This is a genomic window from Stenotrophomonas sp. PFBMAA-4, from assembly GCF_030053215.1.
Taxonomy (GTDB): Bacteria; Pseudomonadota; Gammaproteobacteria; order Xanthomonadales; family Xanthomonadaceae; genus Stenotrophomonas.
Genome location: NZ_JASGBW010000020.1, coordinates 1 through 56,124 on the forward strand (window position 1 = coordinate 1; position 56,124 = coordinate 56,124).

Annotated in this window: 52 protein-coding genes and 1 rRNA gene; 34 read left to right on the plus strand and 19 right to left on the minus strand. The window is 67.4% G+C overall.

The window, feature by feature from the left end; all coding sequences use genetic code 11:
• The first annotated feature begins 170 nt into the window (after positions 1-170).
• A 5S ribosomal RNA gene (gene rrf, locus QMZ26_RS13245) occupies positions 171-285 on the plus strand.
• A gap of 189 nt (positions 286-474) precedes the next feature.
• Here the strand turns inward: rrf and QMZ26_RS13250 are convergent.
• A complete protein-coding gene (locus QMZ26_RS13250; RefSeq protein WP_283221738.1) occupies positions 475-2,208 on the minus strand; it encodes a M28 family metallopeptidase in 1,734 nt (577 codons plus the stop codon).
• An 84-nt stretch (positions 2,209-2,292) separates the two neighbouring features.
• Positions 2,293-2,955, minus strand: coding sequence for a hypothetical protein (locus tag QMZ26_RS13255; protein WP_108745774.1), 663 nt, complete (start codon positions 2,953-2,955; stop codon positions 2,293-2,295).
• 95 nt (positions 2,956-3,050) lie between these two features.
• On the opposite strand from QMZ26_RS13255, the gene QMZ26_RS13260 reads away from it, so the two are divergent.
• The 3 genes from QMZ26_RS13260 (at position 3,051) to QMZ26_RS13270 (ending at position 6,366) form a co-directional block, all read left to right on the plus strand.
• A complete protein-coding gene (locus tag QMZ26_RS13260; RefSeq protein ID WP_283221739.1) occupies positions 3,051-4,355 on the plus strand; it encodes a peptidoglycan DD-metalloendopeptidase family protein in 1,305 nt (434 codons plus the stop codon).
• A 108-nt stretch (positions 4,356-4,463) separates the two neighbouring features.
• Entirely contained in the window at positions 4,464-5,906 is a 1,443-nt protein-coding gene (locus QMZ26_RS13265) for a S41 family peptidase (protein ID WP_283221740.1), read from the plus strand.
• A gap of 40 nt (positions 5,907-5,946) precedes the next feature.
• Positions 5,947-6,366, plus strand: coding sequence for a hypothetical protein (locus QMZ26_RS13270; protein WP_283221741.1), 420 nt, complete (start codon positions 5,947-5,949; stop codon positions 6,364-6,366).
• Positions 6,367-6,401: 35 nt separating this feature from the next.
• On the opposite strand, the gene QMZ26_RS13275 is transcribed toward QMZ26_RS13270, so the two are convergent.
• Positions 6,402-7,094 (minus strand): rhomboid family intramembrane serine protease, encoded by a 693-nt coding sequence (locus tag QMZ26_RS13275; RefSeq protein ID WP_200733654.1) that lies wholly within the window; start codon positions 7,092-7,094, stop codon positions 6,402-6,404.
• A 228-nt stretch (positions 7,095-7,322) separates the two neighbouring features.
• Here QMZ26_RS13275 and QMZ26_RS13280 point away from each other — a divergent pair, with 228 nt between their 5' ends.
• The 4 genes from QMZ26_RS13280 (at position 7,323) to QMZ26_RS13295 (ending at position 10,978) form a co-directional block, all read left to right on the plus strand.
• Positions 7,323-8,666, plus strand: coding sequence for an outer membrane protein transport protein (locus QMZ26_RS13280; RefSeq protein ID WP_200733653.1), 1,344 nt, complete (start codon positions 7,323-7,325; stop codon positions 8,664-8,666).
• 78 nt (positions 8,667-8,744) lie between these two features.
• Complete coding sequence (locus QMZ26_RS13285) at positions 8,745-9,245, plus strand: hypothetical protein (RefSeq protein ID WP_283221742.1); 501 nt, start codon at positions 8,745-8,747, stop codon at positions 9,243-9,245.
• 79 nt (positions 9,246-9,324) lie between these two features.
• A complete protein-coding gene (gene pnuC / locus QMZ26_RS13290) occupies positions 9,325-9,924 on the plus strand; it encodes a nicotinamide riboside transporter PnuC (protein ID WP_200733651.1) in 600 nt (199 codons plus the stop codon).
• Positions 9,911-10,978 (plus strand): AAA family ATPase, encoded by a 1,068-nt coding sequence (locus tag QMZ26_RS13295; protein ID WP_283221743.1) that lies wholly within the window; start codon positions 9,911-9,913, stop codon positions 10,976-10,978. Before pnuC ends, QMZ26_RS13295 begins: the two co-directional genes overlap by 14 nt.
• Before the next feature lie 56 nt (positions 10,979-11,034).
• On the opposite strand, the gene putA is transcribed toward QMZ26_RS13295, so the two are convergent.
• Complete coding sequence (gene putA / locus QMZ26_RS13300; RefSeq protein WP_283221744.1) at positions 11,035-14,253, minus strand: bifunctional proline dehydrogenase/L-glutamate gamma-semialdehyde dehydrogenase PutA; 3,219 nt, start codon at positions 14,251-14,253, stop codon at positions 11,035-11,037.
• 274 nt (positions 14,254-14,527) lie between these two features.
• Here putA and QMZ26_RS13305 point away from each other — a divergent pair, with 274 nt between their 5' ends.
• From QMZ26_RS13305 to QMZ26_RS13330, 6 genes are all read left to right on the plus strand, one after another.
• On the plus strand, positions 14,528-15,004 hold the full coding sequence (locus QMZ26_RS13305; protein WP_079225023.1) for a DUF2244 domain-containing protein: 477 nt from the start codon (positions 14,528-14,530) through the stop codon (positions 15,002-15,004).
• Positions 15,005-15,015: 11 nt separating this feature from the next.
• Positions 15,016-15,975 (plus strand): cytochrome c oxidase subunit II, encoded by a 960-nt coding sequence (gene coxB, locus QMZ26_RS13310; protein WP_079225024.1) that lies wholly within the window; start codon positions 15,016-15,018, stop codon positions 15,973-15,975.
• Between the two features lie 59 nt (positions 15,976-16,034).
• Positions 16,035-17,642, plus strand: coding sequence for a cytochrome c oxidase subunit I (ctaD, locus tag QMZ26_RS13315; protein ID WP_283221745.1), 1,608 nt, complete (start codon positions 16,035-16,037; stop codon positions 17,640-17,642).
• Positions 17,643-17,827: 185 nt separating this feature from the next.
• Positions 17,828-17,953, plus strand: coding sequence for a hypothetical protein (locus QMZ26_RS13320; RefSeq protein ID WP_283221746.1), 126 nt, complete (start codon positions 17,828-17,830; stop codon positions 17,951-17,953).
• Positions 17,950-18,540, plus strand: coding sequence for a cytochrome c oxidase assembly protein (locus QMZ26_RS13325; protein WP_079225026.1), 591 nt, complete (start codon positions 17,950-17,952; stop codon positions 18,538-18,540). The genes QMZ26_RS13320 and QMZ26_RS13325 overlap by 4 nt, the downstream gene beginning before the upstream one ends.
• Before the next feature lie 13 nt (positions 18,541-18,553).
• Entirely contained in the window at positions 18,554-19,429 is an 876-nt protein-coding gene (locus QMZ26_RS13330) for a cytochrome c oxidase subunit 3 (protein WP_079225028.1), read from the plus strand.
• A 20-nt stretch (positions 19,430-19,449) separates the two neighbouring features.
• Here the strand turns inward: QMZ26_RS13330 and QMZ26_RS13335 are convergent, their stop codons facing one another.
• Positions 19,450-19,668, minus strand: a complete 219-nt coding sequence (locus QMZ26_RS13335; RefSeq protein WP_049468560.1) for a twin transmembrane helix small protein — start codon at positions 19,666-19,668, stop codon at positions 19,450-19,452.
• Between the two features lie 57 nt (positions 19,669-19,725).
• Between QMZ26_RS13335 and QMZ26_RS13340 the strand changes: the two genes are divergently transcribed.
• The 6 genes from QMZ26_RS13340 (at position 19,726) to QMZ26_RS13365 (ending at position 25,152) form a co-directional block, all read left to right on the plus strand.
• Positions 19,726-20,442: an SURF1 family protein gene (locus QMZ26_RS13340; RefSeq protein WP_283221747.1), complete on the plus strand. Its 717-nt coding sequence runs from the start codon at positions 19,726-19,728 to the stop codon at positions 20,440-20,442.
• Positions 20,443-20,536: 94 nt separating this feature from the next.
• On the plus strand, positions 20,537-21,106 hold the full coding sequence (locus QMZ26_RS13345) for a hypothetical protein (RefSeq protein WP_283221748.1): 570 nt from the start codon (positions 20,537-20,539) through the stop codon (positions 21,104-21,106).
• Positions 21,107-21,116: 10 nt separating this feature from the next.
• Positions 21,117-22,280 (plus strand): COX15/CtaA family protein, encoded by a 1,164-nt coding sequence (locus QMZ26_RS13350; protein ID WP_283221749.1) that lies wholly within the window; start codon positions 21,117-21,119, stop codon positions 22,278-22,280.
• Positions 22,281-22,284: 4 nt separating this feature from the next.
• A complete protein-coding gene (gene cyoE / locus QMZ26_RS13355) occupies positions 22,285-23,178 on the plus strand; it encodes a heme o synthase (protein ID WP_283221750.1) in 894 nt (297 codons plus the stop codon).
• Positions 23,179-23,430: 252 nt separating this feature from the next.
• Positions 23,431-24,240, plus strand: coding sequence for a calcium-binding protein (locus QMZ26_RS13360; protein WP_283221751.1), 810 nt, complete (start codon positions 23,431-23,433; stop codon positions 24,238-24,240).
• Positions 24,241-24,426: 186 nt separating this feature from the next.
• Positions 24,427-25,152, plus strand: a complete 726-nt coding sequence (locus QMZ26_RS13365; RefSeq protein ID WP_283221752.1) for a hypothetical protein — start codon at positions 24,427-24,429, stop codon at positions 25,150-25,152.
• Positions 25,153-25,392: 240 nt separating this feature from the next.
• On the opposite strand, the gene QMZ26_RS13370 is transcribed toward QMZ26_RS13365, so the two are convergent.
• The 6 genes from QMZ26_RS13370 to rpsU all read right to left on the minus strand — a co-directional run bounded on the left by QMZ26_RS13370 (position 25,393) and on the right by rpsU (position 30,560).
• Positions 25,393-26,364 carry a bile acid:sodium symporter family protein gene (locus tag QMZ26_RS13370; RefSeq protein WP_097048522.1) on the minus strand — a complete coding sequence of 324 codons (972 nt, stop codon included), beginning with the start codon at positions 26,362-26,364 and terminating at the stop codon, positions 25,393-25,395.
• Between the two features lie 27 nt (positions 26,365-26,391).
• Positions 26,392-26,892 carry a sulfur transferase domain-containing protein gene (locus tag QMZ26_RS13375; RefSeq protein WP_283221753.1) on the minus strand — a complete coding sequence of 167 codons (501 nt, stop codon included), beginning with the start codon at positions 26,890-26,892 and terminating at the stop codon, positions 26,392-26,394.
• A gap of 25 nt (positions 26,893-26,917) precedes the next feature.
• On the minus strand, positions 26,918-28,660 hold the full coding sequence (gene dnaG, locus QMZ26_RS13380) for a DNA primase (protein ID WP_283221754.1): 1,743 nt from the start codon (positions 28,658-28,660) through the stop codon (positions 26,918-26,920).
• Between the two features lie 60 nt (positions 28,661-28,720).
• Positions 28,721-29,641 (minus strand): YihY/virulence factor BrkB family protein, encoded by a 921-nt coding sequence (locus QMZ26_RS13385; protein WP_108745780.1) that lies wholly within the window; start codon positions 29,639-29,641, stop codon positions 28,721-28,723.
• Between the two features lie 126 nt (positions 29,642-29,767).
• Positions 29,768-30,211 (minus strand): GatB/YqeY domain-containing protein, encoded by a 444-nt coding sequence (locus QMZ26_RS13390; protein ID WP_079225055.1) that lies wholly within the window; start codon positions 30,209-30,211, stop codon positions 29,768-29,770.
• Between the two features lie 133 nt (positions 30,212-30,344).
• The gene (gene rpsU, locus QMZ26_RS13395) at positions 30,345-30,560 is read right to left on the minus strand and encodes a 30S ribosomal protein S21 (protein ID WP_002808376.1); all 216 of its coding nucleotides are present in this window, start codon (positions 30,558-30,560) and stop codon (positions 30,345-30,347) included.
• Between the two features lie 165 nt (positions 30,561-30,725).
• Here rpsU and tsaD point away from each other — a divergent pair, with 165 nt between their 5' ends.
• Positions 30,726-31,751, plus strand: a complete 1,026-nt coding sequence (gene tsaD, locus QMZ26_RS13400; protein WP_079225057.1) for a tRNA (adenosine(37)-N6)-threonylcarbamoyltransferase complex transferase subunit TsaD — start codon at positions 30,726-30,728, stop codon at positions 31,749-31,751.
• A 33-nt stretch (positions 31,752-31,784) separates the two neighbouring features.
• Here the strand turns inward: tsaD and QMZ26_RS13405 are convergent, their stop codons facing one another.
• A complete protein-coding gene (locus QMZ26_RS13405) occupies positions 31,785-32,495 on the minus strand; it encodes a hypothetical protein (protein WP_345782676.1) in 711 nt (236 codons plus the stop codon).
• A gap of 452 nt (positions 32,496-32,947) precedes the next feature.
• Between QMZ26_RS13405 and folB the strand changes: the two genes are divergently transcribed.
• From folB to QMZ26_RS13425, 4 genes are all read left to right on the plus strand, one after another.
• Complete coding sequence (folB, locus tag QMZ26_RS13410) at positions 32,948-33,301, plus strand: dihydroneopterin aldolase (RefSeq protein WP_283221755.1); 354 nt, start codon at positions 32,948-32,950, stop codon at positions 33,299-33,301.
• Positions 33,302-33,359: 58 nt separating this feature from the next.
• Positions 33,360-34,631 (plus strand): mechanosensitive ion channel domain-containing protein, encoded by a 1,272-nt coding sequence (locus QMZ26_RS13415; RefSeq protein WP_283221756.1) that lies wholly within the window; start codon positions 33,360-33,362, stop codon positions 34,629-34,631.
• Positions 34,632-34,769: 138 nt separating this feature from the next.
• On the plus strand, positions 34,770-36,944 hold the full coding sequence (locus tag QMZ26_RS13420; RefSeq protein ID WP_283221757.1) for a glycoside hydrolase family 3 N-terminal domain-containing protein: 2,175 nt from the start codon (positions 34,770-34,772) through the stop codon (positions 36,942-36,944).
• A 154-nt stretch (positions 36,945-37,098) separates the two neighbouring features.
• On the plus strand, positions 37,099-37,668 hold the full coding sequence (locus QMZ26_RS13425) for a hypothetical protein (protein WP_283221758.1): 570 nt from the start codon (positions 37,099-37,101) through the stop codon (positions 37,666-37,668).
• 72 nt (positions 37,669-37,740) lie between these two features.
• Here the strand turns inward: QMZ26_RS13425 and QMZ26_RS13430 are convergent, their stop codons facing one another.
• A complete protein-coding gene (locus QMZ26_RS13430) occupies positions 37,741-38,919 on the minus strand; it encodes a PQQ-dependent sugar dehydrogenase (protein WP_283221759.1) in 1,179 nt (392 codons plus the stop codon).
• 170 nt (positions 38,920-39,089) lie between these two features.
• Between QMZ26_RS13430 and yiaA the strand changes: the two genes are divergently transcribed.
• On the plus strand, positions 39,090-39,542 hold the full coding sequence (yiaA, locus tag QMZ26_RS13435; RefSeq protein ID WP_108758612.1) for an inner membrane protein YiaA: 453 nt from the start codon (positions 39,090-39,092) through the stop codon (positions 39,540-39,542).
• A 128-nt stretch (positions 39,543-39,670) separates the two neighbouring features.
• Here the strand turns inward: yiaA and QMZ26_RS13440 are convergent, their stop codons facing one another.
• The 6 genes from QMZ26_RS13440 to QMZ26_RS13465 all read right to left on the minus strand — a co-directional run bounded on the left by QMZ26_RS13440 (position 39,671) and on the right by QMZ26_RS13465 (position 45,951).
• Positions 39,671-40,018 (minus strand): hypothetical protein, encoded by a 348-nt coding sequence (locus QMZ26_RS13440; RefSeq protein ID WP_079220385.1) that lies wholly within the window; start codon positions 40,016-40,018, stop codon positions 39,671-39,673.
• A 75-nt stretch (positions 40,019-40,093) separates the two neighbouring features.
• Positions 40,094-41,392, minus strand: a complete 1,299-nt coding sequence (locus QMZ26_RS13445; RefSeq protein ID WP_283221760.1) for an amino acid permease — start codon at positions 41,390-41,392, stop codon at positions 40,094-40,096.
• Positions 41,389-42,150, minus strand: a complete 762-nt coding sequence (locus QMZ26_RS13450) for a L,D-transpeptidase family protein (protein ID WP_283221761.1) — start codon at positions 42,148-42,150, stop codon at positions 41,389-41,391. The genes QMZ26_RS13445 and QMZ26_RS13450 overlap by 4 nt, the downstream gene beginning before the upstream one ends.
• A 15-nt stretch (positions 42,151-42,165) precedes the next feature.
• On the minus strand, positions 42,166-43,014 hold the full coding sequence (locus tag QMZ26_RS13455) for a MurR/RpiR family transcriptional regulator (RefSeq protein ID WP_108745785.1): 849 nt from the start codon (positions 43,012-43,014) through the stop codon (positions 42,166-42,168).
• A gap of 406 nt (positions 43,015-43,420) precedes the next feature.
• On the minus strand, positions 43,421-44,515 hold the full coding sequence (locus tag QMZ26_RS13460) for a dipeptide epimerase (protein ID WP_108758616.1): 1,095 nt from the start codon (positions 44,513-44,515) through the stop codon (positions 43,421-43,423).
• Positions 44,512-45,951, minus strand: coding sequence for an SH3 domain-containing protein (locus tag QMZ26_RS13465; protein ID WP_283221762.1), 1,440 nt, complete (start codon positions 45,949-45,951; stop codon positions 44,512-44,514). The genes QMZ26_RS13460 and QMZ26_RS13465 overlap by 4 nt, the downstream gene beginning before the upstream one ends.
• Positions 45,952-46,082: 131 nt before the next feature.
• Here QMZ26_RS13465 and QMZ26_RS13470 point away from each other — a divergent pair, with 131 nt between their 5' ends.
• From QMZ26_RS13470 to QMZ26_RS13505, 8 genes are all read left to right on the plus strand, one after another.
• A complete protein-coding gene (locus QMZ26_RS13470; RefSeq protein WP_283221763.1) occupies positions 46,083-47,549 on the plus strand; it encodes a transglutaminase-like domain-containing protein in 1,467 nt (488 codons plus the stop codon).
• A gap of 51 nt (positions 47,550-47,600) precedes the next feature.
• Positions 47,601-50,624, plus strand: a complete 3,024-nt coding sequence (locus tag QMZ26_RS13475; protein WP_283221764.1) for a TonB-dependent receptor — start codon at positions 47,601-47,603, stop codon at positions 50,622-50,624.
• 185 nt (positions 50,625-50,809) lie between these two features.
• Positions 50,810-52,351: a serine hydrolase domain-containing protein gene (locus QMZ26_RS13480; protein ID WP_283221765.1), complete on the plus strand. Its 1,542-nt coding sequence runs from the start codon at positions 50,810-50,812 to the stop codon at positions 52,349-52,351.
• Complete coding sequence (locus QMZ26_RS13485; protein ID WP_283221766.1) at positions 52,284-52,997, plus strand: M15 family metallopeptidase; 714 nt, start codon at positions 52,284-52,286, stop codon at positions 52,995-52,997. The genes QMZ26_RS13480 and QMZ26_RS13485 overlap by 68 nt, the downstream gene beginning before the upstream one ends.
• A gap of 679 nt (positions 52,998-53,676) precedes the next feature.
• Positions 53,677-54,048, plus strand: a complete 372-nt coding sequence (locus QMZ26_RS13490; RefSeq protein WP_108745791.1) for a hypothetical protein — start codon at positions 53,677-53,679, stop codon at positions 54,046-54,048.
• A 227-nt stretch (positions 54,049-54,275) separates the two neighbouring features.
• Entirely contained in the window at positions 54,276-54,680 is a 405-nt protein-coding gene (locus QMZ26_RS13495) for an EF-hand domain-containing protein (protein ID WP_079220396.1), read from the plus strand.
• Positions 54,681-54,803: 123 nt separating this feature from the next.
• Complete coding sequence (locus QMZ26_RS13500) at positions 54,804-55,556, plus strand: HAD family hydrolase (protein WP_283221767.1); 753 nt, start codon at positions 54,804-54,806, stop codon at positions 55,554-55,556.
• Between the two features lie 31 nt (positions 55,557-55,587).
• Positions 55,588-56,076, plus strand: a complete 489-nt coding sequence (locus QMZ26_RS13505; protein WP_108745794.1) for a hypothetical protein — start codon at positions 55,588-55,590, stop codon at positions 56,074-56,076.
• Positions 56,077-56,124: the final 48 nt, after the last annotated feature.

Below are 56,124 nucleotides of genomic sequence, written 5' to 3' on the forward strand. Positions count from 1 at the left end.
GTGGCTCAAGCCATGCGAGAGTAGGTCATCGCCAGGGTTTATACCCAAAAACCCCGCTGCTCACGCAGCGGGGTTTTTTCTTATTAAGTGAAGGCATCGCTTTTCCGGGTACCTTCCGCCCCAAGGGCAAGATCGCGAGCTGGCGCTGCAAGCGCTGCTGCAACCGTCTCCCTGGTGAAATTAGCGCTGTGGAACCACCCGATCCCATCCCGAACTCGGAAGTGAAACGCAGCTGCGCCGATGGTAGTGTGGCTCAAGCCATGCGAGAGTAGGTCATCGCCAGGGTTTACACCCAAAACCCCGCTGCTGACGCAGCGGGGTTTTTCTTTGCGCGCAGATAATCACGATGCCGGCGTCGCCGCGCGTTGCGCGCTGCCAACCAAGGCTGTAGATCCACGCCATGCGTGGATGGGCTACCCCACTGCACACAAAAAAGCGGCGCCCCGTGGGGCGCCGCCTGGACCTCAACACTGTTCAGTCGAGCAAGCTCGACTCTACGGGGCCCGGAGCCTTGTTCTTCATCATCTCGTCGCGGGCGGCCTTGAAGGGATTGCCTTCATACCAGTTCGGCCAGCGATCACCGCCGGCCAGTTCCTTGCCCACGCCGTACATCAGCTCCAGGTCTTCCACGGTGCCATCCAGCTTCCAGGTGGTGGCATCGAACTCATCCTTCGGCCCGTGGTAACGGTTGTTGCCGTAATCGGCAGCCGCCTTGCGGCCGGCTTCGACGCCGCCGTCGCGCAGGTCCTCGCCACCGTCGGCATACAGCGCCGGCACGCCGGCCTTGGCGAAGTTGAAGTGGTCCGAGCGGAAGTAGAAGCCGCTCTGCACCGAGGTCTCACCGTGCAGGGTGCGGTCCTGTGCGGCGGCCAGCGGCTTGAGGATGTCCTCCAGCTCCGAGCTGCCGAAGCCGGTCACCGTCACGTCCTTGGCACGCCCTGCCACCGACATCGCATCGATGTTGATCACACCGGCGATCTTGTCCAGCGGGAAGGTCGGGTGGGCCACGTAGTACTTGGAACCCAGCAGGCCGGACTCTTCCAGGGTCACCGCCAGGAACACCACCGAACGCTCCGGCTTGGGATCCTGGTGGGCCATGGCTTCGGCCACTTCGAGGATGCCCGCCACACCGGTGGCGTTGTCCACGGCACCGTTGTAGATGTTGTCGCCTTCTTCGCCTTCATGCTTGCCCAGGTGGTCCCAGTGGGCCATGTACAGCACGGCTTCGTCGGCACGCTTGCTGCCCGGCAGCACGCCCACCACGTTGCGCGACTGCTTCTGCGCGATCTGGCTCTTCAGGTCGACGGCGGCCGTGGCCTTCAGCGGCACCGGCTTGAAGCCGCGCTTGCTGGCGTCCTTGTAGGCCTGCGCCAGGTCCAGGCCGGCACCGGCGAACAGCGCCTTGGCTGCCTCCGCGCTCAGCCAGCCCTGCACCGGGATGCGGGTTTCCGGATCATCCTTGGCAGGCAGGTCATACTGCGGGCCGGCCCAGGAGTTCTTCACCACGTCCCAGCCATAGGACGCACCGGCAGTGTCGTGCACGATCAGCGCGGCGGCAGCCCCCTTGCGTGCGGCCTCCTCGAACTTGTAGGTCCAGCGCCCGTAGTAGGTCATGCGCTTGCCGTCGAACAGCTTCTCGTCGTCGACGTGGAAGCCCGGGTCATTGACGAACATGACGACCGTCTTGCCCTTCCAGTCCTGGCCGGCGTAATCGTTCCACTTCTGTTCCGGCGCATCGACGCCGTAGCCGACGAACACCAGGTCGCTGGCATCGACCTTCACCTCGGCCTGGCCGGTACGGGTGCCGACCACCATGTCGGTACCGAACTTCAGCTCGGTGGTCTTGCCGCCCTGGGTGATCTTCAGCACGGTCGATTCGTCGGCCGTGGTCTCGGTCATCGGCACGTCCTGGAACCAGCTGTCACCGTTGCCCGGCTGCAGGCCGATGCGCTGCATCTGGTCGCGGATGTAGTTGACCGTCAGCTCTTCGCCCTTGCTGCCCGGGGCGCGGCCTTCGAACTCGTCCGAGGCCAGCGTCTTGACCATCTCGCTGAAGTCGGCGGCGTTGATGCCGGGCGAGAAGGTGTGGGCCGCCGGGGTGGCCGCAGCGTCGGGGCTGGCGGCCGGTGCCGGGGTGGAGGTGTCTTCGCCTTTGCAGGCGCTGAGCGCGGCCGCGGCGGCCAGGCACAGGAGGAGTTTGCGGGGCATCGTCGTTTCCTGGATACACGAGGGATGGCCACGCCGGGCGCGGCCGGTGAAGGGGAACATTCCCCGTACTGCAGCGCCGGGGACTCAGTCCGCCGGCGCGGTATCGGTGTCGAACGGGATCGGCTCGGCACCGGTGATCGGCCCGACGCGCGCGGTGCGGTGCACGTACAGCACCACCTCGCGCTCGAACAGCAGGGCGCCTTCGACCACGGCGTTCGGGCCGATGATCACGCGCGGCTTGCGGCTGGCGGTGAGCGAAACGCTGAAGTTCGGCTTGCGCACGCGCAGGCCACCACCGACCTGCGAGCCGATGCCCACGGTGATGTCGCCGTTGACCGTCTCCACGTCCTGGCGCACGCGGCTGTTGACCAGGCCGATGCCACCGTTGACTGTTTCCACGCCGCCTTCGATCTGGCTGCCGTGGTCGCTGAAGATGCTGCCGTTGACCGTGCTGACATCGCCGCGGGCGATGACCTCACGGCCCAGGCGCACGCTGCCGTTGACCGTCTCGATGCTGCCGGTGTGTGCGCGGTCGGCCACGGTGACGCCGCCGTTGACGGTGTCGATGCTGCCGGTCTCGACGCCATCACCGACGCGGATGCCACCGTTGACGGTGTCCAGCTTGCCGTAGCGCTGGCCCGGATCGGCGCTGATGCTGCCGTTGACCTTGCTGATGTTGTCCTGCGCGCCGAGCGGGCCGGCGACCAGCAGCGCGCCCAACAGCAGCGGAATGGAGAGCGTTTTCATGGGGGACCTCGTTGTTGTGCGGCTGGCAGGCCGCGTGCGTTGATGTCACCATTCCCGGGCACCCCCTGCAACTGCCTGAAGTCACTGGAAAGCCCTTGCGCGACAACGTCTTCCCCTCACGCCGACATCACACCGCCGCTGCCCGCGCCGGGCGTTGCCTGTTGCTGGGGCTGGCCTTGGCGCTGGCGGTTCCCCTGCCGGGCAGCGCGCAGACCGCCTCCACCCGCGAGGCCGAGCGCAAGCTGCAGAAGCTGCGCACCGAACTGAAGGGCGTTGCGCAGGAGCGCCGGCAGATCGAGGGCCAGCGCGGGCAGGCCTCGCGGCAGTTGCGCGATGCGGATGAAAAGGTCGCCCGCAGCGGCCGGGTGCTGGCACAGACCGAAACCGCGCTGCGCGAGCAGAACCAGGCCCTGGCCGAGGCCGAGCAGCGCCGCGCGACCCTGCAGGCCAACCTGGCCCAGCAGAACCGCGAACTGGCCGGGCTGCTGCGTGCGGCCTACCAGCTGGGCAACCATGCCCCGCTCAAGCTGCTGCTGTCGCAGGACACGGTGGCCGATGCCAACCGCGCCCTGGCGTATCACCGTTACCTGCAGCGCGAGCGCGCCCAGCGCATCGCCACCCTCACTGGCGACCTGAAGGAACTGGAGACGCTGCAGGCCCAGATTGCCGAGCGCCGGCAGACCCTGCAGGGCGCGCAGCGCGACCAGAAGCAGCAGGCGGCCACGCTGGCCGCCGATCGCCGCGATCGCGCGCAGACCGTGGCCTCGCTGGAAGAACGCTTCAAGGACCGGCGCGAGAAGGAACAGGCGCTCGGCCAGGATGCCAAGGCACTGGAAACGCTGCTGGCCAACCTGCGCGCAGCGGCGGCCCGTGCCGAGGCCGAACGCCGCGCCGCCGCGCGCAAGGCAGCCGCCGAGAAGGCCGCTGCCGAGAAGGCGGCACGCCAGGCCAAGGCCGAAGGCCGCCCGCCGCCGCCAACCAAGGTGCCGCCGGCCGTGGCCTCTGCGCCTGCGCCGAAGGTGGGTGGGCTGGGCTGGCCGTTGTCCGGCAACCTGCTGGCCCGCTATGGCGCCAAGCTGCCTGACGGGCGCACCAGCAGCGGCGTGCTGATCGGCGCGCCGGCCGGCAGCACCGTCACCGCCGTGGCCGATGGCACCGTCGTGTTCTCCGACTGGATGACCGGCTACGGCATGATCCTGATCGTCGACCACGGCAACGGCTACATGAGCCTGTACGCACACAACGACACCCTGCTGAAGGATGCCGGCGCGCGGGTCAGCCGTGGCGATGCCGTGGCCAAGGTCGGCAATTCCGGTGGCCAGGGCGTCACCGCGCTGTACTTCGAACTGCGCCGTGGCGGGCAGCCGGTCAACCCGGACAGCTGGCTGCAGCGGCGCTGAATCGAAGGCACTGCAGGCAGGGCCGGATTCAACGGGAATTTAGCTACGCTTCGCGCATAATCGGGGAATGTGCCTTGGGCACGATGCCACCGTCGACAGGAGTGATCCATGCGCGCAGCCCGTACCGCCACCCTCTTGCTGGCCCTGATGCCAGCGCTGTCCTGGGCGCAGCAGACTGCGCCGGCCGCCACCGATACCTCCGGCCAGGCAGCGAGCAACGAGGAGGCGGTGACCTCGAAGGTGCCGCTGGAAGACATCCGTCGCTTCGTCTCGGTGTACAACGCGGTCCGCGCCGCCTATGTCGATCCGGTCGATGACAACAAGCTGATGCAGTCGGCGGTGCGCGGCCTGCTGCTGGACCTCGATCCGCACAGCACCTACTTCAACAAGGAAGACGCCGAGGCCTTCGACGAACAGGCCAACGGCGCCTACGAAGGCATCGGCGTGGAGCTGCAGCAGCAGCCGGACAACGCCAGCATGAAGGTCATCTCGCCGATCGACGACACGCCGGCGGCCAAGGCCGGCATTCTCGCCGGCGACCTGATCATCGCCATCGACGGCAAGCCGATCAGCGCCATCGATGCCAGCGAACCGCTGCGTGGCCCCGCTGGCAGCAAGGTGGTGCTGACCATCGTGCGCGACGGCAAGCCCAAGCCGTTCGACGTCAGCCTGACCCGGCAGACCATCCGCGTGACCAGCGTGAAGAGCCGCATGCTCGAACCGGGCTACGGCTACATCCGCCTGAGCACGTTCCAGGCCGATACCGGTTCTGATTTCCAGAAGCACGTGCAGCAGCTGCAGAAGCAGGCCGGTGGCCAGCTCAAGGGCCTGGTGCTGGACCTGCGCAGCAACCCGGGTGGCCTGCTGACCGCCGCGGTGCAGGTGGCCGATGACCTGCTCGACAAGGGCAACATCGTCAGCACCCGCGGCCGCATCAGCATCAGCGATGCACGCTTCGATGCGACCCCGGGCGACCTGCTGAAGGGCGCACCGGTGGTGGTGCTGACCGACGCCGGTTCGGCCAGCGCATCCGAAGTGCTGGCCGGTGCGCTGCGCGACAACAAGCGCGCGCGCGTGGTCGGCAGCCGTACCTTCGGCAAGGGCTCGGTGCAGACCGTGCTGCCGCTGGACAACGGCGATTCGGTCAAGCTGACCACCGCGCGCTATTACACGCCCAGCGGCAAGTCGATCCAGGCCACCGGCATCGTGCCCGACGTGGAGCTGAAGCCGGCGCCGACGCCGGAGGAAGATGCACTGCCGGCCAGCCTGAGCGATTACAGCGAGGCGACCCTGCCGGGCCATCTGCGTGGCGATGATGAAGGCACCGAGGGCTACCGCGCCGGCGCGGTGCTGCCGGGCGATGCCCCGATCAACGATGCCCTGGCCGAACTGAAGAACCCGGGTTCGGTGGCTGCGCGGCTGAAGGCCGAAGCGGCCAAGGCCGAGGCGGAGAAGGCGGCGAAGGCAGCAAAACCTGCCGAGGCGAAGCCGGAAGCAAAGCCGGAAGCAAAGCCGGAAGCAAAGCCAGCCGAAACCCCGGCCAAGCCCTGAGGTAGCGCCGGGCCACACCCGGCGACACGGAGCTCGCCTCATGGATGACGCTGACGTTGCGACCCTGATCGCTGGACGGCTGGGCCGGGAGCCATGGGCGCCCGGTATAGCCGGGCCTTGGCTGGACGCGCTTGCGCATCGGCACGGTATCGCCCCCGACCGGGTTCTCTGGTGGGACGGCGCACCGGCCACGCAGGTGCACGCCTGCTACGACGATGGCATGCAGGGGCTTGCCCGGCTCGAGGAGCTGCTGGCCCCTGCGCAGGGAGAGATCCAGCTGATCGTTTCCGAAGAGTGCGCACCGCCCTGGCCGGTGTGGTCACTGCAGGCGAGCGAGCTTCTGCCTCTGCTGGGCGAGCTGCCGTTCTTCGAATACGCCGTGGTGCTGGAAGGTGGCGCAACGCTGGTGTTCGATACCCACCACAACACGTTGCTGGTCAGCCGCGCCCGCAACCGCTGAGGGGGAGCCGGCCAGCGGCCGGCACTACCCGGTGCTCAGAACCCGTGGCGCTTGCGCAGCTTGCGGGCGATGGCCGCGCGCACGTACACGCCGTACAGCAGGCCGAACACGAAGCCGCCGATGTGCGCCCACCAGGCCACCATGCCGAAGCTCGGGCCGATGTGGGCGAACACCACCTGCAGTGCGGCCCAGACGCCGATCAGCAGGTAGGCCGGTGCGCGCACGAACTCCAGGAACAGGCCCAGCGGTATGACCACGCCCAGCCGGGCGGCCGGGAACAGGGCCAGGTAGGCGCCGATCATGGCCGACACCGCGCCGCTGGCGCCGATGATGATCTGGTCCGGGCTGCCCATGGTGTAGATCGCCACCAGGTTGGACACCGCGCCCCCTACCAGGAACAGCAGCATCAGCCGCCAGGGCCCCAGCACCCGTTCGGCGGGCAGGCCGAAGATGAGCAGGAACACCAGGTTGCCCAGCAGGTGTGACCAGTCAGCATGCAGGAACAGGGCGGTGAACAACCGCAGCACGCTGCCGTCCTGCAGGGTCGCCCACCAGTCCAGCGGGTGGGTCAGGCCGGTGGACAGGGCGCCCCAGTCCAGCCAGAGGCTGTTGCGGGCGTCCCACGGGCGCGAGATCGACCACAGGAACGCCAGCCACAGTGCCGCAAACAGCACGGGTGTAGCCCAGCGCAGCGTGGCCTTCTTGCGGGACGGGAGAGACACGAACATGGGCGCTAGCCTAGCGTGCCGGGACTATGCGCGGGCGTGGCGCCTGTTAAGTTTTCGCACCGGAAATACGGCCGCTGCTGTTATTGTTTCATTAACGGCTCTGGGTAATACTCGCATACGGCGTCGTATGTCGGGAGGGGAATCCGGCGCGTTCTGGCGGACCTTTGCGGGTCCGGTAGGCGCAGGCGCACTCAGAGCACCATCACCGCTTACCGGAGAGAGAACACGATGCAAACTGCTTCCACCATTGCCCGACTGACCCTGCTGGCCGTCGGCGTTGCCGGTGCGCTGGCCGCCGCCGATGCCAACGCTGCTGCCTTCCAGCTGAAGGAAAACAGCGCCAAGGGCCTGGGCCGTGCGTTCGCCGGCTCTGGCAGCGCCGAGGGCGACGCCTCCATCATCGCCGTCAACCCGGCCGGCATGCGCCAGCTGGACGGTACCATGGTCCAGGGTGACCTCAGCGCAATCAGCTTCAAGGCCGAGTTCAAGGGCCAGGGTCGTAAGCCGACCGGCGCCGCACAGACCGGCAGCGACGGTGGCGATGCCGGCATGATCGCTCCGGTGCCGGCCGCGTACTTCCATATGCCGATCGGCGAGAAGGCGCACTTCGGTGTCTCGCTGACCGCTCCGTTCGGCTTCAAGACCGAATACGACAACGGCTGGGTGGGTCGCTACAGCGGTCTGAAGACCGACCTGAAGGCCATCGACCTTGGCTTCGCCGCGTCCTATGACGTAAATCCGTACGTGTCGTTCGGTGCATCGGTGTTCGTTGAGCACCTGACCATTGAACTGAGCAACAACATCGACTTCGGTACCGCGCTGGCCCAGTCGCGCGTCCCGGGCTTCGCCCCGGGCAGCGCCGATGGCAAGCTGACCGTGGAAGGCGACAACAATGCCGTGGGTTGGACCGTCGGCGGTCTGTTCAGCCTTGATGAGAACACCCATATCGGCCTCAGCTACCGCTCCAAGGTCGAGCACAAGATCACCGGCGGTGACGCCACCTTCGTCGTGCCGCCCGCTGCTGCAACCGTGCTGGCTGCAGCGCAGCCGGGTCGTTTCGTAACGACCAGCGGCAAGGCCACGGTGAAGCTGCCGGCTTCGGCCACCCTGAGCGTGACCCACAAGGTCAACGACCGCTGGACCGTGATGGGTGACGTCACCCGCACCGCCTGGTCGACCGCCTTCGACCAGGTCACCATCGATTACGCTTCGGCGCAGCCGGATTCGGTGCTGGACTTCGGCTACCGCGATACCACCTTCGTCTCGCTGGGTACGGACTTCAAGCTGAGCGACACGGTCACTCTGCGCGGCGGTGTGGCCCTGGACCAGACGCCGACCACCGATGCCCACCGTGACGTGCGCGTGCCGGATACCAGCCGCAAGTGGCTGTCGCTGGGCGTGGGCTGGACCCCGTCGGCCAACACCGAATACAACTTCGGTTACACCCACCTGTTCACCAGCGACCCGAACGTGAATGTTGCTGCGACCACCAACAACCAGGGCAACTCGCTGTCGGGCAAGTACAAGGTCCGTGGTGACGTGCTGGCTGCGTCGTTCCAGTACAAGTTCTGATCCAGGCTAAGGCCTGAAGCAGCACGAGGGAGCCCCGCGCAAGCGGGGCTTTCTTTTTGTGGGATGAGCCATCCACGCATGGCATGGATCTACCGCACAGGCACAATCACGGTGGATGGATTCCTGCTGGAGGCAACGATGGCGCTCACGCGCAAGGGCAAGTACTGGTACGGCGACGAGGACGGCGACATCGCCGCGGTGATCGGCAACTACAGCAGGGCGGCGGGCTACCCGGCCACGTTGTTCCGCGCGGCGCTGTGCAGCTGCGGTTCGGCCCGCTTCCATCTGTTTGACGACGAGGTGGAAGGGGCTGCTCGCCGGGACTGCGTGGCGTGCGGGGAATCGCACCTGATGTTCGACAGCGCAGAGTACCTGGCCGAGGCCAATCTGGATGAGCACGTCTGCATGTGCGACAACGCGGCGTTGTCGATCCACTGCGGCGTGGCGCTGTATGAGGGGACGCAGGACGTCCAGTGGCTCTATATCGGTTGCCGCTGCGCCGAGTGCGGGATGGTGGGCGTGTATGCGGACTGGAAATGCGAGGGTGGGCCGGTGGAGGCCTTCATGGCACGCGTGTAAGGCCCATCCACGCATGGCGTGGACGGAACGGGTACCTGTGCCATCCACGTTCGCCGCGCGGATCAACGACAATGGCGCCATGAACCTGACCGATCCGAACTTCCAGCTGGAGCTGGCTGCCAACATCGCCGTCGCCGGCTCGATCCTGCTGGCCGGGCGCAACAACGTGCACACGTGGTGGATGGGCATCGTCGGCTGCGCCCTGTTCGCGGCGGTGTTCGAGCGTTCGCACCTGTATGCGGACATGGTGCTGCAGTTCTTCTTCATCGCCATCAGCGTGCTGGGCTGGTGGCAGTGGCTGCGCGGCGACCACGGCGCGCCCCTGCCGATCACCCCGGTGCGTCCGCGGGCGTGGGCCTGGCTGCTGCCGCTGGCGGTGGTGGCCACCGTTGCCTACGGCTGGATGCTGACCCGCCTCACCCATGCCTACGCGCCCTACATCGATTCGGCGGTGCTGGTGCTGAGCGTGATCGCGCAGATCCTGATGATGCGGCGCAAGCTGGAATCGTGGTGGGTGTGGCTGCTGGTCAACACCATCGCCGTGCCGCTGTACTACAGCCGCGGCCTGCACCTGACCTCGATCCTCTACATCGGCTTCTGGATCAATGCGCTGGTGGCGCTGCGCCATTGGCGCAACCTGATGCGTGCCGAGGCCAGGGCGGCCGATGCCGCTGCCTGAGCGCGTCGAGCGGGGGCTGGTGGTGGGCAAGTTCTGCCCGCTGCACCGCGGCCACGAACGCCTGATCGACTTTGCGGCCTCCCGCTGCCGGGCCTTGCTGGTGATCAGCTGGTCGCAGCCCGGCTTTGCCGGTTACAGCGCCGCCCGCCGCGAGCGCTGGCTGCGTGCGCGCTTCCCGCAGGCGACGGTTGCGGTGCTGGACGATGCACGCCTGGCGGCGCTCTGCGAACAGCACGGTCTGCCACCGCGCGTGCTGCCACGGGACGATGACAGCGAGCAGGCGCAGCGCGATTTCACCGCCTGGTTGTGCCTGCACCTGTTTGGTGGGCCGGTGCAGGCGGTGTTCACCGGCGAGGACTACGGCGACGGCTTCGCGGCTGCGCTGGCCGGGCATTTCAACGCGCCGGTGCAGCACCAGCGGCTGGAGCGCAGCCTCGATGTCGGCCAGGCCAGCGGCACCCAGCTGCGCGCCGATCCGCATGCACACCGGCAGAGTCTTTCAGCGGAGGTGTACGCGGCCTACGTGCAGCGCGTGGCGTTCATCGGCGGCGAGTCCACCGGCAAGACCACGCTGGCGCGCGTGCTGGCCGAATGCATGGGGACGCAGTGGGTGCCCGAGTACGGTCGCACGCTGTGGGAAGCGCAGGGCGGTGAGCTGCAGGCGCAGGATCTGCTGCGCATTGCCGAGGAGCAGCCCCGGCGTGAGGAGGCGGCCGCGCTGGCGGCGCAGCGCTGGCTGTTCTGCGATACCACGCCGCTGGTGACCCTGGGCTACAGCGGCTGGATGTTCGGCACGGCGCCGCAGGCGCTGCTGCAGGCGGCGTTGCGGCCCTACGACCTGCTGTTCCTGTGCGCGCCGGACATTGCGTTCGACCAGGATGGCACGCGGGTGGGCGAGTCGTTCCGTGCGCAGCAGCATGCGTGGTACGTGCGCGAACTGCAGGCGCGGGGTGTCGCGTACATGCTGCTGGAAGGCGATCTGGAAACGCGCATCGCGCGGGTGCAGGACGCGTTGGCCGAGCGCGCGGACAACCGGTTCAGCGTGGTGGCGTGATCGCACAAAAAACCCCGCTTTCGCGGGGTTTTTCGTTCACTGCATGACGCAGGCGATCAGTCGCCCAGGGTCAGCAGCGAGGCGTTGCCACCGGCAGCGGTGGTGTTCACGGTCACCGTCTTTTCAGTGGCGAAGCGCAGCAGGTAGTGCGGGCCGCCGGCCTTCGGACCGGTGCCGGACAGGCCCTGGCCGCCGAACGGCTGCACGCCGACCACCGCACCGATCTGGTTGCGGTTGACGTAGACGTTGCCGACGTGGACGCCGTTGCTGATGCGGTCGACGGTCTCGTCGATGCGCGAATGCACGCCCAGGGTCAGGCCGTAGCCGGTGGCGTTGATCTGGTCGATCACCGCATCCAGCTGGTCGCCCTTCCAGCGGATGACGTGCAGCACCGGACCGAACACTTCCTTCTGCAGCTGGCCGAGGTCCTTCAGTTCATACGCACGCGGTGCGAAGAAGGTGCCGTTGGCCGCTTCGGCGGACAGTTCGGCGGCGGCGATCAGGCGCGCTTCGCGGTCCATGCGCTCGGCGTGGTCCTGCAGGATCTTCAGCGCATCGGCGTCGATCACCGGACCGACGTCGGTGGACAGCAGGCCGGGGTTGCCGACTTTCAGTTCCTTCATCGCACCGGCCAGCATGGTCATCACCTTGTCGGCGATGTCGTCCTGGACGAACAGCACGCGCGCGGCCGAGCAACGCTGGCCGGCGGAGGTGAAGGCCGAACCGATCGCGTCCTTGACCAGCTGTTCCGGCAGCGCCGAGGAGTCAGCGATGAAGGCGTTCTGGCCGCCGGTCTCGGCGATCAGCACGCCGATGGCGGCGTCACGTGCGGCCATCGCGCGGTTGATCGCACGGGCGGTGTCGGTGGAACCGGTGAAGGCCACGCCGGCCACGCGCGGGTCGGCGGTCAGCGCGGCACCGACGGTGGCGCCGTCGCCCGGCAGGAACTGCACCACTTCAGCCGGCACGCCGGCGTCGTGCAGCAGCTTCACCGCGTAGTAGCCGATCAGGTTGGTCTGTTCGGCCGGCTTGGCGATGACGCTGTTGCCGGCGGCCAGTGCGGCGGCCACCTGGCCCAGGAAGATCGCCAGCGGGAAGTTCCACGGGCTGATGCAGACGAACACGCCGCGGCCGTGCAGCTGCAGCTCGTTGGATTCACCGGTCGGGCTGGGCAGCTTCTCGGCGTGGCTGAACTGCTCGCGCGCCTGCTTGGCGTAGTAGCGCAGGAAATCCACGGCTTCGCGCACTTCGGCGATGCTGTCGGGCAGGCTCTTGCCGGCTTCCTTCACGCACAGCGCCATGAACTCCGGCATGCGCGCTTCCAGCTGGTCGGCAGCGTGCTCGAGGATGGCGGCGCGGCTGGCGGCCGGGGTGCGGTTCCAGGCCGGCTGTGCGGCCACGGCATTGGCCAGGGCCTTCTGCACGGTGGCGGCATCGGCGGCCAGCCACTGGCCGACCACCTCGCGGGTGTCGGCCGGGTTGGCCACCGGCAGCGCAGCGCCGGCCGGGTTGGCACCCGGTACCAGCGGAGCGGCCTGCCAAGGCTTCACAGCCGCGTTGATCTGCTCGGCCAGGGCGCGCAGTTCGTTGTCGTTGGCGAGGTTGGCGCCCATGGAGTTCTTCCTGTCGTGGTTCTGGCTGCGCAGCAGGTCAACCGGCAGCGGGATCTTCGGGTGGGGGATCGAGGCGAACGAGGCGACCATCTCGACCGGATCGCGGATCAGGTCGGCGATCGGCACGCGTTCGTCGGTGATGCGGTTGACGAAGCTGGAGTTGGCGCCGTTTTCCAGCAGGCGGCGCACCAGGTACGGCAGCAGGTCTTCATGCGAACCGACCGGCGCATACACGCGGCACGGCAGGCCCAGGCGGTCGGCCGGCACCACTTCGGCGTACAGGTCGTCGCCCATGCCGTGCAGCTTCTGGTGCTCGTACACGCCGCCGTTGGCGATGCTGCGCACCGCTGCGATGGTGTGCGCATTGTGCGTGGCGAACATCGGGTAGATCGCGTCGGCATGGGTGAACAGGCGCTTGGCGCACGCCAGGTAGGACACGTCGGTGTTCTGCTTGCGGGTGAACACCGGGTAGCCCGGGTAGCCTTCGATCTGCGCGCGCTTGATCTCGGCATCCCAGTAGGCGCCCTTGACCAGGCGCACCTGCAGGCGGCGACCGGCGCGGCGCGCCATGTCGGCCAGGTGGTCGATCGTGTACGGGGTGCGCTTCTGGTAGGCCTGCACAACCACGCCGAAGCCATCCCAGCCGGCCAGCGAGGCATCGCCGAACACCTGTTCGATGATGTCCAGCGACAGTTCCAGGCGGTCGGATTCTTCGGCGTCGACGGTGCAGCCGATGCCGTAGCTCTTGGCCAGCTGTGCCAGTTCCAGCACGCCCGGCACCAGGTCGGTCAGCACGCGCTCGCGCTTGGCGTGCTCGTAGCGCGGGTACAGCGCCGACAGCTTGATGGAGATGCCCGGGGCGTTGTTGACGTCGCCGTCAGGACGGCCGCCGCGTGCCTTGTGATCGCCGCCGATGGCGTGGATCGCACGGCGGTAGTCTTCCAGGTAGCGCAGCGCGTCCTTCATGGTCAGCGCGCCTTCGCCCAGCATGTCGAACGAGTAGCGGTAGCTGGCGTTGTCGCCCTTGTGCGAGCGCGACAGCGCTTCGCTGATGGTGCGGCCCATGACGAACTGGTGGCCCATGATCTTCATGGCCTGGCGCACGGCCAGGCGCACCACCGGCTCACCGACGCGGCCGACCAGGCGCTTGAAGGCGCTGGGGGCGTCGGCGCGGGTGGCGTCGTTCATCTGCACCAGCTTGCCGGTCAGCATCAGGCCCCAGGTGGAGGCGTTGACCAGCACCGAGTCGCTGCCGCCCAGGTGCTTTTCCCAGTCGGCGTCGGCCAGCTTGTCGCGGATCAGCTTGTCGGCGGTGTCCTGGTCCGGAATGCGCAGCAGCGCCTCGGCCACGCACATCAGCAGCACGCCTTCCTCGCTGCCCAGGTCGTACTGGCGCATGAAGGCTTCGATCGCCCCCTGGTCCTTGGCGCGCACGCGCACCCGGCCGACCAGGTCGGCGGCCAGCGCCTGCACGCGGGCCTGCTCCTCGGCGGGCAGCCGGGCCTGCGCCAGCAGCTCGCGCACGTGGCTGGCCTCGTCCTTCAACCAGGCATCGGTGATGGCCTGGCGGAACGGGTTGGGGGACGCCGGCAGTTCCGGCGACAGCAGCGCGCCCGGACGCGGGGCGTCGTGGGCGGCAGGGGAGGAGGAGGGTGCGTTCATGCCGATCCGGCCAGTGGAAAACTTGGCGATTTTAATCATTTTTGCGCCCTGCGGAAGTGCCCCGCAGACACCTTTGTAGAGGGCTGATAGCCCCTAGCCGTGGCGGATTCAGCGTGTTCAGAAAGCTCGACAGCATTTGTGCTGAATTCGTCATTCGCGCCGCCGGGGTCATGCTGTATTGCAACATGGGAAAAAGTGTGAATGGACCCTTGCTACCGGTGAGAGGGCGGGGCTACCATCGAGACGTTTCCCGCGGCAGGAACGCGGTTGCGACATGATCGAGGTGCTTCCAGCTCCGGATGGGTCAGGTACGCAGCTGCGGCTGCGTCCCCCACGGGCGCTCGATGCCCGGCAGTTCATCCTGTTGTTTGCCGTGTTGTCGGGTGCGATGTGGCTGGTCTCCGCCCTCGGGTGGTTGGCCGGCAATGCATTCGCCCCCCTGTTCGCGCTGCTGTACAGCCTGTTGCTGGCAGCCGCCTTGCGCGCCTTGTGGCGCAGCGGTGAACGGCAGGAGGAGATCCGGGTCGTGCCGGCGTGCGTGGAGGTCATCCCCGTACCCGGTGGATCGCCGGTGTTCCGGGCCCACCCGCATTGGGTGCGCCTGCTCACCGACGACGAGAGGGTCCGGCTGGCATCCAGCGGACGGCAGGTGGAGGTGGGGAGTTTCCTCGCGCCGGCCGAACGCCAGACGCTCGCTGAAATGCTTGAAGGCTTGCTCGCCGCCAGCGATGGCGGCAACCGACGACGCTAAGGGTCTAGGCAATGAAGCAAAGCAGCAGGTGGGGCACGAAGTGCGTTGCAGCGGTCGCCAGCCTGGTGGCCGGGGGACTGGTTCCGGCATGGGCATGGGCGCAGGCGGCCGATCCCAAGCCGTGGCAGCTGAACATGGGCAAGGGGGTGACCCAGACCTCACGCCTGGCCTGGGAGTCGAACAACCTGTCGTTGATCATCTGCACGGTGATCGGCGTCATCGTGTTCGGGGCGATGGCCTACGCCATCTTCAAGTTCCGCAAATCCAAGGGTGCGGTGGCCGCCACCTTCAGCCACAACACCAAGGCCGAGGTGATCTGGACGGTGATCCCGGTGATCATCCTGATCGTGATGGCGTGGCCGGCCACGGCCAACCTGATCAAGATGTACGACACCCGCGATGCCGAGATGACGGTGAAGGTCACCGGCTACCAGTGGATGTGGAAGTACGAATACCTCGGCGAGAACGTTACCTTCACCAGCCGCCTGGACCGCGAGTCCGACCGCGTGCGGCAGAGTGGCGTGGTGCCCACCCGCGAAAGCCATCCGCATTACCTGCTGGACGTGGACAACCGGCTGGTGCTGCCGGTCGATACCAAAGTGCGCTTCGTCATTACTTCTGATGACGTGATCCACGCCTGGTGGGTGCCGGCGCTGGGCTGGAAGCAGGACGCCATCCCCGGCTTCATCAACGAGGCCTGGACCAGCATCGAGCAGCCCGGGGTGTACCGCGGGCAGTGCGCTGAACTGTGCGGCAAGGACCATGGCTTCATGCCGATCGTGGTCGAGGCCGTGTCCAAGGAAGACTTCAAGCAGTGGCTGGCGCAGCGCAAGCCGGCACCGGCTGCGCCTGCCACGCCTGCGGCACCGGCCGAACCGGCGGCACCGGCAGGCGAGGCGCCGGCAGCGCCGGCCGCACCTGCGGCGGCCGAAGCCGGCGATACCCCTGCCACCGCAGCCAGCGGCGCGTGATGTAAAGCCCGCGGCCGTTCGCGGCCGTGGCGACAACCGATTCTGAGAGGTGTTTTGCGATGGCGCACTCGGCAGTTGGGCACGACGATCACCACCACCACCAGAGTTTCTTCGAGCGTTGGTTCTTCTCGACCAACCACAAGGACATCGGCACGCTGTACCTGGGCTTCAGCTTCATCATGTTCATCATCGGTGCGGCGATGAGCGTGGTGATCCGGGCCGAGCTGGCGCAGCCGGGCCTGCAGTTCGTCAAGCCCGAGTTCTTCAACCAGATGACCACCGTGCATGCCCTGGTGATGATCTTCGGCGGCGTCATGCCGGCCTTCGTCGGCCTGGCCAACTGGATGATCCCGCTGCAGATCGGCGCGCCGGACATGGCCCTGCCGCGCATGAACAACTGGTCGTTCTGGCTGCTGCCGGTGGCCTTCAGCCTGCTGTTGCTGACCCTGTTCCTGCCCGGTGGCGCGCCGGCCGGTGGCTGGACGCTGTACCCGCCGCTGTCGCTGCAGGGCGGCTACAACGTGGCCTTCAGCGTGTTCGCCATCCACGTCGCCGGCATCAGCTCGATCATGGGCGCGATCAACATCATCGCCACCGTGCTCAACATGCGTGCGCCGGGCATCGACCTGCTGAAGATGCCGATCTTCTGCTGGGCCTGGCTGATCACCGCCTTCCTGCTGATTGCGGTGATGCCGGTGCTGGCCGGTGCAGTGACCATGCTGCTGACCGACAAGTTCTTCGGCACCAGCTTCTTCAACGCCGCCGGTGGCGGTGACCCGGTGATGTACCAGCACATCTTCTGGTTCTTCGGCCATCCCGAGGTCTACATCATGATCCTGCCCGCCTTCGGCGTGGTCAGCGAGATCATCCCGACCTTCAGCCGCAAGCCGCTGTTCGGCTACCAGGCAATGGTGTACGCCACCGCCGCGATCGCCTTCCTGTCGTTCATCGTCTGGGCCCACCACATGTTCACCGTGGGCATGCCGCTGGGCGGCGAGATCTACTTCATGTTCGCCACCATGCTGATCTCGATCCCGACCGGCGTGAAGGTGTTCAACTGGGTCAGCACCATGTGGCGTGGCTCGCTGACGTTCGAGGCACCGATGTTGTGGTCGGTGGCCTTCGTCATCCTGTTCACCATCGGTGGCTTCTCCGGCCTGATGCTGGCCATCGTGGCGGCCGACTTCCAGTACCACGACACCTACTTCGTGGTGGCCCACTTCCACTACGTGCTGGTGACCGGCGCGGTGTTCGCGCTGATCGCCGCGGTGTACTACTGGTGGCCGAAGTGGACCGGGCGCATGTACAGCGAGAAGTGGGCCAAGGTGCACTTCTGGTGGTCGATCGTGTTCGTCAACCTGCTGTTCTTCCCGCAGCACTTCCTCGGCCTGGCCGGCATGCCGCGCCGCATCCCCGATTACAGCGTGGCCTTCGCCGACTGGAACCTGATCAGCTCGATCGGTGCGTTCGGCATGTTCGCCACGCCGTTCATGATGGCCGCGATCCTGCTGTCCTCGCTGCGCAACGGCAAGAAGGCCGAAGCGCGCAGCTGGGAAGGTGCGCGCGGCCTGGAGTGGACGCTGCCGTCGCCGGCGCCGGCGCACACCTTCACCACGCCGCCGACCATCCGCCCGGGGGATCTGGCCCATGACGACATCACGCATTGAGGTGGGGCATGCATAACGAGAGCCCGCTTGCCCCGTGTAGAGCCGAGCCATGCTCGGCTGACGAGAAGCAGCCGACCAACGGTCGGCTCTACAACAGCGCAGAGCAGCCGACCGGTAGAGTCGACCGTTGGTCGACTGGCGAGATGCAGCCGACCGGTAGAGTCGACCGTTGGTCGACTGGCGAGATGCATCCGACCAACGGTCGGCTCTACCAGCAACGCCAGCGCGCCAGGCGCACCGCCCTGTGGGTCGGCGCCATCGCGGTGCTGGTCTACGTCGGCTTCATCCTCAGCGGGGTGATCGGCCGATGAGCGAGGCGCCGGCCACCGCTCCGTCCCGCAGTGCCGGGCTGCCGCGCCTGATCGGCGTGGCGGTGGCGGTATTCCTGCTGACGTTCTCGCTGGTGCCGCTGTACCGCATCGCCTGCGAGAAGGTCTTCGGCGTGCGCCTGGAGCGCGGCCCCGGCAGCGAGGCCAGCACCGGCGCTGCGGCCGGCAAGCGCACCGTGCGTGTGGAGTTCGATGGCGGCGTCAATTCGCGGCTGCCGTGGTCGTTCCACCCCGAGCAGCTGACCATGGACGTGGTGCCGGGCGAACTCAATGAAGCGCTGTACTTCGCCCGCAACGACAGCGCCAACGCCGTGGTCGGCAGCGCGGTGCCTTCCGTCGCACCGGCGCGCGCGTCGGGCTTCTTCAGCAAGACCGAATGCTTCTGTTTCACCGCGCAGACGCTGCAGGCCGGCGAGAAGCGCGACATGCCGGTGCGCTTCATCGTCGATCCGGACCTGCCGCCGGAAATCAGGACGATCACCTTGTCCTACACCTTCTACCGCAACGACGCGCTGTCCGACCGGCTGGCACCTGCCGCCACCTCGGAAGGCGCGCACGCCGCTCCCTGACCCGGATACCGACATGGCCCAGACACCGACCGACGCCAACGTGTACTTCGTCCCGGCCCAGAGCCGGTGGCCGTTCGTGGGCTCCATCGCGATGATGGTGACCATGGTCGGCGTGGCCAGCTGGCTCAACGATGCCAGCTGGGGGCGCTGGACCTTCTACATCGGCATCGCGATGCTGGTGCTGACCCTGTTCTGGTGGTTCAGTGACGTGGTGCGCGAATCGCAGGCCGGCCACTACAACCGCCAGGTCGACGGCTCGTTCCGGATGGGCATGGTCTGGTTCATCTTCTCCGAAGTGATGTTCTTCGGGGCCTTCTTCGGCGCGCTGTTCTACACGCGCAACCTGGGCCTGTCCTGGCTCAGCGGCGAAGGCCGCGGGGTGATGACCAACGAGCTGCTGTGGCAGGGCTATTCCGCAGGCTGGCCGACCAACGGGCCGGCCGCCATCGGCGGTGCGTTCCAGACCATCCCGGCCTGGGGCCTGCCGCTGATCAATACGCTGATCCTGCTGACCTCCGGCGTGACCCTGACCATCGCCCACCATGCGTTGAAGGCCGGCAACCGCCGCCAGCTGCTGGTCTGGCTGGGCGTGACCGTGCTGCTCGGCCTGGGCTTCCTCACCCTGCAGGCGGAGGAGTACATCCACGCCTACAAGGAGCTGAACCTGACCCTGGGTTCGGGCATCTACGGTTCGACGTTCTTCATGCTGACCGGCTTCCACGGCGCGCACGTGCTGCTGGGCACGATCATGCTGATCGTGATGTGGCTGCGCTCGGCCAAGGGCCATTTCACCCGCGACAACCACTTCGCGTTCGAAGCCGCCGCGTGGTACTGGCACTTCGTCGACGTGGTGTGGCTGATGCTCTTCATGTTCGTCTACGTGCTTTGACCGCGCAGGTCACGGCGGCCTCAGCCGCCGATGCCGTGCGGCTTGATCCAGCCCATGTAGATGCACACGATCACCAGTACGATCAGGGCCACCGACACCCCGATGCGGCGTGTCAGTGCGTTGACCGTGCGCTTGGTCTGGCCGCGGTCGACCAGCAGGTAATACAGGCCGGCGCCCAGATTCCAGACGATGACGATCAGAAACGCGATTACCAGCAGGGTCTTCAGCGAATCACTCATGCGCGGCTCGAGGGCAGGATGGATGCGCCTATCTGACCGCGTTTGCGCGGACTTGTCATGATGCGCCAGCACACGCGCCTGATCGGCTGGCTGATGGCGGTGCTGGCGATGGCCGCGTTCACCGCATTGGGGTTCTGGCAGCTGCAGCGCATGCACGCCAAGCAGGCGATGCTGGATGCGCAGGGGCCCGCGGCGGCGCAGGCACTGCCACTGGCGCAGGCCCTGGCCGCGCCCGGTGCGCTGCATGGGGTGGCCGACCATGGCCGCTTCCTGCCCGGGGTGGTGCTGCTGGACAACCAGATGCGCCACGGCCGTGCCGGGGTGAAGATCTATCGGCCGTTCCAGAGTGACGGCGGCAGCGTGCTGCTGGTCGACCTCGGCTGGCGCGCGCTGCCGCCGGATCGCACGTTGCCGCAGCTGCCGGCGCCGCCTTCGCCGGTGGCGGTACGTGGGCTGCTGGCGCCGCCGCCCGCGGCCGGCCTGGCATTGGGGCCGGCGCTGTCGCCCACCGGCGAGGCCGGGCGCTGGCTGGCCAGCCGCCTGCCGGCCGACGGCCTGGCCCGCGTGCTGGGGCTGGCGGTGCTGCCTGACCGGGTGCTGCGACTGGACCCGGCCCTGCCGTTCGGCGATGAGCGCGACCTCGATCTGCTGCCCAACACGCTGCCGCCGCAGCGCCACCTGGGCTATGCCGTGCAGTGGTTCGGCCTGGCGCTGACCGTGCTGGTGGTGGCACTGGTGCTGGAGCGCCGCAGGAAGCGCCCCATGGCCCGGTAGTGCCGGCCGCTGGCCGGCATCCCCCGGTTTCCTGCTGCCGGCCAGCGGCCGGCACTACCGGCATCCCTTTCCCAACCGTGAGAAAATGCCCTGCATGAACACTGCTACGTCCCCGCAGGCGCGCGGTTCCGGCCGCCGGACCCTGGTGCTGCTGTTCGCCGTGTTCTTCGGGGCGATGGCGCTGGCCGCCGTGCTGCGCTTCACCGGCTGGCAGCCGACCGCGCACCGCAATGCCGGCCAGTTGCTGGAGCCGCCGGTGGACCTGCGCCAGCAGCCACCGACCCTGGCCAACGGCCAGGCCTATCCGTGGAACCCCGAAGCGCGGACCTGGCGCCTGCTGGTAGCCCCCGTCGGCGCCTGTGACGCGCAGTGCGTCACTTTGTCGCAGGGACTGGGCAAGGTGTGGCAGCTGTTCGGCCATAACGCCGATAATGTCGAGATCCTGTGGCTCGGTACGCCACCGGCGTCGATCGCCTCGCTGCCCGCGCTGCGGCCGCTGGCTCCGTCGCCAGCCCTGCGCGCGGCGTTGCCGGGCGTCGATGATCCGGCGGGACTGCCGGTCTACGTGATCGATCCGAACGGCTTCGTGATCATGCGCCATGCCCCCGGTAGTGACCTGGGCGGCCTGCGCAAGGACATGGCCACGTTGCTGAAACTGAAGTGAGTCCTGTTTGATGAGCCTTTCCGCGCGCCCGGCGCTGCATCGCAACTTCCACCGCCTGGCGTGGTTCGCCATGATCATGACCGCCAGCACGATCATGTTCGGTGCCTTCGTCCGCCTGTCCGATGCCGGCCTGAGCTGCCCGGACTGGCCGACCTGCTATGGCCAGGCCACCTGGCCGCAGCACGTGGAAGAAACCATCGGCCACCCCGCCGCCGAGATCCGCCCGCTGGAAACCCACAAGGCCTGGCGCGAGCAGGTACACCGCTTCCTGGCCGGCGCGCTGGGCATCGAGATCCTCACCCTGGCCCTGCTGGCCACCCGCAAGCGCCGCTTCGGCACCACCGCGGTGGTGACCGCCTGCGTCCTGGTGGCCGCCGGCATACCGCTGTACATGATGGGCTGGCGTGGCACGGCCAGCGCCCTGGCCCTGGTGGGCGAGGCGATCCTGCTGCTGGCGGCACTGCGCTGGAGCAACATCGACCTGGCGCGTGCGGCCCTGCTGACGCTGGCCGTGGTGATCTTCCAGGCGCTGCTGGGCATGTGGACCGTGACCCTGCTGCTGAAACCCATCGTCGTGATGGGCCACCTGCTGGGCGGCATGCTGATGTTCGCGCTGCTGGTGTGGATGGCCTGGCGTGCGACCCACCTGCCGATCACCCTGGCCGAAGCCCCCAAGCTGAAGTGGCTGCTGCGCATTGGCGTGGCAGTGCTGGTCACCCAGATCGCCCTCGGTGGCTGGGTCAGCGCCAACTATGCGGCGCTGGCCTGCGGCGGCGGCAGCGCTTCGCTGGACAATTTCCCGCGCTGTGCCAACCAGTGGTGGCCGCAGCACAACTTCGCCGAAGGCTTCACCCTGTGGCGCGGCATCGGCGTGGATTACGAAGGCGGCGTGCTGGATGGCGCCTCGCGCATCGCCATCCAGATGGCGCACCGCCTGTTTGCGATCGTGGTGGCGGCCTACCTGCTGTGGCTGGGCCTGCGCCTGTTCCGCGTGCCCAGCATGCGTGGCTGGGCCAGCGCGCTGGTGGCGCTGCTGGTGCTGCAGGTCACCCTGGGCATCCTCAACGTGAAGCTGGCCCTGCCGCTGGAAGTGGCCGTGGCCCACAACGGCGTGGCCGTCGCCCTGTTGTTCGTACTGGTCAGCCTGCTGGCCCGCCTGCGTGCCCCGGACTGATTCCATGTTTTCCAATTACCGCCAGTACTGGGACCTGACCAAACCCAAGGTCGTGGCCCTGATCGTCTTCACCGCCCTGGTCGGCATGGTCCTGGCCATTCCGGGCGTGCCCAGCTGGGAACAGGTGCGCGCCGGTGCGCTCGGCTTCCTCGGCATCTGGCTGGCCGCTTCGGCTGCCGCCGCCATCAACCAGCTGCTGGATGCGCACATCGATGCGCAGATGGCGCGCACCTCGTGGCGCCCGCTGGTGGTGGGCAAGGTCAAGCCGTGGCAGGTGCTGGTGTTTGCCAGCGTGCTGATCGTGCTGTCGATGGCGATCCTGCTGCTGTGGGTGAACTGGATCACCGCGGTGCTGACCTTCGCTTCGCTGATCGGCTATGCGGTGATCTACACCGTGTACCTGAAGCGTGCGACCTCGCAGAACATCGTCATCGGCGGCCTGGCCGGCGCGATGCCGCCGATGCTGGGCTGGGCGGCGATCACCGGCATGCAGGGTTCGTCGGACTGGGCGTACTCGTCGCTGCTGGTGCTGATCATCTTCATCTGGACCCCGCCGCACTTCTGGGCGCTGGCGATCTTCCGCCGCGAGGACTACGCCAAGGCGAAGATCCCGATGCTGCCGGTGACCCATGGCGTGGTGCACACGCGCAAGCAGATCATGGCGTATTCGGTGGTGCTGGCGCTGGTGTGCGTGGTGCCGTACCTGGTGGGCATGAGCGGCCCGTTCTACCTGGGCGGCGCGATCGTGCTCAATGCCGTGTTCCTCTGGTACGCCTGGCGCATGCTGAACCCGCCGGACGAGCTGTTCTCGATGAAGATGTTCCACTACTCCATCGTGTACCTGATGGCGCTGTTCGCGTTCCTGCTGGTGGACCACTGGATCCTGCCCTGGATGTGATGGGCCACCTGTAGAGCCGAGCCCATGCTCGGCTGATTGCCGGATCCCCGAAGGGGCTCTGACCCCGCCTGATCGCGCGGACATCCACGCATGGCGTGGATCTACTGGAAGGCCGAGGCGGGCGTGGCCCTGTAGAGTCGAGCCCATGCTCGGCTGATTGCCGGAACATCCACGCATGGCGTGGATCACCTTGAACCGCGCTCGTGGCGCCGCCATTGCTGTTCCTGACCCCAGGGAAAGGAAGCAGCAGGGATGCATTCGATCTACCGCTGGACCACCGCGCTGATCCTGGCGCTGGGCATGGCCGTGACCGCGCATGCCGATGACACTGCCTCGCAGATCCGCCAGCACACCGCCGACCACCGCATGCTGGTGCTGGGTGAATTGCACGGAACACGCGAGACGCCGCTGCTGGTGCGGCAGCTGGTGGACGATTACAGCCGCGATGGCACGCCGGTATTCTTGGCGCTGGAACTGAAGCGTGCCGAAAACCCCACGCTGCGCGATTACCTGGCTTCCGATGGCGGGGCCGCGGCACGCCAGCGCCTGCACGGCCGCGCGTTCTGGACCGTGCACGACGACCAGCACGATGGCCGTCGCAGCCGCGACATGCTGGCGCTGATCGAAGACCTGCGCGCGCTGAAGGCACGGGGGCGTGCCATCGACGTGGTCGGCTATGACGTCAACCACAGTGATGGCAACAACCAGACACGCGACAACCGCATGGCAGCCGAGCTGCGGCGTCTGTACCGGCGCGTGCCAGCTGGCGCACGCATGCTGGTGCTGACCGGCAACGTGCACGCCATGCTGCAGCGGCCGGCAGGTGCGCCGCCTGAAATGCAGACACGGCCGATGGCATCGCTGCTGCGGGATCTGGATATCTACAGCGTGGGGCTGCAAGCGCAGCATGGCCAGTACTGGGGATGCGCGGGCACTTGCATGGCGCGGTCAGTGCCCGAACAGGTGGCGCGCGGCCCACGGGTCGATACCCATGCCGGCCGCCAGTACGACTTGTGGGTGTGGATGCCGCAGCTGAGCGTCGGCACGCTGGTAGACCCGTAGCGTCGCGCAACTCATCCACGCATGGCGTGGATCTACTGCAGGCTCGCGCCATCCGTGGTCCGGTAGATCCACGCCACGCGTGGATGATTTCCCACCGAATCCTTTGCACCCGGTGTCGATCTCTGCTTGCGAGGGCCGCACTGCGGCCGTTGATGACTCGTCCTTCTGTGGAGCAAGGTGGTCGCAATGAACTTCAATCTGCTGCTTGTTGCCTGCATCCCGATCTCGGCAACTACATGCGCATCCCAGGTTGATGCGGAAGCTGACGTGGTCGGGCAATGGCTGCATCAACGCACCATGCAGGCCGCTTTAAACGCGGACACGTCGCCGGTGGGCAGCTACCGCATCGTGCGATTGGCAGATATGGATGCCCCCGAAGAGGTCAAGCAGCAGCTTCGTGCTGATATCAAACGAGCCAAGAGTGTCGTGCAGGTTGTCGAAGGGAACATTCCAACGCAGGTCGAAATACTGGCTGCCGTGCCGCGTACTCAGCGTTCTGCGTCGGAACTACGCCAGCGTTTGCCGCAGCCTCCCAGCAGGCTGGACGCTACTCTCCTCGGACCCGCCGAGCTGATCGGCATGGAGCCGAGTGGCGCGTTGGACGGTGCAAAGTCCTCGGGCCTGAGCCGCTTCTACCGGCTGGAGGGTGTCGGCATCGTGGAGTTCAGCGAGAACAACTTCCTCGCTGCGGGCATGCAGATCGAGGTCATCGCGGAGGCGCAGAACACCGAGGTGAACGGCAAGCCCGCTAACCTTGGAAAGGTTGTTGATGGTGCCGGCCGTACCCGGGTAGAGCTTGCCTGGACGGGAGACAGCAAGACCTACAGCCTGATTGCCACAGGCGAGCCGGGCAGTGACGTGGAGCGCAACGCCCGAGTGCTGCATGACATCGCCGCGGCCATCGTGGATTAGCGGCGGCAATCAGCCGAGCATGGGCTCGGCTCTACAGTAGATCCACGCCATGCGTGGATGGTCTCCCCGCAACAACCCGCGCGCCCAGTAGATCCACGCCACGCGTGGATGGGGTTCCCACAACCACCGCGCGCCCAGTAGATCCACGCCACGCGTGGATGGGGTTCCCACAACCACCCGCGCGTTCAGTAGATCCACGCCATGCGTGGATGGTCTCCCCACAACAACCCGCGCGCCCAATCAGGGCGCGCGCTTCGCATACCGCTGCGCGATCACGCCGCAGACGATCAGCTGGATCTGGTGGTAGATCATCACCGGCAGCACGATGGCGCCCAGGCTGCCGCCGGCGAACAGCACCTTGGCGATCGGCACGCCGGTGGCCAGGCTCTTCTTCGACCCACAGAACACGATGGCGATCTCGTCCTCGCGGTTGAAGTGCAGGCGGCGGGCCAGGAAGGTGATGAGCGGCATCGCGATGCCCAGCAGCACGGCGGCCACCACGGCCACGGCGAACAGGGACAGCAGCGGCGTCTTGCTCCACAGCCCCTCGGTCACGGCTTCGCCGAAGGCCGAATACACCACCAGCAGAATGGTCGCCTGGTCGGTGTAGCGCAGCAGCGCACGCTGCTTTTCCACCCAGCCGGCGATCCACGGCCGCAACAGGTGGCCGGCCACGAATGGCACCAGCAGCTGCAGCATGATGCCGCCGATGGCATGCAGCGGGTCATGCACGCCGCCGGAGGTACCGGCCAGTGCGGTCAGCAGCAGGGGCGTGAGGAACACGCCGAGGATGCTCGACAGCGAAGCGCTGCACACCGCCGCCGGCACGTTGCCGCGCGCCATCGAGGTGAAGGCGATGGACGACTGCACGGTGGAGGGCAGGGTGCACAGGAACAGCACGCCCATGTACAGCTCAGGCGTCAGCAGCCAGCCGGACAGCGGCTTGAACAGCAGGCCCAGCAGCGGGAACAGGATGAAGGTGCACGCCAGGATGGTCAGGTGCAGCCGCCAGTGCAGCATGCCGCCGATGATCGACTCGCGTGGCAGGCGCGCGCCATGCAGGAAGAACAGCGCGGCGATGGCGACGGTGGTGACATCGTCCAGCACGATGGCGGCGGCGCCCTTCATCGGCAGCAGCGAGGCCAGGCCGACGGTGCACAGCAGGGCGAGGGTGAAGTTGTCCGGTCGCAGGCGCGACCACCAGCGGGTCATGGTGGGCAGGCTCCTCGTTGCAGGGGGTCAGGGATGGGAAACGGGTGCGGCCAGGCGTTGCCGGGTGGCCGCTTCCAGTGAGGTCAGGCCAGCGCGCTGGCCCAGCTGCAGGGCCTGCTCGGGGCTGGCCTGTTCGTAGCGGGCGTTGACCAGGCCGAGCACGGCGCCGGCACGGTTGCCCGACGCGCAGTGCAGCAGCACCGGGCCCTGGCTCTGCTGCAGTGCCTGGTGCACCGCGCGCACGTTGGCCGCATCCAGGCCCTCGGCGCCGGCCACCGGGATGCGCACGTAGCGCAGGCCCAACGCCTCGGCCTGGGCGGTTTCGTCGAACCCCCGGTCCTCGCCGGGCTGGCGCAGGTCGATGACCGTGCGCACGCCCTGCGCGGCCAGCGCCTGCAGCTGTGCGGCACTGGGCTGGCCGCCGGCATACAGGCCGGGGCGGACTTCATTGAGCGGCGTGTCCCCGGCCCAGGCGGGCAGGGTCGTGCAGAGTGACAGCAACAGCAGGCAGGTCAGGCGCAGCAGCATGCTCTCTCCGTGTGTGGGGCTGCCGCTACAGGCGCAGGGTGGCGCGGGCCTTCAAGAGTTCGCGCAGTTCGTACTTGTCAGTATCGTCCAGGCCCTGCTGGCGCTGCTTTGCCAACAGCTCGTCCAGACGTTGCACCAGCAGTTGTTTCTCCAGCTGGGCCACCGCGTCGTGCAGTTCCTGGGTCCACATCGCCTCGTCGCCGGGCATGGTCTGCGCAGCCAGCGTGTGCAGCGAGGCCTGTTCTTCGCGGCCATCGAAGTGTTCCAGCAGGGCGCCGGTGCTGATGTCCGGGCGCTGTTCGACCAGGCCCAGCAGTTCCAGCAGCAGCTCCACGCCGGGCAGGCGCAGGCCCTGGAAATGGTGCTTGCCGCCCAGGCTCATCGCCAGCGACGGCTGCTGCAGCAGCACGGCGATGGCACCACGCACCAGGCTGCGCTTGGCGATGGGCTGGATCTGCCGGGCCGGCGCGCGCTGCGGCATCGGCGCGCGCGTGGCCGCAGCGTTGCCAGCCCCCAGGCCGGTCAGCTGTGCCAGCTGCTGCTTCATCAGGTCGCCGAAGGCACCATCGGGAATCTGCGCCAGCATCGGCTTGGCCCGCTCGGCCAGGCGCGCCTTGCCATCCAGCGTGCCCAGGTTGATCTCGCGGGTCAGTTCGTCGAAGAAGAACTGCGACAGCGGCGTGGCCTGCTTCAGGCGCTCGTTGAAGACCTCGGCGCCTTCCTTGCGCACGATGGTGTCCGGGTCTTCGCCATCGGGCAGGAACAGGAAGAACGCCTGGCGGCCATCCTTCATGCGCGGCAGCACCGACTCCAGCGCCTTCCAGCCGGCACGGCGGCCGGCGGCGTCGCCGTCGAAGCAGAAGAACACGTCCGGCGCATTGCGGAACAGCAGCTCGGCGTGGTCCGGCGTGGTGGCCGTGCCCAGCGTGGCCACCGCCTGGGTGACCCCGAACTGGAACAGCGAGACCACGTCCATGTAGCCCTCGACCACGATCAGCCGCTCGATCTTCTGGTTGGCCTGGCGCACCTGCCACAGGCCGTACAGCTCGCGGCCCTTGTGGAACAGCGCGGTTTCCGGCGAGTTGAGGTACTTGGGGCCGTCGTCCTTCTCGAACACGCGGCCGCCGAAGGCGATGACACGGCCACGGCGGTCGAAGATCGGGAACATCACCCGGTCGCGGAACTTGTCGTAGACGTGGCCGCGATCGTTCTTGGAAAACAGGCCGGCGCGGTCGAGCAGCTTCATCCGCCGCTCGTCCTTGCCCAGCGCATCGCGCAGGCCGCTGTAGCCGTCCGGCGCATAGCCGATCTGGAAGCGCGCGCGGTTTTCCTCGTCCACGCCGCGGCCGTCCAGGTAGGTACGGGCCTTCTCGCTGCCTTCGAGGTTCTTCTGGAAGAACTTCGTCGCCGCATCCAGCGCGGAATACAGCTCGCGGCTGTCGTCCTGCTGCTGGGCGTTGCGCGGGTTCTCGCTGCGCGGCACTTCCATGCCGGCGCGCTTGGCCAGTTCATCCACCGCATCGAGGAATTCGAGGCGGTCGTAGTTCATCAGGAAGCTGATGGCGGTGCCGTGCGCGCCGCAGCCGAAGCAGTGGTAGAACTGCTTGGTGGGCGAGACCGTGAACGAGGCCGAGCGCTCGTCATGGAACGGGCAGCGCGCCGCATATTCCTTGCCCTGGCGCTTCAACGGCACGCGGCTGCCCACCACCTCGACGATGTCGGAGCGGGCCAGCAGGTCGTCGATGAATGCGTCGGGGATACGGGCCATGGGCAACAGGGCAGGGGCGCGGCCAGGGGCCACGCGAGGCGGACGATCAATCCGCCTAGTTTACTCCCTGCCGGGCAGGGGGCCGGCGTTGGCCGGATCGATGCCGGCAGCGGCCAGGTGGGTACGTGCGCGCAGGCGCTCGTCGATCACCGCGGTCATCAGTGCGCCGACGAAGAACACCACGGTGGCGTAGTAGATCCAGACCAGCGAGATGACCAGCGCGCCCATCGAACCGTATGCGCTGCCGGGGGCGACGGTGGCGATGTACACGCCGATGCCATAGCGGCCCAGCGCGAACAGTGCCGAGGTGATGACGCCGCCGATGAAGGCCTGGCGCCAGGCTACGCGTCGGTCCGGCAGGTAGTGGTACATGAAAGCGAAGCCGACCGCATACAGCAGCAGGCTGGTGAGATAGCCGATGGCCGGCAGGATCGAGGGCAACTGGGCGAAGGCCACCTGCAGCATGGTGGTGGCGGTCATCGACAGGATCAGCAGGAAGCCCAGTGCCAGCACCACGCCGAAGGAGAACACGCGCTTGCGCAGCCAGGCCTTGATGCCCTCGAGCCGCTCGCCGCTGGTGCGGAAGATCAGGTTGAGTGCGTTCTGCAGCTGGGCGAACACCGCGGTGGCACCGATGAACAGCAGCAGGGTGCTCCACAGCCCGGCCAGCGAACCGACGTCCGGCTGGTTGTCGGCGTTCTTCAGTACGGTTTCGGCCACGGTGGCCGCGCTGCTGCCGGCGGCGGCGCTGATCTGTTCGACCAGAGCCTGCTGCGCGGGGGGATACAGCGAGGCGGTCAGCCACAGCAGCAGCACCAGCAGGGGTGCCATCGAGAGCAGGGCGTAGAAGGAGACCGAGGCGGCCTGGGTGAGCACGTCGATCTCGACGAAGCGCTTGCCGACGGCCATGGGAAAGCTGTCCTGCAGGCGCTGGACGTATTTGCGTAGATTCACGGGGACAGGGGACGCGGGTTCAACCATGCGGCTGTTGTAACAGCCGGGGGTCGAAGGCGTGGTGAAGCAGACAGACACAGGTAGCGCCGGGCCATGCCCGGCGACGTTGGGAAACGCCGGGCATGGCCCGGCGCTACCGGATGAAACGCTGGATTACGACAGCTGCTGCTTGACCAGCTTGGACACCAGGCCCATGTCGGCCTGGCCGGCCAGCTTGGGCTTCAGTGCGCCCATCAGCTTGCCCATGTCGGCCGCGCCGGTGGCACCGGTCTCGGCAATGGCGGCCTGGATGGCGGCCACGATCTCGGCCTCGCCCATCTTGGCCGGCAGGTAGGCTTCGATCACCACGATCTCGGCGCGCTCGATCTCGGCCAGGTCTTCACGGCTGGCGGCCACGAACTGGGTGACCGAGTCCTTGCGCTGCTTGACCATCTTGTCCAGCACGGCGATGACGGCGGTGTCATCCAGCTCGACACGCTCGTCCACTTCCTTCTGCTTGATGGCGGCGTTGATCAGGCGGATCACGCCCAGCTTGTGCTTCTCGCCCGCCTTCATGGCGGCCTTCATGTCGTCGGTGAGCTGCTGCTTCATGCTCATGAGGAACCTCGTGGTGGTGGTGGGGCAGGGGCGGATACCCGAACCCGGAAACGCAAAAAGCCGGCGACGCTTGCGCGTGCCGGCTTCGGCTCCACTGCGACAGGCAAGCCCGTCGCAATGAAGATGCGTCCGATCAGTACAGGCGCTGACGCTTGGTGACGTCGCGCGACGAGCGGCGCAGCTGACGCTTCACAGCAGCGGCGGCCTTGCGCTTGCGCTCCTGGGTCGGCTTTTCGTAGAACTCGCGCTTGCGGGTTTCGGCCAGCACACCGGCCTTTTCGCAAGTGCGCTTGAAGCGGCGAAGAGCAAACTCGAAGGGCTCGTTCTCGCGGACTTTGACGCTGGGCATGGAATCTCCGGGACACAGTAGAACCGGGTCACGCCCGGCGAGCCGCACATTATAGCGGCGAATCAACAAACTGCAAGCGTCCAACCCTGAATGCGGGCCGGGGTTCGAAAGCAGTGGGATCTGCACGTCCCCCGAGGGGGCGGCAGGGGCGTCATAATAGCAGGCATGCGAGTCCTTGGCATCGAATCTTCCTGTGATGAGACCGGCGTGGCGGTGTATGACACCGACCTGGCCGGCAGCGCGGCCCTGCGCGCCCATGCGGTCTACAGCCAGATCGCGCTGCACGCCGAGTACGGCGGTGTGGTGCCCGAGCTGGCCAGCCGCGACCACGTCCGCAAGCTGCTGCCGCTGGTGCGCCAGACCCTGGCTGAGGCCGGCCTGGGCGTGGGCGACATCGACGGGGTGGCCTATACGGCTGGCCCCGGCCTGGTCGGCGCCCTGCTGGTCGGCGCGGGCGTGGCCCGTTCGCTGGCCTGGGCGCTGGAGGTACCGGCAGTGGGCGTACACCATATGGAAGGCCACCTGCTGGCGCCGCTGATGGAAGACGACCCGCCGGAAGCCCCGTTCGTGGCCCTGCTGGTATCGGGCGGCCACACCCAGCTGGTGGCGGTGGACGCCATCGGCCAGTACCGCCTGCTGGGCGAGACCCTGGACGATGCGGCCGGCGAGGCCTTCGACAAGACCGCCAAGCTGATGGGCCTGCCTTACCCGGGCGGCCCGCAGCTGGCCAGGCTGGCCGAGCAGGGCACGCCGGGCGCCTACCGCTTCGCGCGGCCGATGACCGACCGCCCGGGGCTGGATTTCAGCTTCTCCGGCCTGAAGACCCAGGTCCTGATGGCCTGGCGCGACAGCGACCAGAGCGAACAGACCCGCGCCGACATCGCCCGTGGCTTTGAGGACGCGGTGGTGGAGACCCTGTCCATCAAGTGCGAACGCGCGCTGGAAGCGGCGGGCACCAACGTGATCGTGGTGGCGGGCGGCGTGGGTGCGAACAAGCGCCTGCGCGCGCGCCTGCAGCAGATGGCCGAACGCCTGGGCGGCCGCGCCTGCTTCCCGCGCCCGGCGCTGTGCACCGACAACGGCGCGATGATCGCCTTCGCTGGCGCGTTGCGCCTGCAGGCCGGCCAGCACAACCCGCCGAAGGTGGAAGTCACCCCGCGCTGGGACATGGCGACCCTGCCGGCGGTTTGAACCGGTAGCGCCGGGCCGCGCCCGGCGGACGCATCACGGGCGCCCCGCCAACGGCGATGCCGCCAGCACCGTCGTCGCCCGTTCATGGCGCTGCAGCCACCCCAGGGTATGCGGGCAGCGCGCATGGATCAGCCGCCCGATCGCGGCCAGGTCGGCACCGAGGTCGCGCTCGAGGATGGGTTCGTGGTGGGCGATGCGGTTGCGCAGGTGGCGGATGCGGTCGAGGTCGGCATGGATGGACCGACGCAGGACGGACAGCGGCGCCGAGGGTGCGTGTGGCAGCGCCAGGCCCATGGTCCCGGCCCAGATCGAATGCTCGAACCGCCGAGCGAACAATTGCTGCCAGAAGCCGAATCGCAGCTTGGCGATGACCTCCGGTACATCCTTCGGAGCTTCGGCGCTGCCTCGGACATCGCATAGCGAGGCAAGCGCGCCTTCGGCAGGAAGGCTGCGCAGCAGCGCTGGATGCCATGGCCAGCATCGACCATAACGATGCACCAGCGCCGCAGCGGCTGCATTGCGGATCACGACCTCGCAGATGTGCAACGGTGGCAGGAGAGCAGCACACATCTGCATGTTCCAGGCATAGAGCGTGGCCGGATCGACTACGCAACGCGAAGCGATGCGCTCGTAGGTCGACCATCGTTGCCGGGATAGCGCAGCCTGCAGGATCCTGCTTTCCTTCATCAACTTACTCCCAGGGAACGTGGCTTCACCTTGATCCTGGGAATGAGGCAGGAACATCAGAAAACGGCATCATGATCGTCAGTGTTTTTTTGTGGATCGGCTCGGTTTTCCACCCGGTCGTCTGCCGTGACGCATTTGCCCATTGACCGGGCTGGGTGGCACTTCTAACCTTGCGGCGTGTGCTCCGGGACTCGCGGCTGGATTCCAGCTTCCCCTGGGGACGTTGAGAGGTACCAAAGGGCCCCGCTAGCAGGGCCCTTTGTCTTTTGAGGCTCGGGCGTAGTCGTAATCGCCTCTTGATCAGCTGGCCTGACCTGCTTCAGTTCCAAATACTGCGCCACCGGGACTCGCGGCTGTTCAACAGCTCCCCCCGGGGACAAACGGTAGTACCAGAGGGCCCTGCTAGCGGGGCCCTTTGTTTTTCCCGCCGCACCCACGCCACCGCCCGTTCCGGGCAGGCTCACCGTCGTGCCGTTACCATGGCCGCCTGTATCCAGCTGGTAACCGCAATGGACAAGGTTTTCATCGAAGGGCTGACGATCGACGCCCTGATCGGCATCTACGACTGGGAACGGCGGATCCGGCAGGACCTGGTGTTCGACCTGGAAATGGGCTTCGACAACCGCCGTCCGGCGGCATCGGACGACATCGCCCACACCCTGAACTACAAGGCGGTGAGCAAGCGCCTGGAGCAGTTCGTGCGCGAATCGGAATTCGGCCTGGTCGAGACCTTGGCCGAGCGCTGCGCGCAGATCGTACTGGACGAGTTCGACGTGCAGTGGCTGCGCCTGAAGCTGAGCAAGCCCGGTGCGGTGCGCGGCGCGCGCGCGGTAGGCGTGATCATCGAGCGCTCGCGCGACTGACCCGGTAGTGCCGGCCGCTGGCCGGCAACCCCAACAGCACTAAAGAAGGAGACAACCGATGGTGGATGCGGTGGTGGCGGTACAGTGGCTGGACAAGCTGCAGAACACACTGGAACCCTATCCCGGCGCCTACCTGGCGTTGATGATCACGGCGCTGCTGGTCGCCGCCGGCCTGGCCAACTGGGTGACCAAGCGCATCCTGGTGCGCGGCCTGCGGCGCTTGCTGCAGCGCCTGCCCGGCGCGGAATCCGGGCGCGGCAGCCACCTGATGCGGGTGATCGCGCGGCTTTCCAACGTCGTGCCCAGCCAGGTGATCGCCTCGGGCATCGTCCTCATCCCCGACCTGCCGCCCGGCCTGGTCAATGTCATCATCAAGCTGTGCATCGTGTGGGCGGTGCTGACCGTGTCGCTGGCGTTCTCGCACGCGCTGGATGCGGCCAACAGCCTGTACGAACGCAAGCCCGATGCGCGCAACAAGCCGATCAAGGGCTACCTGCAGGTGGTCAAGATCGTGGTGTTCGTGGCCGCCGGCCTGTCCATCGTCGCCACCCTGCTGGGGGTGAAGATCGGCCCGCTGGTAACCGGCCTGGGCGCGGCCACCGCGGTGCTGATGCTGATCTTCCAGGACACCATCCTGTCGCTGGTGGCCAGCGTGCAGATCAGTGGCGATGGCCGCGTGCGCCTGGGCGACTGGATCGAGATGCCCAGCCAGAACGCCGACGGTGATGTCATCGACATCGCCCTGCACACGATCACCGTGCAGAACTTCGACAAGACCATCACCACCATCCCGACCAAGAAGCTGGTGACCGAGTCGTTCAAGAACTGGCGCGGCATGCAGGAGGCCGGCGGCCGCCGGATCAAGCGTGCGCTGTACCTGGACCAGCACAGCGTCGGCTTCCTGGGCACGGACGAGCTGCAGCGCCTGGGCCAGTTCGCGCTGCTGGGCGATTACCTGCGCGACAAGGCGCAGGAGCTGGAGCAGTGGAACGGGCGCCTGCGCGAGCAGGGCGTGGCAGAGGTGAACAGCCGCCGGGTGACCAACCTGGGTACCTTCCGCGCCTACGTGGAGCGCTATCTGCGCAGCCACCCCGGCGTCCATACCGACATGACCCTGCTGGTGCGGCAGATGCAGCCCACCACAGAGGGCCTGCCGCTGGAGGTCTACTGCTTCACCCGCAGCACCGCCTGGGCGGTTTACGAAGGGGTGCAGTCGGACATTTTCGACCACCTGCTGGCGATCCTTCCGGCCTTTGGCCTGCGGGTGTTCCAGGCCTCCAGCGATGCCATGTTGATGGCAGGGCAGCGCTCACTGGCCGGCTCGGAGTAAGCTCCACCCTCGCGTCCGCCCCCGTATGGGCCGCCCAGACTGTGGGCGGGCGCACGAAACTGAATGACGAAACCTCTCGCCAAATGGCCCGGGAACGCTAGAATGCCGGGCTTGTAAACGTTTTCATAAGGACAGCTGGTGGCCTCCGATCGCATCGAATCCCTCATTGCCCAGATGACCGTCGAGGAAAAGGTCGGCCAGCTGGGTGTCTTCGCGGACATGGTCCGCCCGTTTGCCCCGGACGTGAACCCGGAAGCCAACGTGCGCAACGCCGACCAGGTGCTGCAGCAGGTGCGCGAAGGCAAGGTCGGCTCGCTGTTCAACGGCGTGGGCGCCGAGCTGGGCCGCCGCATCCAGCAGGTCGCCACCGAGGAAAGCCGCCTGGGCATCCCGGTCATCCTGGCCGCCGACGTCATCCACGGCATGCGTACCGTGTTCCCGATCCCGCTGGGCGAAGCTGCCAGCTTCGAGCCGGACCTGGCCGAGCGCACCGCTCGTGCCACCGCCGTCGAGGCGACCGCCGCCGGCCTGCACTGGACCTACGCACCGGCGGTGGACATCGCCCGCGACCAGCGCTGGGGCCGTGGCGCCGAAGGTGCCGGTGAGGACGTGGTGCTGGGCTGCGCCTTTGCTGCTGCCCGCGTGCGCGGTTTCCAGGGCGGCGACCTGCGCGCGGCCGATTCGCTGCTGGCTACGCCCAAGCACTTCGCCGCCTACGGCGCGGTGATGGCCGGCATGGAATACAACATGGTGGACATCTCGCCGCAGACCCTGCGCGACGTGCACCTGCCGCCGTTCAAGGCCGCGTTCGACGCCGGCGCGATCACCGTGATGTCCTCGTTCAACGACATCAACGGCGTGCCGGCCAGCGCCAACGCCGAACTGCTGACCGACATCCTGCGCGGTGAGTGGAAGTTCCCGGGCGTGGTCATCTCCGATTACACCGCCGACATGGAACTGGTCGCGCACGGTTATGCCGCCGACGACCGCGACGCCACCGCCAAGGCCTTCACCGCCGGCCTGGACCTGAGCATGCAGAGCGGCTTCTATGCCGAACACCTGCCGGGCCTGGTCGAGAGCGGCGACGTGCCGATGGCCGTGCTGGATGAAGGCGTGCGCCGCATCCTGTGGCTGAAGGAAACCATCGGCCTGTTCGACGACCCGTACCGCTCGCTGGACCCGGCGCGCGAAGCGGACACCTCGCACATTGCTGCCCATGACGAGCTGTCGCGCGATGCCGCGCGCCGTTCGATCGTGCTGCTGAACAACCGCGACAACGTGCTGCCGCTGCAGAAGACTGGGCAGAAGATCGCCCTGATCGGCCCGTTCGTGCAGGACCGCGAGAACATCGAAGGCTGCTGGACCCTGTTCGGCGACAAGCAGCGCTATGTGGATCTTGAAACCGGCGTGCGCGCGGCCATCGGCGATGAAGCGCTGCTGGAAGTCGTGCCGGGCAGCGAGCTGGAAGCGGCGATTCCGGGTGGCACCGAAGCGGCCGTGGCCGCTGCACTGCGCGCCGACGTGGTGGTGCTGGCACTGGGCGAACCGCAGCGTTACAGCGGCGAAGCGCAGTCGCGCGTGGAAATCACCCTGCCGCCGGCACAGCAGGCGCTGGCCGAGGCCGTGGCGATGACCGGCAAGCCGCTGGTGGTGTTGCTGCGCAACGGTCGCGCGCTGGCCCTGCAGGGCGCGGTGCGCAACGCGCATGCCGTGGCGGTCACCTGGTACCTGGGCACGCAGACCGGCCATGCCGTGGCCGATGTGCTGTTCGGCGATTACAGCCCGTCCGGCCGCCTGCCGGTCAGCTTCCCGCAGGTGTCCGGCCAGCAGCCGTACTTCTACAACCACCCGCGTACCGGCCGCCCGGAACTGCCGACCATGTCGGAGTTCAAGGCGCGCTGGCGCGAGATTCCGAACGAGCCGCTGTACCCGTTCGGCCACGGCATCGGCTACGCGACCTTCGCCTACGGCGTGCCGCAGCTGAGCGCGGCCCAGCTGGGCTGGGACGACACCCTGACCGTGACCACTACGCTGACCAACACCAGCGCCGTGGCCGGTGAGGAAGTGGTGCAGCTGTACATCCACGACCGCGTGGCCAGCCGCGTGCGGCCGGTGCGCGAGCTGAAGGACTTCCGCAAGGTCGCCCTGCAGCCGGGCGAGTCGATCGATGTGAACTTCACTCTGACCCGCGAGCAGCTGGCATTCACCGGCCGCGACGGCGTGCTGCGTGCCGAGCCGGGCCAGTTCGACGTGTGGGTGTGCGCCTCGTCGGCCGCTGGCGAAGCGGTGCAGTTCGAGCTGCTGAAGGGCTGACCGCACCGGCCGGAACCACCGGTGGAGCATCCACGCATGGCGTGGATCTACTGGCAGTGAGGCGCCGGGCCATGCCCGGCGTCCTCACCCATGGCAAACACGCCGGGCATGGCCCGGCGCTACCATCGGGGCATTCATTCGATGGAGCCCGCGCATGCGCAAGATTGCTTTCCTGATTCCGGCCCTGCTGCTGGCCGCCTGTTCGCAGCCGGCACCGCCGGCCGAGCCCGCGGCGGATGCACCGCCACCGATGACCGGCTCCACGCCGGCCGAAGCCGCGGCGAGCACCACGCCTGACCCGGCTGCAGCGCCGCAGGCGGCTGCCGAACACGCCAGCGAGACCCCGGCACCCGCCGCCGCCGATGAAGGTGATGCGCGCGCGCGCATCGACAGCGTGCTGGGCGATGCCGCGCAGTACGAGAAGGTGTTCAACGCATTCAAGACCGCCGTGGTCGGCGGCGACCGTGCCGCGGTGGTGGAGGAAGTGCGCTTCCCGCTGAACATCGCCGGTGGCAAGAAGATCACCGGCCCGGGCGAGTTCCAGCGCAACTACGAAAAGATCATCACCCCGGCGGTGGTCAAGGCGATGTCCGGGCAGGAGTTCAGCAAGGTCTTCGTCAACCAGCAGGGCGTGATGATCGGCGATGGCCAGGTATGGCTGACCGGCGAGTGCCTGGACAAGGCCTGCGCCCGCACCGAGGTGAAGGTCGGCACCATCCAGTAAACGCGAACGGCCCCGCATGATGCGGGGCCGTTTCATCAACGCAATGCTGGCCAGCGGCCGGCACTACCGGCGTCAGGCCTTCGGGGTGAGCTTCAGCAGGCGGGCCTTGCTGCCGTCTTCCAGCAGCCACAGCGCGCCATCGGGGCCCTGTTCCACTTCGCGGATGCGCTCGCCCATGTTGAAGCGCTCGGCTTCGCGCGCGTTCTCGCCATCGAAGGCCACCCGCACCAGCGAGGTGGACGACAGGCCGCCGATGAAGGCGCTGCCCTTCCACTGCGGGAACAGGGTGCCGCTGTAGAACATCAGGCCGGCCGGCGAGATCACCGGGTTCCAGGTGACCTTCGGTGCGGCGAATTCCGGACGGGTGTCGTGGTCGGGAATCGGGCGACCATCGTAGTGGTCGCCGTTGGAGACGATCGGGTAGCCATAGTTGGCACCGCGCTGGATCAGGTTCAGTTCGTCGCCGCCGGCCGGGCCCATTTCCTGCGCCCACAGCTTGCCGTTGGCGTCGAAGGCGATACCCAGCACGTTGCGGTGGCCCAGCGACCAGACCTGGGCGGCGACGCCGCCCTGCGAGGCGAACGGATTGTCCGCCGGCACGCTGCCATCGTCATTGAGGCGGATGATCTTGCCGAGGTTGCCGCTCATGTCCTGGGCCGGATCAAACTTCTGCCGCTCGCTGGAACTGATCCACAGCTTGCCGTCCGGGCCGAAGGCGAGGCGGTGGCCGTAGTGGCCTTGGCCGCTGACCTTGGGCGTCTGCCGCCAGATCACCTTCAGATCCTTCAGCGCACCGCCGCCATCGGCGTTCAGCGCCAGGGTGGCACGCGCCACGGCGGCGCCGCGGGTATCGAGCGTGCCTTCTTCGGCGTAGCTGACATACACCACGTTGTTGCGGGCGAAATCGGGGTGCAGGATGACATCGCCGAAGCCGCCCTGGCCGCCGTAGGCGACCTTCGGCACACCGGTGATCTCATGCTTCTGGCCGCTGGCCAGGTCCAGGTGCTGCAGCTTGCCGCGCTTTTCGGTGACCAGCAGGCTGCCATCGGGCAGGAAGGTCATCGCCCACGGCTGGTCGAAGCGGCTGACCTCGGCGGCGGTGAACGGGCGCTGGTCGGCGCTGGTCGCTGCAGGCGTGGCCTGCGCAGCGGTTGTCGTGTCTGGACCGGCGGCACTGCAGGCGGTGGTGGCGAGGATGGGCAGCAGGCCCATGGCGAGCAGCAGGGGCACACGGTGTGAAAGAGGGGTCATGGGTATCTCCAGGGTGGGGATGCGGATGGCCAAGCCCCGTTGTACACCACTGCGGTTGCACGGGGCGTGGTCCAAAGGTCCTGCTGGCCCCCCCCCCGTGCGGCGCGCGGCTGATCGACTACGGTGGGCCATCCGGGCAAAGCGTGCCCGTTGCCCGCCAAGGAACCGCAATGCATCCGACCGTCGTCTCCAAGCCTTCGCCCGCGTTCATCGCCGCCTCCTGGGTGGCCCTGTTGCTGGGCGCGGTGGCCTACCTGATCGGCCTGTTCAATGCCGAGATGGCCCTGAACGAGAAGGGCTACTACCTGACCCTGCTGCTGTTCGGCCTGTTCGCGGCGGTGTCGCTGCAGAAGAGCGTGCGCGACCGGGTGGAAGACATTCCGGTCAGTGGCCTCTACTACGCGCTGTGCTGGTTTGCCCTGCTGGCCTCGCTGCTGTTGCTGCTGGTCGGCCTGTGGAACGCGACGCTGGCCCTGAGCGAGAAGGGCTTCTACGGGATGGCGTTCGCGCTGTCGCTGTTTGGTGCGGTGGCGGTGCAGAAGAACACCCGCGACCTGATTGCCGCCAATGGCGGTGAACCGGCGCGCAAGGTGGCCATGCCGCCGCTGCCGGAACAGGACTGACCGCAGTTCTGTAGAGCCGAACCCATGCTCGGCTCATGCTGGAATTGTAGAGCCGAGCCCACGCTCGGCTCAGGCCGCAAAGGTAGACGCAGCCGAGCATGGGCTCGGCTCTACAGTGGCGCGGTGGTTCAGCCCAGGCGCCCCAGGCGCGGGTCCACCGTGTTCGCCTCATCCCAGCCACGGCGCACTGCCGCGCGGGCCTGTTCCCACTCCAGGCGGCTGCGGCCACGATCGCTGGCCCAGCGCGATTCCAGCTCACGCTCCACTTCTTCGTAGGCGCGGATCACCTGGTCGGCGCGGGTCTCGTGGAAGCGCGCCGCATGGCCGACCTGGTAGGCGGGCTCGTAGTCATCGAACAGCAGGCTGGCGTCGTAATAGGGCTCGGCGCTGTAGCGGTCGCGCCAGTAGTCGGAAATGGTTTCGCGCGGGGTGCTGTCATCCGGCACGCGGCCGGGAATCTGGTAATCGGGGCTCATCGGTCGGGCTCCGTGGTGGACGAAGCCTGATGGTGCCCGTGCGGCGGTTAACCGCCCGGGCCGGTTGCGTGAAGATCAGGTCGCGTCGGCCTTGCGCGGCAGCAGGTAGATCACCGCACCGATGGCGAAGGCGACCAGCGCAGCGGCGATGTTCTGCCAGCTGGCACTGGCGAACAGCGCCACGCACAGCAGCAGTGCCAGCACCGGAATGAGCGGACCGCCGGGCAGCTTCAATGCGCCGGGCCGGTCGGCATAGCGCTTGGCCAGCACCAGCACCGCCGCCGCCGTACCGATGTAGGCAAACAGGCGCGTGGTCATCGACAGCAGGGCCAGCTGCACGAACGAGCCGGTCAGGGCCAGGCCCAGCGCGATCAGCCCCTGGCAGAAGATTGCCGCGGCCGGCGTGCGGAAGCGCGGATGCACCTGCGCCAGCACCTTCGGGCCGTAGCCATCGCGGGCGAGGGCGAACAGGAAGCGCGGGCCCATCATCATCGTGTTGCTGTTGGTGCCGAGGATGGAGATGGTCGCGCCGACGGTGAGGATCAGCGCCAGCGCCTCGCCACCGAAACCGGCGGCGGCATCGGCCAGGGGCGTGGCCGAACTGGCCAGGCCGGCCAGCGTGCCCTGCGCCACCAGCTGCACCGCGCCGTAGATGACCGTGACGGTGACGATCATGGTGATCAGCGCGAACGGGATGTCGCGGCGCGGGTTGCGGTATTCACCGGCGGCGGCCGGGATGTTCTCGAAACCGGCGTAGGCGTACAGCAGCAGCAACGCGGCTTCGCCCATGCGCTGCAGGTCGTGCGGGTCCGGGCGCTGGCCGGAGAACGCCAGCTTCGGGTCGATGTAGAACGCGCCGATGGCCACGAACAGCAGCAGCGGCAGCATCTTGCCGATGACCAGCACGATGCCGGTACGCGCCGCCGAGCGCACGCCGATGATGTTGACCCCGGTGAGGAAGCCCAGCGAGAGCACGATGACCGCGATGCGGCCCATGCCGGCACCGGCCCACGGCCAGAACCGCGCGACGGCATCGGCCAGTGCATTGCTGAGCGCCGCGGCCGAACTGATGCGGGTCAGCCAGATCATCCAGCCGATCTCGAAACCGGCGAAGCGGCCGAACGCTTCGCGCGCGTACAGGTAGCTGCCGCCGGGTTCATCGAAGTAGCTGGCGGCCTGCGCGTAGCACAACACCAGCAGGGCCACGACGATGCCGGCGGCGACCACGCCCCACAGGCTGAAGGGGCCGAGCAGGGCGACGGTGGCGGCGGGCAGCAGGTAGATGCCGCTGCCGACCACATCGTTGATGGACAGGCCGACGATCTGCCAGCGGCTGACCGCGCGCTGCAGCTGCGGTTCGTCCTGGGCGCTCACTGGCTGGCTCCGGCGAGCGCGGGCAGCTGCCACTGCGCCTGCAGGCGCGTGTACTCGGCGCGTGGCAACAGCACGAAGCGCGGCGTGTCCTGCGGCCGCAGCCAGTCCAGCAGCGCCTGCATGCGTGCCTGCGGCATGGCCGTGCAGCCGGCGGTGGCCTCACCGGGCTGGCGCCACAGGTGGGCGAAGATGCAGCTGCCCTTGCCGGGGTGGTTCTGCGAGTTGTGCGCGATCACGAAGCCTTCCTGGTAGCGCACGTCGCCCTTGTCGTGCAGGTCCAGCCGCATCGGTTCGGTGGACCCCTGCACGGCCGCGCGGCCGACCTTGGCCGCATCGACGATGCGGTTGTAGAACGGCGAGGCCGGCACGTCCATGCAGTAGCTGCTGTCGAGCATGGGCTGGTAGGGCATTGCGGTATGCGGGCGTGTGCCGGCATAGCCGAACGCGCTGCCCAGGGCGAATACCCCGGCCGGGCTGCGGCCATCGCCTTCCTGCTTCTGCGGGCCATCGCCCTGCGCCGGGTGCAGGCCCAGGCCCCAGGCGCTGCCGCTGCGGCCCAGCGCCACCGGGAAGGCCGTGCCCTGTGCGCGCCAGCCCTTGCCGTCGCGCACGAACGCCTGCAGCTGGCCCTGGGTGCTGTCCCAGCCCTCGCTGGTGACCACGATCAACTGCCGCGCGCCATCCAGCGGCGCAGCGTGGAGGGACAGCGACGCGGCCAGCAGCAGCGCAGCGGTGACAAGGCGGGACAGCGGCTTCATCAGCAGGCGCTCCGGTCAGGAATCGAGCAGGTGGTCAATGCGTTCCAGGTTCACCGCCAGTTGCCGCTGGCGATCTGGATTGGCGTGGCAGAGCAGCACGAACAGGAAATCGAGCAGGGCATGCATGGCGCTACGGTACAGCAGCTGCGCCACCTGCGGCGTGCGGTCGTAGGCACACACCACCAGCGACGCATCGGCGTGCGCGCGCAGCGGGTTGGCGGTGTGGCGGGTGATCGACACCACCTTGCCGCCCATGTTCTGGAACTGCCGCGACAGCTGCGAGAGCTGCGGCAGATTGCCGTACTCGGAGAACACCAGCAGGGCATCGCGGGGGCGCGCGGCCGACAGGTTGGCCAGCAGCAGGACCGGATCGGTGTGCGGTACCACCAGCAGGCCGAGCAGCGACAGCCGCATGGCGAACTCGCGCGCGAACAGGCCGTCATCGCCCAGCCCGTACACGAACAGCTTCGGCGCGCCGTCCAGCAGCTGCACGATGCGTTCGATCTCCTCGCGCGGGTTGGCCTGGCGGGTTTCCTCCTCGGCCTGGGCCTTGCTGCGGCGGAGGGCATCGCCCAGGCGCAGGTAGTGATCGCCGTTGTCCGGTTCGCTGGGGGCCTGCTGCGGGTCGGCGCCGGCGCGGGCCACGTCCTGGCCGATGGAATACTTCAGGTCCGGGTAGCCCTTGAAGCCCAGCTTCTGGCTGAACTTGACCACGCTGGACTGGCTGATGCCCAGCGCGCTGGCCAGCTGCTGGGAGGAGTAGTCGCGCAGCAGGTGGGCGTTGTCGAGGATGAAATCGGCGATGCGGCGTTCGATGGCCGACATCTGCCCGCGCTCGGTTCGGATTTTCAGCAGGGGCGGCATGCGGGGCGTCCGGGGGTCTGCAATTGCGTTGCGGTTGGCAGCGTAGAGCGGATTATGCGGTGGGTCGCGCGGGTGCCAGCCGCGAAGGGGTTACGGGGTGGAGCAGAAGCAGGTGCATCCACGCATGGCGTGGATCTACCGGGTGCAGCTGTTGCATTGGACGTTGAGTCCGCCTTGTAGCGAGCCGAGCACCGCAGGTCCGGCGAGGGCGAAGAGGCGCGGGTGTCTGAGCGCAGCGAGTTCCGCGCCGTCCCTCGACGGACCGAGGAGCGCAGGGTACCGGCGTGCGCAGCACGTCGGCTCGCGGATGGCGGAGCGTTTCTTTTGGTTACTTTTCTTTTCGCGAAAAGAAAAGTAACGCGCGACCCAACGTCAGTGGCACGCAACGTCAGCCGAAAGGCAGAAATCAACCCAGCATCTCCAGTCCACGCACTTCGGTGATGCCCAGCCCCGGTACGTCGCTGATGCTGATCTCCGATTCGTTGAAATGTACACCGCCGCTGACCGGGTCGAACTGGCCCAGCGAGGGGCCATCGAGGTCGACCTTGGTGATCACATCGCTCTTGGCCACGGCCAGGTGTACTGCGGCCGCCACGCTGATGCTCGATTCGATCATGCAGCCGATCATGCACGGCACGCCGTAGATGCCGGCGATGTCGGCAATGCGGATCGCGTTGGACAGCCCGCCGGTCTTCATCAGCTTGATGTTGATGATGTCGGCCGCGCGCTGCTGGATCAGGTCCATCACCTGGCTCGGGCTGAACACGCTTTCGTCGGCCATCACCGGCGTGTTGACCCGATCAGTCACGTACTTCAGGCCGCTGATGTCGGCGGCCTTCACCGGCTGCTCCAGCAGTTCCAGCACCACGCCGGCTTCCTCCAGCGTGCGCATGGCATGCACGGCCTGCTTGGCGGTCCAGCCCTGGTTGGCGTCCAGGCGCAGCAGCGCACGGCCCTGCACGGCGGCATGGATGGCCTTGACCCGCTCGATGTCCAGGCCGATGTCCTTGCCCACCTTGATCTTCAGCGACTCGAAGCCACGCTCGATGGCCGACAGCGAATCGGCCACCATCTTGTCGATGTAGTCCACGCTGATGGTGATGTCGGTGGTGATGACCGGATCGCCACCGCCCAGCATCTGGTACAGCGGCGCGCCATGCAGCTGCGCCCACAGGTCGTACAGGGCGATTTCCACCGCCGCCTTGGCGCTGGTGTTGCGCTCCATGGCGGTCTGCACCAGCGTGCACAGGTGGTTGAGGTTCACCACGTCCTGCCCGACCAGGCGCGGGGCGATGAAGTGGCGGATCGCCTCGATGATCGAGCCGTGCGTATCACCGGTGATGACTGCGGTGGCCGGCGCTTCGCCGTAGCCGGTGTTGCCGGTGTCGGTGCGGATCAGCACCACCACGTCTTCCACGGTTTCCACCGTGCGCAGGGCGGTCTTGAACGGTGTTTTCAGCGGCACGCGCAGCATGCCCAGTTCGATGGCGGTGATCTTCATTCGGCAGTCTTCGCCCGCAGGCGCTGGATGTTGGTGATGCGGTCGATGTAGCGGACAGTATCGCTGGCCATCATCGGCTCCAGCGGGGTGACCGAGACACCATTGAGATGAGCCTGCACGCGCGTGCCGTCGGCACCGGACCAGCTGCCGCCCGCCGTATCGTGGATGACCCAGGTGCGGCCGTCGACGTGGCCGATGGCCATCATCACGTGGCCGGGGATGTAGACCAGGTCGCCGACCTGCAGCGCGCTCACGGCGCGGTCGCGCGCGGCCTTGCCGGCCTTCTCGGTGAACGGCAGGCGGTCCAGCGCCGGGCTGACCGCTTGGGCACTGGTATTGCGCGGCAGCAGCACGCCGAAGCTGCGGTAGATCTCGGACACGAACCCACTGCAGTCGCGGGTGTCGTAGTCGTGGCCCCAGCCGTAGCGTTCGCCGAGGAACTTGAAGGCCTGCTGCAGCAGCAGGCGCGGGGTCAGCGCCAGGTACTCGCCGGCAGTGTCCTGCGAACGCGGCAGCAGCGCGGGCACCAGCTTCAGCTGGCCATCGGCCTCGCGTACCGGCAGCTGCACCACCCAGGCGGCATGTGCCTGCTGGCCGTTGACCGGGGTGGCGGCGGGCCAGTCGGCCAGCACCGGCAGGCGCACGCCCATGTCCAGCTGCAGGCGCGACACGCGCGGCTCCTCCGGGGTGAACGCGGTATGCGCCACTGCGCCGGTCACGATGCGGTAGGGGCCCTGCGCGCCGTAGCCGAGCACGCTGGCTTTCTCGCCGGTGGCTACCGACTCGGCTTCGATCCACGCGCTGTAGCGTTCGCTGTGCACGAACAGCCAGCGGCCATCGGCGCTGCGGTGGACCACGGCCACTTTGTCACCGGGGAACAGCGCCGATTCCTGGAAGCGGTCGATATCGGTATCACCCGCAGCACTGAAGACGCGCTGGCGGGTCGGGAAGGTGCGCAATGCCGCACGCTTCACCACCAGGCCGTACTGCGGCGCCACCGGTGCGGCGATGGCCGCCACGCCGAGGTTGGCCTCGATCGACGCGCGCAGCGCTGCCGCGATGGGCTGGCCCTGGTCGTCGTACAGGGCCCGTGTCGGCCAGGCCGACAGCGCGCTGATGCTGGCGCGCACCTGCGCGGCGGTCAGCTGTGCGGGCAGGGCGGCGATGTCCTGGATGTGCGCGTCCTGCGTGCGCATGCGCGCGTTCTGCGCATTGATCTGCGTGCGGTCGAGGATCGGGGTATCGGCGTTGTCCAGCCGCGCGGCCCAGTACTGCGGGGTCAGGTAGGCCTCGTGCAGGCCAATGACGTAGGGCAGCGGCGCGCCGGGATCAGGTGCGCGGGGTGCCTGCGCAAAGGCCGGTGCGGCCAGCAGGCACAGGGCCAGGGTGAAGCGGCGCGGCCAGTGCCGGCGCGGTTCGCGGGAAGCCAGGATCATGCGCTGCACACCCTCCTCAATGCCTCCGGGAATACTTATTCCTTTCGGCCGCGAAAGCAAGAATAAATTATTGACCGACTACCCGGCCCGTGTTACACAGCCGTTACCACCCGCGCTGGGGAAGTGTCGCCGTGGATCCCGTCGTTCGCAAACCGCGTCTGCCTGCCGCTGCCGGCCTGTGTGCCGTGCTGCTGCTGTGGGCGTCGTCGGCGGCGGCGCAGGATGTGCGGGCGCAAGGTGCAGGCGAGACGCGATTGATCGATCTGGTCGACAGTGGCCACTTCGCGGACGCTGAAGATCTGCTGGCGCGCGGCGACCTGCCCGCCACGGCGGCCTACCAGCGCGAACGCATGCGCCGCATCCGCCTGGACTTCAGCCTGGACGAAGCCGCAGCGAAAACCGCCGTACGCCGCTGGATTCCCGACCTGACCGATGCCGAGTTCGCGCGCTGGGATCAGCTGGGCCTGATCGAACACCTGGATATCGACGGCACCCGCTGGTACTTCAAGCGTGCGCCGTCCAACCTGTTCCTGCTCAGCGATGAAGCGCGCGCCCGCCGCCGCGCCGATGCGCCGATGCCAGCGCCGGGCCCGAACGAAGTGCTCAACGCGCACCACGCGCGCGTGGTTGCGGCCGCCGCGCAGCAGGGCCAGGCCTCGGTGCTGCCGCAGCGCATTGCCTTTACCCAGTCGCTCACGGTGAAAGCCGATGCAGTGCCGGCCGGTGAAACCATCCGCGCGTGGATTCCGTACCCGCGCGAAATTCCCGGCCAGCAGGAACGCGTGCAATGGCTGGGCAGCACGCCGGGCAAGGCGCGCGTGGCCCCGGCCAGCACCCTGCAGCGCACCGCCTATATGGAAGCCCGGGCGGTGGCGGGGCAGCCAACACACTTCGAGGTGCGTTACGCGGTCACCCTCTACGCGCGGCATACCTCGATCGATCCAGCCAAGGTGCAGCCCACGCCGGCTGACCCGGCGCTGCAACCGTTCCTCGCCGAGCAGCTGCCGCATGTGCGCTTCACCCCGGCACTCAAGCTGTTTTCCGAGCAGGTGCTGCAGGGCGAGACGCGCCCGTATGAAGTGGTGCGCAGGCTGTACGCCGCGGTCGACAGCATCCCGTGGGCGGGTGCCCGCGAATACTCCACTCTCAGCAACCTCAGCGATCATGCCCTGCGCGCCGGCCATGCCGACTGCGGGCAGCAGACCCTGCTGCTGATCGCGCTGCTGCGCATGAACGGCATTCCCGCACGCTGGCAGTCGGGCATGGTGTTCTCCGACGACGGCAGCGGCTACAACAACCTGCACGATTGGGGGGCGGTCTACCTGGCGCCGTATGGATGGCTGCCGATGGACGTGACCACCGGCGCGCTGGCGAGCGAAACGCCGGCGCTGCGCGACTTCTACCTGGGTGGCCTCGATGGCTACCGCATCGCCTTCAACGATGATTTCGGCCAGCCGTTCGTGCCGGCCAAACAGCATTACCGCTCGGAAACGGTCGACTCGCAGCGCGGCGAGGCCGAGTGGGCGGGCGGCAATCTGTACTTCGACCAATGGGGCTATGACCTCCAGTGGCGGGTACTGCCGGCCGGGCAACGCTAGCGCGATACCTCCACCACCACACCATTCAATTCTTGCAGGAGAGAGCAGGGGATGAAGGCTTACAGCATCAAGCGGGCGGCGTTGTGCGTCGCCCTCGGGGCGTGTCTGGGCATCATGCTGCCCGGCATGGCGATGGCGCAGAACGTGAGCGGCGCAGTGGCCGGCCGGGCGACGGCCGGTGACCAGGTCACCGTGGTCAGCAGCAGCACCGGGCTGACCCGCACCGTCACCGTCGGCGCCGATGGCAGCTACCGCCTTGGCCAGCTGCCGGTAGGCGACTACCAGCTGCAGCTCAGCCGCGAGGGCCAGAACGTGGGTGACCAGGTGGCCGTCAGCGTGGCGGTGGGCGGCACCACCACCGTCAACCTGGCCAGCGCCGGCGGCGTGACCAACCTCGATGCCCTGCAGGTGACCGGCACGCGCGTGGTCAACCGCGTGGACGTCTATTCCACCGAAACCTCGTTCAACATCAACCGCCAGGAAATCTCGCGGCTGCCGGTGGCGCAGGATCTGTCCGCGGTGGCGCTGATGGCGCCGGGCGTGGTGGGCGGAAACTCCTCGTTCGGCGGCCTGTCCTTTGCCGGTTCATCGGTGGCCGAGAACGCGGTGTTCATCAACGGCCTCAACGTCACCGACATGTACACGCGGCGTGGCTTCAGCACCGCACCGTTCGCCTTCTTCAACGAATTCCAGGTCAAGACCGGTGGCTACTCGGTGGAATTCGGCCGCTCCACCGGCGGCGTCATCAACGCGGTGACGCGCTCGGGCAGCAACGAATTCGAGGGCGGCGTGGAAGTGACCGTCGAGCCCAGCGCCGGGCGCTCCAGTGGACGCGACCACTTCCATCGCGACGGCACCGCCCATTCCTATGGCAGCCGTGACAACAACTCGTTCCTGAAGACCAACGTCTGGGGCTCGGGCCCGATCATCAGGGACACGCTGTTCCTGTTCGCCATGTACGAAGACCGCGACGACCGCGGCCACAACACCTCGTCCGATGGCAGCACCTGGTTCAAGAACAATTCCGGCAACGGCTTCTGGGGCACCAAGCTGGACTGGAACATCAACGACAACCACAGCCTGGCGCTGCTGGCGTTCTCCGATGAGGGCGATGTCACCAATGCGTCGTATGGCTACGACTGGGATGACGACCGCATCGGTGCCTGGGGCGGTGATTCCATCACCGAGACCGGCGGCCGCAACTGGTCGGCCACCTACACCGGCCACTTCGGGCAGAACTTCACCGCCCGCGCCATGGTCGGCCAGAACAACCAGCGCGCCTTCACCAACTCGTCGCTGGACCAGGCCTGCAGCCCGGTGTTCACCGACAGCACCTACGGCCCGCGCCTGGGCAAGCTGCAGGGCCTGCGTCCGGGCTGCCATCCCACCGGCACGGCCGTGGCCGAGCGCGATGACACCCGCGATGTGGCGCGCCTGGATTTCGAATGGCAGCTGGGCGACCACCTGCTGCGCTTCGGCCTCGACCGCGAGCTGATGACCACTGACCAGTCCACCCGCTACCCCGGGGCGGGTGCGCTGAGCTACACCGCCTATGTGGCGCGGCCCGGCGATGAAGTGTGGGACGGTGCCAACGCCTTTGTGCCGGCCGGCGTCACCGAGATGCTGCGTGCGCGCAACCGCCAGTCGGGCGGGAAGTTCGAGACCGAGGCCAACGCCTTCTACCTGGAAGACATCTGGAACATCACCCCGAACCTGATGCTCAACCTGGGCATCCGCTGGGACCGTTTCGAGAACCGCACGGCCGAGGGCAAGGCGTTCATCAGGATGGACGACCTGTTCGCCCCGCGCCTGGGCTTCTCGTGGGACATGCGCGGCGATGGCAGCACCAAGCTGTTCGGCAACGCGGGCCGCTACTACCTGCCGGTCACCAACAACATCAACGTCAACTTCGCCGGTGGCCTCACCGACGAGTACAGCTACTACGTGCTGGAAGGCTGGGAGCAGAAGACCTCGCCGACCGGTTCGGCGTACATGGCACCGATCATCGGCGCGCAGATCGGGCCGACCGACACCCGCATGAATACCGGTGGCGCCGACCTGCGGCAGAGCGTGGACCGCGACCTGAAGGCGGTCTACCAGGACGAGTACATCCTTGGCTTCCAGAGCATGATCAACGCCGCCTGGTCGTGGGGCGTCAACGCTACCTACCGGCGCATGACCCGCGCGCTGGATGACATCCGCATCAACTACACCCCGTGCGGCCCAACGCCGAGCACGCTGTGGCCGATCGGCAACCCCGGCGAGAGCCTGACCCTGTGGGGCGACCAGAGCATCGGCTGCGCCACCGAAGGCTGGATCACCATCGACACCGCCAACAGCGGCTACCGCAAGGGCGGCAGCGGCGAGGTCATCGGCTATTCCAAGCCCAAGCGCACCTACAAGGGCCTGGAATTCCAGATTGATCGCGCCTGGGACGAGAAGTGGATGCTCAACGCCTCCTACCTGTGGTCGCGCAGCGATGGCAACTTCGAAGGCCCGGTGAACTCCGATACCAACTACGGCGACACCGGCATGGTGCAGTACTGGGACCACCCGGCCACCAATGAGCGCTATGGCGTGCTGTTCAACGACTTCCGCCACCAGATCAAGCTGCGCGCGGCCTATGCGCTGAACAAGCAGTGGTCGTTCGGCACCACGCTGCAGGTGCAGTCCGGTGGCCCGATCACCGCCTATGGCGTGATGTGGCCGAACGACACCATCGCCGGCGGCAGCACCTCCAGCGAAGGCAGTGGTGGCGGCACCGGCTGGCTGTGCGTGGCCAACTGCTCCGGGCCGTACGACCAGCGCCAGTTCGAGTACAGCCCGCGCGGCGCGTTCGGTCGCCTGCCGTGGACCTGGACGATGGGGGCCAACGTGACCTGGCGCCTGCCGGTGGAGGGCATCGATCTCAGCGCCCGCCTGTCGGTGTACAACCTGACCAACAACCAGAAGACCATCAACGTGCACCAGCGCTATGAAGCACAGCCGGGCCAGTACCGCGAAGCCACTTTCGCCACGGGCACCCGCTGGCAGGCGCCGCGCTACACGCAGCTGGTGGTGACGTGGAACTTCTGACCGGCAGCCCGGTAGAGTCGAGCTTGCTCGACTGCTTTTCGCGGGGCGCCGGCAGCCCGGTAGAGTCGAGCTTGCTCGACTGCTTCTCGCGGGTTGCCGGCAGCCCGGTAGAGTCGAGCTTGCTCGACTGCTTTTCGCGGGTTGTTGGACGTCGCTCAGTCGAGCAAGCTCGACTCTACGTATGCATGGCTGCGGCGATGGTGTTCCCGGCGGTGGCGGCGGAACCGGCGGCCACCGCGGCCCTCGATGCCGATGTCGCCGCCGTGGTCCAGCACGAGCATCTGCCCGGGCTGGCCATGGCCGTGGTCGAGCAGGGAAAGGTGGTCTACCAGCACGCCGAAGGCGCGCGCGGTGATGGCGGCCGCATCGACGAAGACACGCTGTTCAAGATCGCGTCCAACAGCAAGGCGATGACTGCCGCGCTGCTGGCGCGCCTGGTGGAGAAGGGCCGGCTGCGCTGGGATGACCCGGTGCGCAAGCACCTGCCCGGCTTCACCATGCATGACCCCTGGGTGGGCGAGCACATGCAGGTGCGTGACCTGCTCATCCACAACAGTGGCCTCGGCCTGGGCGCCGGCGACCTGATGCTGTGGCCGGAGCCCAACGCCTATACCCGCGCGGACATCATCGCCGGGCTGGCCCACCTGAAGCCGGTCAGCAGCTTCCGCAGCGGCTACGCCTACGACAACCTGATGTACGTGGTGGCCGGTGAAGTGGCCGCCGCCGCCGGCGGCAGACCCTATGACCAGTTGCTGCGCGAGCAGGTATTCGAGCCGCTCGGCATGGACCGCTGCCAGGTGGGCGCATGGTCGGTGAAGCGCGTGGGCAACGTCGCCCAGCCACATGCCTGGCGCAAGGGCCGCAACGTGGTGATCAACGCCGATGGCGCGACCAGTCCCGACCTGACGTCGATGGCCGCCGGTGGCATCCGTTGCTCGCTGCGCGACATGACGCGCTGGATGCAGGTGCTGCTGGACCCCGCGCTGGTGCCCGGGTGGTTGGGCAGCGACCAGCGGCGCACGCTGTGGACCCTGCACATGCCGATGCCGCTGGGCGAGCGCCAGCGCCGCTGGGACAACGCGCACTTCATGGGTTACGGCTACGGCTGGCGTGTTTCGGACATGGACGGGCAGTGGAAGGTGGCGCACACCGGCACGCTGTCGGGCATGTATTCCTCGCTGGCCCTGCTGCCGGACCGCAGGGTGGGCGTGGTGATGCTGATGAACGGCGAGGGCGAGGAGGCACGCACGGTGCTGATGCAGTCGGTGCTGAAGCGCTTCACCGCCCCTGCGGAGGGACAGACTGCGCTGGGCTATCTGCAGGCGTTGGCCGATGAGCGGAGCCGGACCGATGTGATCGGCCACGTTGATGAGTATCTCGATCCGATCGCGCCCGCCGGTGCCGGCGCGCTGCAGGCGCAGCAGGGGCGCTACCGTGATCCCTGGCTGGGCGAGGCCACGCTGTGCCCGGTTGCGGGCACGCTGCGGTTCGAGGTGCTGCGTTCGCCGAAACTGGCTGCGACCGTGATGCAGCAAGGGCGCCGGTGGCGGTTGCACTGGGATACGCTGGAGGCATCCGCGCAGGCATGGCTGCAGCCCGGTGACGGTGACCCGCCCACGCTGCAGCTGCGCGCCCTCGATCCGGACATCGACTTCAGTTATGACTTCCAGGACCTGCATTTCACTCGTATTGGCGATTGCCCTGGCGGGCAGCACGCACGCCGCTGAGCCACCCCGCATCTCGCCAGCCACCGATGCGGCCAGCGCCGGCCTGCTGGAGATCCGCACGCTGGCACCGCGCATCGAGATGGACATCCGTTACGCCGGCCGCAACAACTTCACCGGTGCCCGCGTGCCGGGTTACGAGGCGCCCTCGTGTTACCTGCTGGACCCGGTGGCGAAGGCCCTGGCCGCAGTGGAAGGTGACCTGCGCGCCGGGGGCTATGCGCTGCGCCTCTACGACTGCTATCGCCCGGTGCGTTCGGTGCAGGCCTTCATGGCCTGGGTGAACGATCCGCACGAGCAGTCGCGCAAGGCGCTGCAGTACCCGGGGCTGGACAAGCCGCGGCTGCTGGCCGATGGCTACATCGCCGAGCGCTCGGGCCACAGCCGGGGCGCGACGGTGGACCTGGGGCTGCTGGATTGCCGCGCGGGTGCGTGCGTGGTGATGGACATGGGCACGGATTTCGATTTCTTCGGCGTGCGCGCGCATACCGACGCGGCCGGGCTGACGGCGGCGCAGCGCGGGAACCGGCAGCGGTTGCTGCGGGCGATGGCGCGGCGAGGGTTTGCCAACTACCCGCAGGAGTGGTGGCACTACACGCTGCAGCCGGAACCGGATGCCGGCACTGCGTACGATTTTCCCGTGAGGTGATGTTTTTTTGCAGGGCTTGCAGCCCTGCACCTGCGGTAGTGCCGGCCGCTGGCCGGCAACCTCAACTTCAAAAGCCTGCATTCCGTGGGATGGCGGGGTGGGTCCGGTTGAGGGGGACGCCGTAAAACCCACCCCGCCTTCGACAGTTTGTCGCGACCTGTCGGAATGGCGTTCTGCTCTGGTGGGTGTCCTGCTGCTGGTGGTGGGTGCCGACCGTTGGTCGGCACGGGGTCGGATATCGATGTTTGACAGATGTGTCGACCAACGGTCGACACCCACCAACAGCTGCGCGTCCCAGTAGAGCCACGCCATGCGTGGATGAATTCATTCGATATCTGACAGATGTGTCGACCAACGGTCGACACCCACCAACAGCCGCGCGTGCCAGTAGAGCCACGCCATGCGTGGATGAATTCATTCGATATCTGACAGATGTGCCGACCAACGGTCGACACCCACCAACAGCCGCGCGTGCCAGTAGAGCCACGCCATGCGTGGATGAATTCATTCGATATCTGACAGATGTGCCGACCAACGGTCGGCACCCACCCACAGTGCCCCGCCATCCCACGGAATGTCAGCTTTTTGCTGTTGCTTCGGCTTTGGCTTCTGCAGGTGCAGGGCTGCAAGCCCTGCCGATACCCTTACACTCACTACCGCCTCCCAACTGCCCACCCGCATGAACCTTCCGCTGCACTTCGGCCTGCTCGGCTCGCTCGAAGCCGGTGCCATCGCCCTGCTGGTCGGGCTGCTGGTGTACTTCCTCTGGCATCACCTGTGCCGCGTCTTCCGCTGGTCCATGGGCCATGCCATCGGCTGGGCCTGCGTGTTCGCGGTGGCCATCTCCGCCGGCATCGACATGTGGAAGCTGTTCTACATGGGCATCGTGCGGCTGGAATCACCGCTGTATGCGCGCATCTTCCTCTCCACCATCCACGACCCCAACGAACTGGGCAGCCGCGTGGTGCTGGAAATCGCCGGTGCGCTCTCCGGCGTTGCATTGGGATGGCTCTTGTTCAGTTCGCGGTCATCCGCGCAGAACGTCGATTGACGCAGTTTTTTCGTTGCGTGCCGGTTAAATCCGGCCGCGCTGAATGTGCACCTTATGGACCGCTCACTTCGCCCTAACCACCGCGCTAAACCATGCGCCGTGGCGAGTGGTTAATGGGGTGTATGCACGCTGGTTGCAGCCCAAAATCGATTCAGAAACGCGGTGGCAGGGTAGGTGCCGTGCGGAGACAACACCCCGCGCTCCACCACCCAAAGGAGATCCACCTGATGACTATTCGCAACCGCAAGCCCCTGCTCGCCCTGATCGTTGCCGCCGGTAGTGTGCTGGCCGTCCCGGCCATGGCACAGACCGCCCAGCAGCAGGCAGCCCAGGCACAGAATCAGGCGGCGCAGGCCCAGCAGTCCGCGGCCCAGGCGGGCCAGGCAGCTGACCAGGCCTCCAGTGCGGCTGCATCGGCGCAGGCACAGGCCAGTGGCGGCGGCCAGACCTGGGCCAGCATCGATACCGATGGCAACGGCACCATCAGCAAGTCCGAGGCACAGGTGAACGCGGGCCTGGCCCAGGTGTTTGACCAGGCCGACACCAACAAGGACGGCGAGCTCAGCGCCGACGAGTACAAGGCCTTCGTGGCCGCCCAGCAGGCGGGTGCCGGTGCCGGCGGTGGCAACTGATCGCCGCCTGACCAGAACCGGTTGAACGGATCCGGTTGCGTTCGGGGCAACCGGTGCATGGGGCCCGGGCGGCGTTGGCCGCCCGGGTTTTTGTTGCCTTCGCCAGCGCTGTATCCTTGTCGCATGAACGCCTCCACGCCTGCGCGCTCGCGCGCCATCGGCCTGGTCGGTTTTGACGGTGACGACACGCTGTGGAAGAGCGAGGACTACTACCGCAAGGCCGAGCAGGATTACCTGGACCTGCTGTCGCGCTACGTCGACGTGCACGACACCCAGACCGCCCGCCACCTGCTGGAAGTGCAGCAGCGCAACCTGGCCGTGTTCGGCTTCGGGGTGAAGGGCATGGTCCTGTCGATGATCGAAGCGGCCATCGACATCACCGGCCAGCGCATCGACGCCAAGGACATCCAGCGCATGCTGGACATCGGCCATGACACCCTGCGCCACCCGGTCGATCTCATCGACGGCGTGCGCGAGTCGGTGGCGGCCATCGCCGAGCAGTACCCGGTGGTGCTGATCACCAAGGGCGACCTGTTCCACCAGGAAGCCAAGATCAACGTGGGCAACCTGCGCGAGCTGTTCCCGCGCATCGAGATCGTCTCGGAAAAGGACCCGGAAACCTACGCCCGCGTGCTGGCCGAGTTCGACCTGCCGATGCAGCAGTTCGTGATGGTCGGCAACTCGCTGCGCTCGGATATCGAGCCGGTGGTCACCCTCGGCGGCTGGGGCATCCACACCCCGTACGCGGTCACCTGGGCGCATGAGACCCAGCATGGCGTGGCCGACGACGAACCGCGCATGGTCACCGCCGATACCGCCTGGGATTGGCCGGCCGCGCTGGCCGCGATCGAGGCCAAGGCCGCTGCAGCGGCCTGACAGGGCCCGGCGGCTGCGGCAGAATCGGGGCATGAAGCGCTTTCCGACCCTGCTGCTGTCGCTCCTGTTGCTGGCGCCAGCCACCGTGCTGGCCCAGCAGACCGCCGAACGTTCGGCGGCCTACACGGTGGAAACCGGTGACCGTTGGCTGGATGCCCAGCTGCAGGACATCAACCACTACGCCGAGCGCTACCCCGATGCCTTCCTCGATGAGGTATCGCGCTACGCCAACGTGCCGCGCGGTTATGTCAGCGCGCTGTTCACCACCCACGGCTGGCAGGCCGGCGATATCTACTTCGCCTGCTTCTGGGCCAAGGCCAGCGGCCAGACCTGCCGCGACAGCGTGCGTGCCTTCAGCCAGAACCCGGAAGGGGGCTGGGAGGCGGTGGTCACGCGGATGCCGGTGAAGCCGGACAATTTGCATGTCCGCGCGGTGCGCCACGCCATCGTGGCGAGCTACGAGCACTGGGACCGGCCGATCACCCTCGATGCCACCCTGAAGCGCCAGCTGCAGCGGTAGTGCCGGGCATGGCCCGGCGAGCGCGACGCGCGCCCCCGAGTTCGCCGG

Coding starts and splice junctions, on each gene's coding strand:
- QMZ26_RS13250 (WP_283221738.1), bottom strand. CDS start 2,208: ATGCCCCGCAAACTCCTCCTGTGCCTGGCCGCCGCGGCCGCGCTCAGC.
- QMZ26_RS13255 (WP_108745774.1), bottom strand. CDS start 2,955: ATGAAAACGCTCTCCATTCCGCTGCTGTTGGGCGCGCTGCTGGTCGCC.
- QMZ26_RS13265 (WP_283221740.1), top strand. CDS start 4,464: ATGCGCGCAGCCCGTACCGCCACCCTCTTGCTGGCCCTGATGCCAGCG.
- QMZ26_RS13270 (WP_283221741.1), top strand. CDS start 5,947: ATGGATGACGCTGACGTTGCGACCCTGATCGCTGGACGGCTGGGCCGG.
- QMZ26_RS13275 (WP_200733654.1), bottom strand. CDS start 7,094: ATGTTCGTGTCTCTCCCGTCCCGCAAGAAGGCCACGCTGCGCTGGGCT.
- QMZ26_RS13280 (WP_200733653.1), top strand. CDS start 7,323: ATGCAAACTGCTTCCACCATTGCCCGACTGACCCTGCTGGCCGTCGGC.
- QMZ26_RS13285 (WP_283221742.1), top strand. CDS start 8,745: ATGGCATGGATCTACCGCACAGGCACAATCACGGTGGATGGATTCCTG.
- pnuC (WP_200733651.1), top strand. CDS start 9,325: ATGAACCTGACCGATCCGAACTTCCAGCTGGAGCTGGCTGCCAACATC.
- QMZ26_RS13295 (WP_283221743.1), top strand. CDS start 9,911: ATGCCGCTGCCTGAGCGCGTCGAGCGGGGGCTGGTGGTGGGCAAGTTC.
- putA (WP_283221744.1), bottom strand. CDS start 14,253: ATGAACGCACCCTCCTCCTCCCCTGCCGCCCACGACGCCCCGCGTCCG.
- QMZ26_RS13305 (WP_079225023.1), top strand. CDS start 14,528: ATGATCGAGGTGCTTCCAGCTCCGGATGGGTCAGGTACGCAGCTGCGG.
- coxB (WP_079225024.1), top strand. CDS start 15,016: ATGAAGCAAAGCAGCAGGTGGGGCACGAAGTGCGTTGCAGCGGTCGCC.
- ctaD (WP_283221745.1), top strand. CDS start 16,035: ATGGCGCACTCGGCAGTTGGGCACGACGATCACCACCACCACCAGAGT.
- QMZ26_RS13320 (WP_283221746.1), top strand. CDS start 17,828: ATGCATCCGACCAACGGTCGGCTCTACCAGCAACGCCAGCGCGCCAGG.
- QMZ26_RS13325 (WP_079225026.1), top strand. CDS start 17,950: ATGAGCGAGGCGCCGGCCACCGCTCCGTCCCGCAGTGCCGGGCTGCCG.
- QMZ26_RS13330 (WP_079225028.1), top strand. CDS start 18,554: ATGGCCCAGACACCGACCGACGCCAACGTGTACTTCGTCCCGGCCCAG.
- QMZ26_RS13335 (WP_049468560.1), bottom strand. CDS start 19,668: ATGAGTGATTCGCTGAAGACCCTGCTGGTAATCGCGTTTCTGATCGTC.
- QMZ26_RS13340 (WP_283221747.1), top strand. CDS start 19,726: ATGATGCGCCAGCACACGCGCCTGATCGGCTGGCTGATGGCGGTGCTG.
- QMZ26_RS13345 (WP_283221748.1), top strand. CDS start 20,537: ATGAACACTGCTACGTCCCCGCAGGCGCGCGGTTCCGGCCGCCGGACC.
- QMZ26_RS13350 (WP_283221749.1), top strand. CDS start 21,117: ATGAGCCTTTCCGCGCGCCCGGCGCTGCATCGCAACTTCCACCGCCTG.
- cyoE (WP_283221750.1), top strand. CDS start 22,285: ATGTTTTCCAATTACCGCCAGTACTGGGACCTGACCAAACCCAAGGTC.
- QMZ26_RS13360 (WP_283221751.1), top strand. CDS start 23,431: ATGCATTCGATCTACCGCTGGACCACCGCGCTGATCCTGGCGCTGGGC.
- QMZ26_RS13365 (WP_283221752.1), top strand. CDS start 24,427: ATGAACTTCAATCTGCTGCTTGTTGCCTGCATCCCGATCTCGGCAACT.
- QMZ26_RS13370 (WP_097048522.1), bottom strand. CDS start 26,364: ATGACCCGCTGGTGGTCGCGCCTGCGACCGGACAACTTCACCCTCGCC.
- QMZ26_RS13375 (WP_283221753.1), bottom strand. CDS start 26,892: ATGCTGCTGCGCCTGACCTGCCTGCTGTTGCTGTCACTCTGCACGACC.
- dnaG (WP_283221754.1), bottom strand. CDS start 28,660: ATGGCCCGTATCCCCGACGCATTCATCGACGACCTGCTGGCCCGCTCC.
- QMZ26_RS13385 (WP_108745780.1), bottom strand. CDS start 29,641: ATGGTTGAACCCGCGTCCCCTGTCCCCGTGAATCTACGCAAATACGTC.
- QMZ26_RS13390 (WP_079225055.1), bottom strand. CDS start 30,211: ATGAGCATGAAGCAGCAGCTCACCGACGACATGAAGGCCGCCATGAAG.
- rpsU (WP_002808376.1), bottom strand. CDS start 30,560: ATGCCCAGCGTCAAAGTCCGCGAGAACGAGCCCTTCGAGTTTGCTCTT.
- tsaD (WP_079225057.1), top strand. CDS start 30,726: ATGCGAGTCCTTGGCATCGAATCTTCCTGTGATGAGACCGGCGTGGCG.
- QMZ26_RS13405 (WP_345782676.1), bottom strand. CDS start 32,495: ATGTTCCTGCCTCATTCCCAGGATCAAGGTGAAGCCACGTTCCCTGGG.
- folB (WP_283221755.1), top strand. CDS start 32,948: ATGGACAAGGTTTTCATCGAAGGGCTGACGATCGACGCCCTGATCGGC.
- QMZ26_RS13415 (WP_283221756.1), top strand. CDS start 33,360: ATGGTGGATGCGGTGGTGGCGGTACAGTGGCTGGACAAGCTGCAGAAC.
- QMZ26_RS13425 (WP_283221758.1), top strand. CDS start 37,099: ATGCGCAAGATTGCTTTCCTGATTCCGGCCCTGCTGCTGGCCGCCTGT.
- QMZ26_RS13430 (WP_283221759.1), bottom strand. CDS start 38,919: ATGACCCCTCTTTCACACCGTGTGCCCCTGCTGCTCGCCATGGGCCTG.
- yiaA (WP_108758612.1), top strand. CDS start 39,090: ATGCATCCGACCGTCGTCTCCAAGCCTTCGCCCGCGTTCATCGCCGCC.
- QMZ26_RS13440 (WP_079220385.1), bottom strand. CDS start 40,018: ATGAGCCCCGATTACCAGATTCCCGGCCGCGTGCCGGATGACAGCACC.
- QMZ26_RS13450 (WP_283221761.1), bottom strand. CDS start 42,150: ATGAAGCCGCTGTCCCGCCTTGTCACCGCTGCGCTGCTGCTGGCCGCG.
- QMZ26_RS13455 (WP_108745785.1), bottom strand. CDS start 43,014: ATGCCGCCCCTGCTGAAAATCCGAACCGAGCGCGGGCAGATGTCGGCC.
- QMZ26_RS13460 (WP_108758616.1), bottom strand. CDS start 44,515: ATGAAGATCACCGCCATCGAACTGGGCATGCTGCGCGTGCCGCTGAAA.
- QMZ26_RS13465 (WP_283221762.1), bottom strand. CDS start 45,951: ATGATCCTGGCTTCCCGCGAACCGCGCCGGCACTGGCCGCGCCGCTTC.
- QMZ26_RS13475 (WP_283221764.1), top strand. CDS start 47,601: ATGAAGGCTTACAGCATCAAGCGGGCGGCGTTGTGCGTCGCCCTCGGG.
- QMZ26_RS13480 (WP_283221765.1), top strand. CDS start 50,810: ATGGCTGCGGCGATGGTGTTCCCGGCGGTGGCGGCGGAACCGGCGGCC.
- QMZ26_RS13485 (WP_283221766.1), top strand. CDS start 52,284: ATGACTTCCAGGACCTGCATTTCACTCGTATTGGCGATTGCCCTGGCG.
- QMZ26_RS13490 (WP_108745791.1), top strand. CDS start 53,677: ATGAACCTTCCGCTGCACTTCGGCCTGCTCGGCTCGCTCGAAGCCGGT.
- QMZ26_RS13495 (WP_079220396.1), top strand. CDS start 54,276: ATGACTATTCGCAACCGCAAGCCCCTGCTCGCCCTGATCGTTGCCGCC.
- QMZ26_RS13500 (WP_283221767.1), top strand. CDS start 54,804: ATGAACGCCTCCACGCCTGCGCGCTCGCGCGCCATCGGCCTGGTCGGT.
- QMZ26_RS13505 (WP_108745794.1), top strand. CDS start 55,588: ATGAAGCGCTTTCCGACCCTGCTGCTGTCGCTCCTGTTGCTGGCGCCA.